General features: G+C 33.5%; 44 protein-coding genes and 1 riboswitch. Of the genes, 30 read left to right on the top strand and 14 right to left on the bottom strand.

Annotation, left to right across the window (positions count from 1 at the left end):
- Nucleotides 1–46: 46 nt before the first annotated feature.
- The gene (locus KA858_RS00220; RefSeq protein ID WP_210134713.1) at nt 47–1,150 is read right to left on the bottom strand and encodes a 5-methyltetrahydropteroyltriglutamate--homocysteine S-methyltransferase; all 1,104 of its coding nucleotides are present in this window, start codon (nt 1,148–1,150) and stop codon (nt 47–49) included.
- Between the two features lie 222 nt (nt 1,151–1,372).
- Here KA858_RS00220 and KA858_RS00215 point away from each other — a divergent pair, with 222 nt between their 5' ends.
- The 4 genes from KA858_RS00215 to KA858_RS00200 all read left to right on the top strand — a co-directional run bounded on the left by KA858_RS00215 (nt 1,373) and on the right by KA858_RS00200 (nt 4,736).
- A complete protein-coding gene (locus KA858_RS00215) occupies nt 1,373–1,990 on the top strand; it encodes a ribonuclease FAU-1 family protein (protein WP_210134712.1) in 618 nt (205 codons plus the stop codon).
- Between the two features lie 136 nt (nt 1,991–2,126).
- Nucleotides 2,127–2,981: a LysR family transcriptional regulator gene (locus tag KA858_RS00210; protein WP_053030001.1), complete on the top strand. Its 855-nt coding sequence runs from the start codon at nt 2,127–2,129 to the stop codon at nt 2,979–2,981.
- Nucleotides 2,982–3,027: 46 nt separating this feature from the next.
- The gene (locus KA858_RS00205; RefSeq protein WP_210134711.1) at nt 3,028–4,248 is read left to right on the top strand and encodes a sugar efflux transporter; all 1,221 of its coding nucleotides are present in this window, start codon (nt 3,028–3,030) and stop codon (nt 4,246–4,248) included.
- Entirely contained in the window at nt 4,248–4,736 is a 489-nt protein-coding gene (locus KA858_RS00200; RefSeq protein WP_107629616.1) for a DUF456 domain-containing protein, read from the top strand. The genes KA858_RS00205 and KA858_RS00200 overlap by 1 nt, the downstream gene beginning before the upstream one ends.
- A 156-nt stretch (nt 4,737–4,892) precedes the next feature.
- Here KA858_RS00200 and KA858_RS00195 read toward each other — a convergent pair whose 3' ends face one another.
- Nucleotides 4,893–5,582, bottom strand: a complete 690-nt coding sequence (locus tag KA858_RS00195; protein ID WP_053029998.1) for a DUF1129 family protein — start codon at nt 5,580–5,582, stop codon at nt 4,893–4,895.
- Between the two features lie 125 nt (nt 5,583–5,707).
- On the opposite strand from KA858_RS00195, the gene KA858_RS00190 reads away from it, so the two are divergent.
- The 4 genes from KA858_RS00190 to KA858_RS00175 all read left to right on the top strand — a co-directional run bounded on the left by KA858_RS00190 (nt 5,708) and on the right by KA858_RS00175 (nt 7,843).
- Nucleotides 5,708–6,157: a GNAT family N-acetyltransferase gene (locus KA858_RS00190; protein WP_210134710.1), complete on the top strand. Its 450-nt coding sequence runs from the start codon at nt 5,708–5,710 to the stop codon at nt 6,155–6,157.
- Nucleotides 6,158–6,221: 64 nt separating this feature from the next.
- Nucleotides 6,222–6,707, top strand: coding sequence for an SA0632 family lipoprotein (locus KA858_RS00185; protein WP_107629619.1), 486 nt, complete (start codon nt 6,222–6,224; stop codon nt 6,705–6,707).
- Between the two features lie 191 nt (nt 6,708–6,898).
- Entirely contained in the window at nt 6,899–7,195 is a 297-nt protein-coding gene (locus KA858_RS00180; protein WP_053029995.1) for a hypothetical protein, read from the top strand.
- 102 nt (nt 7,196–7,297) lie between these two features.
- Entirely contained in the window at nt 7,298–7,843 is a 546-nt protein-coding gene (locus tag KA858_RS00175; RefSeq protein ID WP_053029994.1) for a GNAT family N-acetyltransferase, read from the top strand.
- Nucleotides 7,844–7,933: 90 nt separating this feature from the next.
- On the opposite strand, the gene KA858_RS00170 is transcribed toward KA858_RS00175, so the two are convergent.
- The 4 genes from KA858_RS00170 to KA858_RS00155 form a co-directional block, all read right to left on the bottom strand.
- Nucleotides 7,934–8,500: an LOG family protein gene (locus tag KA858_RS00170; RefSeq protein WP_053029993.1), complete on the bottom strand. Its 567-nt coding sequence runs from the start codon at nt 8,498–8,500 to the stop codon at nt 7,934–7,936.
- Nucleotides 8,500–8,958 carry a YaiI/YqxD family protein gene (locus KA858_RS00165; protein ID WP_210134709.1) on the bottom strand — a complete coding sequence of 153 codons (459 nt, stop codon included), beginning with the start codon at nt 8,956–8,958 and terminating at the stop codon, nt 8,500–8,502. The genes KA858_RS00170 and KA858_RS00165 overlap by 1 nt, the downstream gene beginning before the upstream one ends.
- A 6-nt stretch (nt 8,959–8,964) precedes the next feature.
- Nucleotides 8,965–9,639, bottom strand: a complete 675-nt coding sequence (locus KA858_RS00160; RefSeq protein ID WP_053029991.1) for a hypothetical protein — start codon at nt 9,637–9,639, stop codon at nt 8,965–8,967.
- Nucleotides 9,640–9,852: 213 nt separating this feature from the next.
- Nucleotides 9,853–10,722: an undecaprenyl-diphosphate phosphatase gene (locus tag KA858_RS00155; RefSeq protein WP_053029990.1), complete on the bottom strand. Its 870-nt coding sequence runs from the start codon at nt 10,720–10,722 to the stop codon at nt 9,853–9,855.
- 430 nt (nt 10,723–11,152) lie between these two features.
- Between KA858_RS00155 and KA858_RS00150 the strand changes: the two genes are divergently transcribed.
- Nucleotides 11,153–12,784, top strand: coding sequence for an ABC transporter ATP-binding protein/permease (locus KA858_RS00150; RefSeq protein ID WP_210134708.1), 1,632 nt, complete (start codon nt 11,153–11,155; stop codon nt 12,782–12,784).
- Complete coding sequence (locus tag KA858_RS00145; protein WP_210134707.1) at nt 12,781–14,442, top strand: amino acid ABC transporter ATP-binding/permease protein; 1,662 nt, start codon at nt 12,781–12,783, stop codon at nt 14,440–14,442. Before KA858_RS00150 ends, KA858_RS00145 begins: the two co-directional genes overlap by 4 nt.
- Nucleotides 14,443–14,572: 130 nt before the next feature.
- On the opposite strand, the gene mgrA is transcribed toward KA858_RS00145, so the two are convergent.
- Entirely contained in the window at nt 14,573–15,010 is a 438-nt protein-coding gene (mgrA, locus tag KA858_RS00140) for a global transcriptional regulator MgrA (protein ID WP_053029987.1), read from the bottom strand.
- A gap of 223 nt (nt 15,011–15,233) precedes the next feature.
- Here mgrA and KA858_RS00135 point away from each other — a divergent pair, with 223 nt between their 5' ends.
- The 4 genes from KA858_RS00135 to KA858_RS00120 all read left to right on the top strand — a co-directional run bounded on the left by KA858_RS00135 (nt 15,234) and on the right by KA858_RS00120 (nt 19,748).
- The gene (locus tag KA858_RS00135) at nt 15,234–16,163 is read left to right on the top strand and encodes a CobW family GTP-binding protein (protein WP_075108271.1); all 930 of its coding nucleotides are present in this window, start codon (nt 15,234–15,236) and stop codon (nt 16,161–16,163) included.
- Between the two features lie 75 nt (nt 16,164–16,238).
- On the top strand, nt 16,239–16,535 hold the full coding sequence (locus KA858_RS00130; RefSeq protein ID WP_053029985.1) for a hypothetical protein: 297 nt from the start codon (nt 16,239–16,241) through the stop codon (nt 16,533–16,535).
- Between the two features lie 175 nt (nt 16,536–16,710).
- A complete protein-coding gene (locus tag KA858_RS00125; RefSeq protein ID WP_245341997.1) occupies nt 16,711–18,276 on the top strand; it encodes an SLC13 family permease in 1,566 nt (521 codons plus the stop codon).
- A gap of 98 nt (nt 18,277–18,374) precedes the next feature.
- Nucleotides 18,375–19,748, top strand: a complete 1,374-nt coding sequence (locus KA858_RS00120) for a cryptochrome/photolyase family protein (protein ID WP_193839652.1) — start codon at nt 18,375–18,377, stop codon at nt 19,746–19,748.
- Between the two features lie 273 nt (nt 19,749–20,021).
- Here the strand turns inward: KA858_RS00120 and KA858_RS00115 are convergent, their stop codons facing one another.
- From KA858_RS00115 to KA858_RS00105, 3 genes are all read right to left on the bottom strand, one after another.
- Nucleotides 20,022–20,300 carry a hypothetical protein gene (locus KA858_RS00115; RefSeq protein ID WP_210134706.1) on the bottom strand — a complete coding sequence of 93 codons (279 nt, stop codon included), beginning with the start codon at nt 20,298–20,300 and terminating at the stop codon, nt 20,022–20,024.
- Nucleotides 20,297–20,914, bottom strand: coding sequence for a DUF1361 domain-containing protein (locus KA858_RS00110; RefSeq protein ID WP_053029981.1), 618 nt, complete (start codon nt 20,912–20,914; stop codon nt 20,297–20,299). The genes KA858_RS00115 and KA858_RS00110 overlap by 4 nt, the downstream gene beginning before the upstream one ends.
- A gap of 203 nt (nt 20,915–21,117) precedes the next feature.
- Nucleotides 21,118–21,537: a PPC domain-containing DNA-binding protein gene (locus KA858_RS00105; protein WP_070854464.1), complete on the bottom strand. Its 420-nt coding sequence runs from the start codon at nt 21,535–21,537 to the stop codon at nt 21,118–21,120.
- Between the two features lie 233 nt (nt 21,538–21,770).
- Between KA858_RS00105 and norA the strand changes: the two genes are divergently transcribed.
- From norA to KA858_RS00060, 9 genes are all read left to right on the top strand, one after another.
- Entirely contained in the window at nt 21,771–22,943 is a 1,173-nt protein-coding gene (norA, locus tag KA858_RS00100) for a multidrug efflux MFS transporter NorA (protein WP_193839650.1), read from the top strand.
- A 254-nt stretch (nt 22,944–23,197) separates the two neighbouring features.
- Nucleotides 23,198–23,683, top strand: a complete 486-nt coding sequence (locus tag KA858_RS00095) for a hypothetical protein (protein WP_193839649.1) — start codon at nt 23,198–23,200, stop codon at nt 23,681–23,683.
- A gap of 94 nt (nt 23,684–23,777) precedes the next feature.
- A complete protein-coding gene (gene ybaK, locus KA858_RS00090; RefSeq protein ID WP_053029977.1) occupies nt 23,778–24,257 on the top strand; it encodes a Cys-tRNA(Pro) deacylase in 480 nt (159 codons plus the stop codon).
- 153 nt (nt 24,258–24,410) lie between these two features.
- Complete coding sequence (locus KA858_RS00085; protein ID WP_070854459.1) at nt 24,411–25,166, top strand: DeoR/GlpR family DNA-binding transcription regulator; 756 nt, start codon at nt 24,411–24,413, stop codon at nt 25,164–25,166.
- Between the two features lie 2 nt (nt 25,167–25,168).
- Complete coding sequence (pfkB, locus tag KA858_RS00080) at nt 25,169–26,089, top strand: 1-phosphofructokinase (protein ID WP_210134705.1); 921 nt, start codon at nt 25,169–25,171, stop codon at nt 26,087–26,089.
- 5 nt (nt 26,090–26,094) lie between these two features.
- Nucleotides 26,095–28,065, top strand: a complete 1,971-nt coding sequence (locus KA858_RS00075; RefSeq protein WP_210134704.1) for a PTS fructose transporter subunit IIABC — start codon at nt 26,095–26,097, stop codon at nt 28,063–28,065.
- A gap of 703 nt (nt 28,066–28,768) precedes the next feature.
- Entirely contained in the window at nt 28,769–30,145 is a 1,377-nt protein-coding gene (locus tag KA858_RS00070) for a hemolysin family protein (RefSeq protein ID WP_053029973.1), read from the top strand.
- A gap of 259 nt (nt 30,146–30,404) precedes the next feature.
- Nucleotides 30,405–31,244 carry an aldo/keto reductase gene (locus tag KA858_RS00065; protein ID WP_210134703.1) on the top strand — a complete coding sequence of 280 codons (840 nt, stop codon included), beginning with the start codon at nt 30,405–30,407 and terminating at the stop codon, nt 31,242–31,244.
- A gap of 160 nt (nt 31,245–31,404) precedes the next feature.
- Nucleotides 31,405–32,394 (top strand): glycosyltransferase family 2 protein, encoded by a 990-nt coding sequence (locus KA858_RS00060; RefSeq protein ID WP_053029971.1) that lies wholly within the window; start codon nt 31,405–31,407, stop codon nt 32,392–32,394.
- A 44-nt stretch (nt 32,395–32,438) separates the two neighbouring features.
- Here the strand turns inward: KA858_RS00060 and KA858_RS00055 are convergent, their stop codons facing one another.
- The 4 genes from KA858_RS00055 to queC all read right to left on the bottom strand — a co-directional run bounded on the left by KA858_RS00055 (nt 32,439) and on the right by queC (nt 34,963).
- Nucleotides 32,439–33,050: a hypothetical protein gene (locus tag KA858_RS00055; RefSeq protein WP_210134702.1), complete on the bottom strand. Its 612-nt coding sequence runs from the start codon at nt 33,048–33,050 to the stop codon at nt 32,439–32,441.
- Nucleotides 33,051–33,154: 104 nt separating this feature from the next.
- Nucleotides 33,155–33,871 carry a 7-carboxy-7-deazaguanine synthase QueE gene (gene queE, locus KA858_RS00050; RefSeq protein WP_210134701.1) on the bottom strand — a complete coding sequence of 239 codons (717 nt, stop codon included), beginning with the start codon at nt 33,869–33,871 and terminating at the stop codon, nt 33,155–33,157.
- On the bottom strand, nt 33,871–34,290 hold the full coding sequence (gene queD / locus KA858_RS00045; RefSeq protein WP_053029968.1) for a 6-carboxytetrahydropterin synthase QueD: 420 nt from the start codon (nt 34,288–34,290) through the stop codon (nt 33,871–33,873). Before queD ends, queE begins: the two co-directional genes overlap by 1 nt.
- Before the next feature lies 1 nt (nt 34,291).
- On the bottom strand, nt 34,292–34,963 hold the full coding sequence (gene queC / locus KA858_RS00040; RefSeq protein ID WP_053029967.1) for a 7-cyano-7-deazaguanine synthase QueC: 672 nt from the start codon (nt 34,961–34,963) through the stop codon (nt 34,292–34,294).
- Between the two features lie 160 nt (nt 34,964–35,123).
- Nucleotides 35,124–35,170: riboswitch (PreQ1 riboswitch) on the bottom strand.
- 153 nt (nt 35,171–35,323) lie between these two features.
- Here queC and KA858_RS00035 point away from each other — a divergent pair.
- The 7 genes from KA858_RS00035 (at nt 35,324) to ltaS (ending at nt 42,129) form a co-directional block, all read left to right on the top strand.
- On the top strand, nt 35,324–35,899 hold the full coding sequence (locus KA858_RS00035) for an anthranilate synthase component II (RefSeq protein ID WP_070854452.1): 576 nt from the start codon (nt 35,324–35,326) through the stop codon (nt 35,897–35,899).
- A 3-nt stretch (nt 35,900–35,902) separates the two neighbouring features.
- Nucleotides 35,903–37,048 carry a chorismate-binding protein gene (locus tag KA858_RS00030; RefSeq protein WP_210134700.1) on the top strand — a complete coding sequence of 382 codons (1,146 nt, stop codon included), beginning with the start codon at nt 35,903–35,905 and terminating at the stop codon, nt 37,046–37,048.
- Nucleotides 37,049–37,657: an aminotransferase class IV gene (locus tag KA858_RS00025; protein WP_075108255.1), complete on the top strand. Its 609-nt coding sequence runs from the start codon at nt 37,049–37,051 to the stop codon at nt 37,655–37,657.
- A gap of 57 nt (nt 37,658–37,714) precedes the next feature.
- On the top strand, nt 37,715–37,921 hold the full coding sequence (locus KA858_RS00020) for a hypothetical protein (RefSeq protein WP_210134699.1): 207 nt from the start codon (nt 37,715–37,717) through the stop codon (nt 37,919–37,921).
- Nucleotides 37,922–37,945: 24 nt separating this feature from the next.
- On the top strand, nt 37,946–38,662 hold the full coding sequence (locus tag KA858_RS00015; RefSeq protein ID WP_210126198.1) for a 5-oxoprolinase subunit B family protein: 717 nt from the start codon (nt 37,946–37,948) through the stop codon (nt 38,660–38,662).
- Nucleotides 38,650–39,654: a 5-oxoprolinase subunit C family protein gene (locus tag KA858_RS00010; RefSeq protein WP_210134698.1), complete on the top strand. Its 1,005-nt coding sequence runs from the start codon at nt 38,650–38,652 to the stop codon at nt 39,652–39,654. Before KA858_RS00015 ends, KA858_RS00010 begins: the two co-directional genes overlap by 13 nt.
- Nucleotides 39,655–40,191: 537 nt before the next feature.
- The gene (gene ltaS, locus KA858_RS00005) at nt 40,192–42,129 is read left to right on the top strand and encodes a polyglycerol-phosphate lipoteichoic acid synthase LtaS (protein WP_075108252.1); all 1,938 of its coding nucleotides are present in this window, start codon (nt 40,192–40,194) and stop codon (nt 42,127–42,129) included.
- Nucleotides 42,130–42,674 lie beyond the last annotated feature (545 nt).

Here is a 42,674-nt window from a genome sequence, read left to right as displayed (position 1 = left end):
AGGAATTATGTCCCAGACTCACTCCCTTTTTAAGTTTAATAAGTCGTTATTTAGCGCTACCTAATAATTCATTTGCTAATTCTACAACGTAGGCTAATTTAGCCCATTGTTCTTCTTCTGTGAGTTGATTTCCCTCTTCAGTAGAGGCAAACCCGCATTGTGGACTCAAACAAATATGTTCCAAATCAACATATTGCTGTGCTTCTTCAATGCGTTGTTTAATCAAGTCTTTGTCTTCGAGTTTAGGTGTTTTCGATGTGATTAAACCAAGGACCGCATATGCATCTTTATTAAAATAACGTAAAGGCTCAAAGTCGCCAGAACGATCATCGTCATATTCTAAGAAAAAGCCATCCAAATGTTCTTTGAATAAATAAGGTGCAATAGCTTCGTAACCACCTGAAATCGCCCACGTTGATTGATAATTTCCTCGACAAATATGTGTAGTTAAAATCAAATCATCCGGAAGTCCTTGTACTGCTTGATTGATTACTTTATATGCTAATTCGCGAGCTTGGATTTTTTCTTCATCCGTACGTTGACGTCCACGTACTTTTTGACTTCCCTCAGTTAAACCGGCCCAATATACATCATCAATTTGTATGTATCTTGCACCTAAGTCGTAAAAATGTTGCAATGATTGACGATAAGCTTCAGCAATATCATGAGCAAAATCTTCAATGTTTGGATAAATGTCTTCGTTTAATATGTTAGGGTGAAATAATTGATTTGGACTTGGGATAGAAACTTTTGCAGTTGCTCGACCATCAACTTTATCATATAAGAATTTAAAATGGTCAAAGTGAGGATGGTTAGGATTATACTTCACTTTATCGACGATTTTCACATTATGTGCACGTGTTTCAATGCCTTCAAATTCTAAACCGTGATCAGGTGTATAACCTTCGACACCATCAATATGCTCTAAGAAATCAAAGTGCCACCAACTTCTTCGGAATTCGCCATCAGTGATGCTATGTAACCCAATTTCTAATTGTTTCTCAATAATGCGTTCGATTTCTTCATCTTCTACTTGTTTTAGGTCATTGGCTGAAATTGTATTATTTTGGTATTGTGCACGTGCTTCTTTTAAACGCTTTGGACGTAATAAACTTCCTACGTGATCTGCTTTAAATGGTCTATTGATCATTAACCATTCCCCCTTTATCACTTTATTTAGAATTTTCAGATAATATAATTTTAAATCTATCAAATACGAGTATTTTTGTCAATTTTCCCTAAAAAATGAATAGATGTAGTAAAATAAAATTGAAAAAATTTATGGGTTTATGTGTGTAATGCAAATAAAAACGACCAAAGATGACATTAATAGGTTAGTTTAATATAATAATGACAAGGAGTTGGTGGCTTTATGAAAATAAAATATATAGATAAACGTCACTGGCGTCGCCTATTAGAACGTGATTATATAGAAGTTAAGGTAAATAATAATAGATTTAAGGGTATTATTGGCTTGGTCACGATGAAGAAGGTTCGTGAACCTTTAGAGGTGACGGTAGTAGGCCAGAATATAATTGTTGCTAATGACAATTATCAATGGTTACAGATTTTGCCGGAGAAGAAACGTTATAGTATTACTGCAATGTTTGATGATAAAGGAAATCCATTGGAGTATTACTTCGATATTAATATTAAAAATATTACACAAAAGGGCAATGCTAGAACATTTGATTTATTCTTAGATGTGCTCGTATTGCCGTCTACTGGAGAATATGAACTCGTTGATGAGAATGACTTGGAATTAGCATTAAAAAATGAACAAATCACTAAAAAACAATATCATGAAGCCTATATGATTGCGCATCAATTGATGATTGAAATCAATGAGAATTTCGACGATTTAAATAACCGAATCATGTATTGTTATAACAAAATGGTTGGTAAATTGAAGAAACCAAATTACAATAAAACCTATAAAAAACATATTCAGCATCATAAGCCACATTTAAATAAAGGGGAACGATATTAACACAATCCTTTTATATTAGGAGCGAAACGAGACAATAAGTCAATGCAAGGCATGCGTTTTAACATTTTTCGTTTCGGTCTTAAATTTTGTGTTGCTCATAGCCAAGTTCATGAATAAACATTAGTAGGGGGAAGCTATGAAAATAGAAGACTATCGATTATTAATTACACTCGATGAAACTAAGACGTTACGTAAAGCAGCAGAGATATTATATATTTCTCAACCAGCTGTAACACAACGTCTTAAAGCTATTGAACACTCATTTGGTGTGGATATATTTATTCGTACAAAGAAACAACTAATCACTACCACTGAAGGTGCTATGATTATTGAACACGCGCGTGATATGTTGAAGCGCGAACGCTTATTTTTCGATAAAATGCAAGCACATATCGGAGAAGTGAATGGCACAATTTCGATTGGGTGTTCATCTTTAATTGGTCAAACGTTATTACCTGAAGTGTTGAGTTTATACAATTCACAATTTCCGAACGTTGAAATTCAAGTGCAAGTTGGCTCTACAGAACAAATCAAAGCCAATCATAGAGATTATCACGTAATGATTACGAGAGGTAATAAAGTCATGAATTTGACCAATACACATCTCTTTGACGACGATCATTATTTCATCTACCCGAAAGAAAAAAGAAATGACGTTTCTAAGTTGCCTTTCATAGAATTTCAAGCGGATCCTATCTATATTAATCAAATTAAAGAATGGTATAATGAAAATCTTGGTCAAGATTATCACGCAACGATAACAGTGGATCAAGTTGCAACATGTAAAGAAATGTTAGTAAGTGGCGTAGGCGTAACGATTCTCCCAGAAATCATGATGAGAAATATCGACAAAAATATGTTCGAATTTGAAAAGGTGAATATCGATAATCAACCGCTTATTCGCTCAACATTTATGAGTTATGACAGTAGCATGTTACAGTTGCCACAAGTTGAGTCATTTGTCACTTTGATGATTAATTTTATTCGCTAATCATTAGAATGATGTGTTATATCAAAGAAGAATAGGGGTAGGAAAAATGTTTGCAGCATTGTTGCATATAAAGAACTACAAATTATTCGTTGTGAATATGATGCTATTAGGTATGGGTATCGCCATTACCGTGCCTTACTTTGTGCTATTTGCGACGAAAGAACTAGGAATGACAACAAATCAATTCGGTATTTTGCTTGCCTTAGCAGCGGTGAGTCAATTTACTGTAAATTCTATTGTCGCTCGCTTTTCTGATACGCATAGTATAAATAGAAAGGTACTCATCATTAGTGCGTTGATGATGGGGGCGATTAGTTTCTCAATATATTTTTATATTCATCATATTTGGTTGTTTATTATTGTGTACGCTGTTTTTCAAGGGTTATTTGCCCCGGCAATGCCGCAGTTATATGCATCTGCACGTGAATCAATTAATGTTTCTTCCTCAAGAAATAACGCTAAATTTGCAAATACAGTTTTACGTTCAATGTTTTCTTTTGGTTTCTTGTTTGGACCATTAATTGGTGCATATTTAATTCAATTTATGGGATATGCTGGCCTTTTTGGTGGCACCGTCTTTATATTATTATTCACACTTGTTTTACAAATTTTCTTTTATAAGGATTTAAATTTATCCGCTAAAGAGCAAGTTGGTGGTACAGCTAATATTGAAAAGACTGCTCCCAATATGCTTAAGGATAAAACACTTTTTGTACCATTCATTGCATTTATTTTATTACATATAGGGCAATGGATGTACACAATGAATATGCCATTATTTGTAACGGATTACCTTAAAGAGCAAGAGGGTTATGTAGGAACGTTAGCCAGTTTGTGTGCAGGTTTGGAAGTTCCTTTTATGGTGATATTAGGAATATTATCAGCTAAGCTGGCTACACGTACATTGTTAATTATTGGTGCAATTAGTGGTGGTGCCTTCTACTTTAGTATTGGTGTGTTTGAAAATATCTATGCCATGATGGTTGGACAAATCTTCTTAGCGCTATTTCTAGCTATATTGCTTGGTTTAGGTATTAGCTATTTCCAAGATATTCTACCTGATTTCCCGGGTTATGCATCAACATTATTTGCAAATGCAATGGTCATTGGGCAATTACTCGGAAATTTATTAGGTGGGGCAATGAGTCATTGGGTTGGCTTGGAGAACGTTTTCTTCGTGTCAGCATCATCTATCTTTATTGGAATGATATTAATCTTCTTTACGAAAGATCAAAAATATACGGAAGCGGATGTGACAGTTAAATAATGGAAGTTGTTTTATGGATTTTAATACTATTATCATTTGTTTTAGCTTTTGTAGGTCTAATTAAGCCAATTATTCCATCAGTACTTGTACTATGGGTAGGTTTCTTAATTTATCAATTTGGATTTTCTCAAGAAGGGTTATCATGGATATTTTATGTTGCCATGATTTTATTTACTGTATTTATCTTAGTATCAGACTTTTTAATGAATAAATACTTTGTAAATCGATTTGGTGGTTCTAAATTAGGGGAATATGCTGCGTTAATAGGTGTAATCGTAGGGTGCTTTGTTTTTCCACCATTCGGTATTATTATCATACCGTTTATTGCAGTACTTATTGTAGAATTAATTCAAGACTTTGATTTTGGAAAAGCCCTTAAAGCAAGTGTTGGATCAGTAATCGCATTTTTAGCGAGTTCAGTTGCACAAGCATTCATTATGCTAATTATGATTATCTGGTTCTTTATAGATGTATTTTTAGTTGGATAATGATCAATAAAAAGAGGTTAAGTCATTCATATCAAATGAGCGATTCGTTGCCAATCAGTATAATGGAAACGTAATTGCATAACTTTGATAAAAATGCTTAACCTTTTTTGATAGCTCATGCGCTACTTAGTAAATGTTAAGTAATGATGCTAAAAATTATAAGCTCGTATTAGAATCTTTATTCACGAAATGATGTTGTATATAAAAAGCAATCGGTGTAATGATGGCAGAGATAATAATAAATGACCAATTACTAATCAGAACATATGGACCAAAAGCTAAAAATGATTGTGGAATAAAAAAGACATAAAATAAAGCGACTAATAATAGTGCTATAATACAGTAATTTAATAGCCATACCCAGTGCGAGTTGTTGAAACTTTGTAGTTGGACAGTCTTAAATATGACTAGTATAAACATAAAAATAATAAACAATCCTGCAACAACAGTGATAGGGAATGTATATAAGTAAACTTCATTATTATCGCCACCAATAAAAAAGCCAATAAATCCTTTAAAGAAACAAAAAATACCAATTAAAAAAATAAAATTCCGAAATATATACTTAAATATATTTTGAAATGTTTCATTAGGTAAAGATTTAATTTCTTTTTTAGCGTGTGCTTTAGGATTATGCTCGAAAAACTCTAATGCGAGTGTGCCTTCATTCTCAGCTTCTAATAATCTTTTTAATATGCGACTCAGCATTACCTCGCTATCATGCGGATTGACACTCAAGTCAGCACGAACGTATGTCATATAATTCTCAAAGATTTCTCTATCTGTATTATTTAGTCGCAATGATTTTACATTATTTTCACGTGCTAATTTCGCAGTGGATTTCATTGACTAAACTCCTTAACGTTTAAAATTAATTTATTTTTCAAAATAATAGACTATTATATGTTAAATATGGATAATCATACCATAGATAAATATAGAATATAATGTTTATAACAAAGGAAGTTATTATGCGGAAACTAACTGTTGAAGATATTGACTGGATTGAAACAATAGCTAAGATACAAGAACATCATATTGAAAGGCGAGAACTACATTACAATGCAACCCATCTATCGATTGCCTTGCGTCAAGATATGATTGTTCGACGATTAAAGCATAGTGATGATATGATTCTAGTTGAATTGCGTGAAAACACAAACCACGTCATCGCATTTGTTTGGGGACATTTTGATGCGGTGCATGAAAAAGTAATAACAGAGATGCTTTATACAGATCCATATTTTCGAGGGATGGGATACGCTAAGCGTTTAAAAGCTGCACTCGAACGTTGGGCGATTGAAAAGCAAGCTAAATCTATTGAAGGCACAATCGATGCCAAGAATGACGCAATGATTGAACTTAATAAAGCGAAAACTTATGAGATAAGTCATGTAAAAATGCGTAAAGACCTTAGGTAAAAAATGAATAGGTTCTAAATTCATGTTAAAATAAGATTACTCATTCGTTATAAAGGAGAAAAGCATGAAGAAATGGTTAATACTCTTTCTGTCAGCAACACTAATGTTGTCTGCATGTGGTAAGAGTGATGAAAGAACATCGTTAGAAAAAGATGTGAAGCAACTACAAAAAGAAAATGATGATTTGAAAAAGCAAAAGAAAGATTTAGAACAACAAAAAGAGAAACTTAACGATCAACGTGAAAAACTTCAAAAAGAAGTGGATGAATCAGTAGCGTCAGAATCGGCTAAGGACGACTCAGATAGTGATGACAAAGATAATAGTGATTCAACGGAATCATCAGGCAGTCATACAGATAAGCAGACTAAGAATGAAAGTACATCACAAAGTAGTGCATCAAGTAATGAATCAAGTACTTCTGAAACGCGTAATAGCAATGACGCACAATCAACTAAGAATGCCAAACACAGTCAATCAAATAGCCAAGCGCATCCTTCTAGCGAGCAAAGTAACACTCAAAATACATCATCAAGTAACAGCCATTCATAATGGGCATTTTTAAATAATAGAAGCCATCTGGCTCGCGTTATGGCAAGTTTGATATGTATGCATGAAGGGTAAAATAAATTTAAATCAATTTTGAATTCACATTTTATCTTTTTAGATGTATTTAGTGGACTAAAATGGACGACATCATAAAATGATTAAATATAAACTTTATAATATTGGAGAGATGACATATGCATGAACAAGATTTTCATATTTTAGAAGGTCGCGACATAACATTACCTGAATTAGGACGTGAAATTGAAAATATTACTGGACGTACTATCGTTGATTCTACTGGAGAAATCAAACGTGTTATCGCACATTTACCTAACTTTGAATCTGATACAGATACATTTGTAGCTACATTTAAACTTAATCATCGTAATGATTTTGTCGATGCAACTTTTGTTGCGCCTAAAGATCAACGCGATCGTTTAAAAGAAATTCCAGTACACATTGAACTCGTTAGTTACATATCTCGAGGATAATGAGTTAATCAATCAAATTTAAGGATGGATAAAGTGTGCTATGGTTAATGCGCCATATCGCACTTTTTTAATCATGTATTTCTTTAAAGTGGGGTGTTGAAAATGGCTACATATATAGAAACTGAAAGACTAAAATTACGAGATTGGAAGCAAGAAGATTTATTGCCATTTCAGAAAATGAATGCCAATCCTCAAGTGCGACGCTATTTCCCAAGTCTGTTAAGTTATCGACGTTCTGAATTAGATATGAAAAAAATGGACGATATTATTAAAGAAAATGGTATTGGCTTATTTGCCGTTGAACTTAAAGAAACTGGGGAGTGGCTTGGTTTTATTGGGGTGAATTATATCCCTCAAGACAGTTCATATCCGTTCGAGGAGTTGCCATTATATGAAATTGGATGGCGTCTGATTCCAGAAGTATGGGGGAATGGGCTTGCTACAGAAGGTGCAACAGCCGTATTAGCATTTGCTAAAGAAAAGGGGATTGAATCGATTTACAGTTTTACTGCAGAAAATAATCTACCATCTAGAAAAGTGATGGAAAAGATTGGTATGACATTATATGACCATTTTGAATTACCAGAATTAAGTAAATATCACATGTTGAAACGACAAGTACGCTATTATAAACAGTTATCAATTTAAACGTGAAAGCGACATGATATTGGAAAAGTATAATTCGTGATAAGTCATCACTAAATGAAATATAAAAGTCCAAAACATGTCGCTTTATCATTAATCGTATGTACGTGTGCCTAACGGTTTAAAGTTAAGTAACCCGTTTATTAAATCTTCTTTTGTATTGTATAAAGGAGCTAAGTTTTTATATTTTTCATCAATAAAACCTTCTTTGATCATACTATCAATAAGCTGTTGAAGCGGTTCAAAAAATCCATTTAGATTGTAGACGCCGATGGGTTTTTCATGAATGCCAATTTGTGCCCAGCTATATGTCTCGAAAAATTCTTCGAGAGACCCAGCGCCACCTGGTGCCATCACAAATGCATCTGCAAGTTCGGCCATTTTCTGTTTGCGCTCATGCATTGAGTCTACAAGAATCAGTTCGCTAACATTTTGACTCGTGATTTCTTTTTCATCTAACATCTTTGGCATTACACCAATAGCGTGACCACCATGATCTAACACACCATCTTGAATCGCACCCATGATACCTATAGAACCGGCACCGAAGACTAATTCGTACCCCTGTTCAGCCATATATTTTCCAAGTTCGTAAGCTTCTTTAACATAAATAGGGTCTTTCCCTTTACTAGCACCACAATATACTGCAATTCGCTTCATTATACATCCTCCTTAAGTCGCTTGATAACAGCATGAAATGCACGCTCAAATTGTTTTCTATCTTCCTTTGAAAAGGGTGGAGGTCCTTTGTGACGACCACCTTGCTTTCTTATTTGTGCATTATTATAACGTTGTTGCAATAACAAATCTATATTACTGGAATGATAAATATGACCTTTATGATGCATGACAATCTTAACTTTAGAAAGTAACAAACTGGCCAATCCATAATCTTGAGTAATTACAATGTCTTCTGACGAAGCTAATTTCACAATTTTATAATCAACAGCATCTGGACCATCATCGACATAGAGTGTTTCAACATGATTTGGAAGTACTTTATTTGAGAAGTGACTAAAGCTACGCAAAATGATAACAAAAATGCCTGTCCCAGCAGTTAATTCAATTACAGAATCAACGACTGGACAAGCATCTCCATCAATGATTATCCGTGTCATAAAACATTACGCCTTATTATTCTCTTCGTTTTTATTTTGTGAAACAATACTATCAGCTTCATGACCGTCCAATTTTTTCATTTCTTTGATGCGCGCTTTTTCTTCTTGTTTTTGTAATTTTTCTTCTTCTTTATGACGTTTATCAATATTTTTTTGAAGTTTTTTATCTAGTTTATTAACGTCTTTTTTGTTCTCTTTTTCGAGTTTTTCGCCTTTTTTCTCAGTCTCATCATCAAGTTTACCAGGCGTTAAACCAACTTTTTCTTGATATTTTTGAGTCTTTTTCATATCTTTCACACGTTGTTTTTCATTCTTTTCACGTGCTTTTTCTTCTTCTTTATGGCGTTGCTCTATATTTTTTTGAAGCTTTTTGTTCATTTTATCAGCTTCTTTATAATTTTTCTTAGCTAATTTTTCGCCTTTTTTCTGAATGTATTCAGGATCGTTTTCTTTAGCAATTTTTTTCAATTCTCTCTTGTTGTCGAATTCTTGTTTCTTGTCTCCTAAATAGTCTTTTGCATCTGATGCTTTATTCGCAATAGCGTGACCAGCATTAGACGTTGCGTTTGTTGCTTTTTGCACCTCAGGATGAGATTTAATACGTTTACGTTCTACAATTAGTGGCACAATAATGATTGGTAAAACATTAATTGCCGTTTTAATGAGTTTCTTTTTGTCCATACACGTTGCCTCCATTAGATTTACTATTTATCTTCATTACCCTATGATACATGATACTAAACGAAGGAACTAGCTAGAACACTCATAATATCTTGAATAAACAATAGACGTGAACATTAAATTGTCTTTCAGTGCAAAAAATGAGAGCAGGACAGAAATTAAAATAAATTCGTTGTCCCGCTCTCGTTCAATGGTATTAACCATAATTTAATTTTAAATGCCTTTACCAATGCCAAAACCGAAGTACAGAATAGCAATAATGATTACTAATACAATACGATAAATTGCAAATGGTACTAACTTAACTTTATTAATTAAGTGTAAGAACGTTTTAATTGCAATTAAGCCGACAACAAAGGCAGCCAAGAACCCAATTAAGTAAAATGGGATATGTGAAAGTTCAATATATTGATAGTTTTTAAATAGTGATAACGCACTAGCAGCTAGCATAATAGGTACAGCCATAATGAATGTAAAGTCAGAAGCAGACTTATGATCTAACTTCATTAAGACACCTGTTGAAATAGTAGATCCAGATCTACTGAAACCAGGCCACATTGCGACTGCCTGAGAGATACCAATTACAAACGCTTGAACATAATTAATCTGGTCAACAGATTGAGGATTTGTCACTTTCTTGCTATATTTGTCTGCAATGATCATATAAATTGCACCTAGGAATAAACCAATCATTACAGTAGGAACGCTAAACAAATGTTCTTCAATAAAATCATCAAATAAGACGCCTAAAATACCAGCCGGAATCATACCTACTAAGACGTGTAGTAAGTTTAAGCGACGTGGCTTAGAACGAAATTCTTCATTAATTGACGTTTTTCTGTATTTGCCAATATGTAACATTTCGAAATAACGCTCACGGAAGACCCATGCTGCAGCAAAAACAGAACCTAATTGAATTACAACCTTGAAGGTGAAAGCTGATTCAGAACCTAAAAATTCAGTCGATTTTAGCCACATGTCGTCTACTAAAATCATGTGACCCGTAGATGAAACTGGCGCAAATTCAGTTAATCCTTCGACGATACCTAGGATAAGGCCCTTGATAAACTCGATAATAATCATAAGTAACCTCTTTCTTTTATTAGAAATTTAAAATATTGTTGTCTTTAAATATATTGTTGTCAAAATTCACTTTACTATAATATCATAATGCATTAAATCTATGCTAATAATATTAAGACAACTACTTAAGCCTTATGTATAAATGTTAGTGATGCTTTGAGTAGACTTTTATTTAAAAAGTGGAAAAGTGTTTAACGACCCACAATATATTTTTATACCTTTTCCAATGTACTAGTATAACAGAGCATTTCACAACAGTCTTAAGTATGAAATGGTTACTTTAAGATGCGCATATATCTTAAATAATTCGAATATAAAGCAAAAATACATAATCTAATAACATGTTCATTATATTGTCACTGTTTTTCAAAAGGTATTAAATGCTAAACCAATAAGAACCTTTTATAATAGGAAATTAGGTGAAGATAAAGTGAAAAAATTAATGAATTTAGTCTTTAAATATAAAATATTTCCATTGTTAATGGGAATTGTAAGCACATGCCTAGCAATAACTGTCGTTATTCAAAATATAAGTATTGCGACTTTTTTAGATCAAGTCTTATATGATCATACATCGTCTATTTTTTCATTGTTAATTATCATTTTAATCGTCTTAATTCTAAGAGCAACATTGAATATGATTAACTTGCGATTAGGTGATACGTTAGCTAGCAAGGTGAAACATCAATTACGCAAAGAAGTTGTTTTAAAAGACGCCGTCGTTGCCACGGGAACGCAAATTAATATTTTAACCGAGACTATAGACGGCCTGTCTCCATTTTTTAAAAACTATTTACCACAAGTCTTTAAGTCAATGATGATTCCTTTAATAATTATCATAGCAATGTGTTTCATCCATTTAAATACCGCATTAATTATGATTGTTACAGCACCATTCATTCCACTTTTTTACATTATTTTTGGTCTTAAAACGCGTGATGAATCTAAAGATCAAATGACGTATTTAAATCAGTTTAGTCAGCGTTTTCTCAATGTGTCTAAGGGGCTTATTACACTTAAGCTTTTTAGACAGACCGAACACACGAAAGCACATGTATATGAAGATAGTACGCGATTTCGTGATTTAACGATGCGCATATTAAAAAGCGCGTTTTTATCGAGTTTAATGCTCGAGTTCATTAGTATGTTAGGTATTGGATTGGTTGCTTTGGAAGCTGCGCTAAGTCTTGTGGTTTTTCATAGCATTGATTTTAAGACGGCGGCAATTGCCATCATATTAGCACCTGAGTTTTATAATGCGATTAAAGATTTAGGACAAGCCTTCCATACAGGTAAGCAAAGTGAGGGGGCCAGTGATGTCGTTTTTGACTTTTTAGATTCTGATAGTGCAACGCTTGTAAATCAAGAGAAGGTCAAAGTACAGCAGAAACCTCAAATTTGTATGACTCATGTAACGTATCACTATCCGAATCAATCATCTTATGCGATTCAAGATATGTCTTTAACAATCAATAGTGGGGAGACTATCGCTATTGTAGGACCAAGTGGTGCAGGTAAATCAACTTTGGCAAAACTACTTACTCAAACGATTCGACCAACATCTGGCCAAGTAACGTTTAACTACAATGTTCATCAAATTGGAATGTTGAGTCAAACGCCATATATTTTTTCAGCATCTATTAAAGATAATATCGCCATGTTTAAAGATGTTGATGATGATCAAATCCTTCATGTATTAGAAATGGTTGGCTTAAAAGAGAAAGTATTGTCACTAAAAAAGGGGATTTATAGTCAAATTGGTGAAGGTGGCGAAATGTTATCAGGTGGTCAAATGCGTCGTATCGAGTTATCTAGGGTGTTACTAATGCATCCTGATGTAGTTGTGTTTGACGAACCGACGACTGGCTTAGATTTAGAAACGGAGACGATCATTCAACGTGTCATCGCTCAACATTTTAATGGTGTAACGATGATTATGATTGCACATCGTGATTCAACGATTCGCCAAGCAACACGACGATTATTTATTGAAGCGGGTCACTTAGTTGAAGATGACCAGACGATTTCTGTAAGACTAGATAAAGGTGGTGACCTCATATGAAACCACATATTCGATTTCGGCCGGATAAGGATTTAATATTAGCCATCTTGACGGGGGTTATAGGGAGCATCGTTGCCTTAGCAATGTTCTTCTTAAGCGGCTATATGGTAACCCAAAGTGCATCAGGAGCACCTTTATACGCATTAATGGTGTTGGTTGTATCAGTTAAGATGTTTGGGTTTATACGTGCTATTGCCCGATATGGAGAACGTTTGCTCTCGCATAGAACAACATTTACAATGTTGCGAGATGTTCGAGTTCAATTTTTAGAGCAATTAATTCCAAGAGTACCTAATTTGTATCGTAAGTATTCATCTGCTGATTTACTAACAAAAATGATAAGCAAAGTAGAAGCTTTGCAAAACATTTACTTACGAGTCTACTATCCACCGGTTGTCATTGGTTTCACAGCAATTATTGCAGCTGTCACATTAATTTATTTTAGTGCGGTTCATGCGATTGTTATCGTAATAAGTATGTTATGTTCACTATGGTTGGTACCGTGGTTAAGTGCTAAGCGGGTAGGCCATTTAAAGGAACAAGTTGCACAGCAACAACAAACTACGATTACGCAATTTTATGATTACAAGGAAGGGTATGCTGAGTTAGCTCGTTTTAACAACGTAGAAGACTATCGTAATCATTTGATGCACGCATTAGAAACATATGACAACATGCAATCGAAAGAATCACGATTTTTAACATTATATGATTATATGCTCAATTTAATCGCTATGCTCGCTATATTTGCGACTTTAGCCTTGGGCATTTTACAAGTTAAAGAAGGACAATTAAATGTGGTGTACTTAACGAGTATTGTATTGATGATGTTAACTTTATTTGAACAAACAGTGCCGATGAGCAACTTTGCATACTATAAAGCGGATACAGATGAAGCATTACATAGTTTGAATGATGTGTTGTCGTATCCAGTGGACGAATCGAAGCAAACATTAGAAGTGATGCAGCACCGTGTTTATGATATTAGAGAAATGTCATTTAGTTACGAACATCAAGAAATGCCTACATTATCCAATATAAACTTAACTGTAGATAACGGCGAGAAAATAGCAATTGTTGGACCATCAGGTTCTGGGAAAAGCACGTTACTACAAATCATGAGTGGCTTGTATGGTATTGATAGTGGACAAGTAGCTCTTTATGGACAAAACGTTTCACATCTAAATGAAGACAGTCGCTTTGAACAACTTAATGTACTACTACAATCTCAACAATTATTTGATGGTACACTGCGTTCTAACATGTTCACGAATCATAATGATAGTGTTATTCAAAATGTTTTAACAAGATTGAATTTAGGCCATCTTAATTTGGAAAGACCCATTACTTTAGATGGAAATACATTATCGGGTGGAGAGATGCAACGTATTGCGCTAGCACGTCTATTTCTAAAAGATGCCAATGTATGGTTGTTAGATGAACCAACGACGGCATTGGATGAAGTTAACACTAAGCAAGTGATGCAAATGGTTGAGGAACAAGCTGAAACAGTGATTGTTGCAACACACGATTTGAAATTATTGCCACACTTTGACAAGATTGTCGTTCTCATTGATGGTCAAGTGAAAGAACAAGGACGTTATGATGAATTAAGTCAAGGTGATCACTATTTGAGTCGTTTATTAAAAATGAACTAGCGCACATATGCTATAAACGAAAAACCTGAGATATCTACGATAGATAACTCAGGCTTTTCGTTATTGATAAATATATTATAATTTGATTCGAAACGAATAACTTTAATTGGCTTAGTATTAGCATGTCATTTTATTTTGACTCGGTAAAAGCGTCGATGACTTTACCTAATAGACGATTAAGTTCGTGTACTTCATCTTTACTTAAAGAAGAAGCAGTTGCAACTTTCTTAGATGCATCGCTTAATTCAGGTTTGATTTTTTCACTCTTCTCAGTAAGATGAATGAATACTTCACGTTGATCAACTTCAGAACGTTCACGTTTGATGAGATCAACATGTTCCATTCTTTTTAATAAAGGTGATACGGTACCAGTATCTAAAGCTAGTTCTGTAACTACCTTTTTAACATTTACAGGAGATTCATCCCATAAAATACTTAGCACTAAAAATTGTGGGTAAGTAAGATTGTACTTTTTAAAGACTTTATTTGAATAGTAGCGATTAACTTGTCTTTGAGCATTGTACAAACTAAAGCAGAGTTGCTCTTTCAAATTATGTTGTTCAGACATTAAAGTTCTCCTCCAGACATTCTATCCGTCTCTCTATGTTTCGGATTAAATTTCGTCTATGTTGTATAAAATATAACTTGCAACACACTTCGTCTCAATGCCATGCTAAAATTAAAGTATGTTTAAATTCTAGAAGATATTTCTATTTTAATCAAGTGTAATCTAAAATAAATACATATATTATCATATTCGAATTAATTTTAAAAAGAAAAGAGATTTTAAAATGATAAATAATAAAAATGAAAAAATATCAATTACAATTGTAAATGGCTTTTTAGGAAGTGGTAAAACTACATTTCTAAAACATTATATAGAGCAATTATTAAAAAAAGATGAGAAAATAACAATTATTATGAATGAATTTGGCAGTTTCGACGTTGATAGTTTATTACTTGGAGATGACGTATCCATTCGTTCATTAATTAATGGCTGTGTGTGTTGTGATTTAAATAGTGACTTAGTAAATCAGATGAAGCAGTTAATTGAACTTCAAGAAACCAGTCATATCATAATCGAAGCCACAGGTTTAGCACATCCGCTTGAGATTTATACGGCTTGCCAAGATCCGATGCTTGTAAATAACGTTCATAAACCTACAATCATTGGTATTGTAGATGCACAAAGATTTATAAAGAAAGATGTATATAGTCCGTCAACTGCTCAATTATTAGAAGAACAATTAAGTTATAGTGACACAATAATATTGAATAAAGTTGATTTAGTAGATGAAGAAGCCATCCATAACATTAAAGAAAATCTAAAACAAATCAATCCGAATGCGCCTGTTATTGTTACCACTTACAGTCAATTTCAATATGATCAAATTCATGTTAATGCGATTCAGCACCATGAAAAACAACATAAGCATGCCCATCATCATGGTATACAATCAATGCAATATACATTTACAACTGCTATAGATCGCCAATTGTTTTATCAATTTATTATGCGTCTACCAGATAGTGTGCTTCGACTAAAAGGCTTTGTGACGTTTAGAGATTTGCCAGAGGTCACTTATGAATTTCAATATGCTATGGGATTACCTGATTATGGCATTATCGACAAAGAGGTGCCGTTGACAATTGTCATCATCGGGGAGGCATTAGATACGAATCGATTACGTAATCAACTTGATATGATTCAATTTACTTAAATAGGTTATTGTCACAGTTATGACATAGGCGTTTGCTTTTTAATCATTTATAATTAAAAATAGGAGGGTTTGACCATGAATAACGAAGATAAACGTGCGAAGCAAATTCGCTTTGAATTTAGATGGATTACGATTCCATATACAATTTTTGCTATTATCGTACTGCTGTTTAATATATTTTATACCAATATTAAAGTGACAATGGTTTTATTTGGACTCTTTTTCGCTTATAATTTAGGGATTTTATTTATCGCATTCATTAATCGTTTTAAACGGACGCTGATTTTATCCTTAATCTTAACCATTCTAAGCGCAGCTACATTCTTTACATTATTATATGTTTTTGGACTAAATCGTGAAATTTTTGGTTAGATAAATACATGTTAAATGATATGAACTTTGTGATAAGCAATTAAATGTTTATCGCAAAGTTTTTTTGTTTCTAATTGTCTGAAAAGTGACTATTTTGTGTATTTTATCACATAATCGTCTTTGATAAAGCGCTTTCTTGATATACTGACATTGACGAATTGAGGGAGGGGTAATGATGAAGAAAGCACAATCAATACAGGACAATGATAATCTTTTAAAGCATGACAAAGAAAAGAAACGTAAAAGTGGTTATAAGCCAATTTGGATTATAATCAGTTTTGCTGTTTTATTCAGCATCTTAGTATTACCAACACCAGAAGGTTTACCGATTATGGCTAAAGGCGCACTAGCAATCTTAGCGTTTGCGGTCATTATGTGGGTGACAGAAGCTGTAACATATCCAGTATCAGCAACGATGATTCTAGGTTTAATTATTTTGATTTGTGGATTTAGTCCAGTTCAACAGTTGTCAGAGAAGTTAGGCAATCCAAAAGAAGGAGATAAAATCTTGTCTGGCGCAGATTGGCTAGGTACTGGGAATGCATTGACGCATGCCTTTAGTGGCTTCTCAACATCTGCGGTTGCATTAGTTGCGGCAGCATTATTTTTAGCTGCAGCTATGCAAGAAACACAATTACACAAACGTTTAGCTTTACTCGTGTTATCTATTGTTGGCAATAAAACACGAAACATTGTGATTGGTGCTATTTTGGTTTCAATATTACTCGCTTTCTTTGTTCCTTCAGCTACTGCTAGAGCAGGTGCCGTTGTACCAATCTTATTAGGGATGATTGCTGCATTCAAAGTTTCAAAAGAAAGTAAACTGGCCTCCCTTTTAATTATTACTGCAGTTCAAGCTGTTTCCATTTGGAATATAGGCATAAAAACTGCAGCTGCACAAAATATCGTAGCGACAAATTTTATTAACCAGAACTTAGGACATGACGTATCATGGGGCGAATGGTTCTTATATGCGGCGCCATGGTCTATACTTATGTCCATTGCATTATTCTTTGTCATGATGAAAGTAATGCCACCTGAACATAAAGAAATCGAAGGGGGTAAAGCATTAATAAAAGCAGAATTAGATCAATTAGGACCTGTTTCTTATAGAGAGTGGCGACTTATTATTATTTCTGTATTATTACTCTTTTTCTGGTCTACTGAGAAGGTCTTACATCCCATAGACTCTGCGTCCATTACTTTAATTGCTTTAGGTATTATGTTGACGCCTAAGATTGGTGTGATTACATGGAAAGGTGTAGAGAAAACAATACCTTGGGGAACCATTATTGTCTTCGGTGTAGGAATTTCATTAGGTAATGTTTTATTAAAAACAGGTGCTGCACAATGGCTGAGTGATAAAACATTTGGGCTTATGGGATTACAACATATGCCATTAATCGCTACGATTGCACTAATAACGTTATTCAATATCTTAATTCATCTTGGGTTTGCGAGTGCAACCAGTCTATCATCTGCACTTATTCCGGTCTTTATATCATTAACAGCAACATTACATTTAGGTGATCAATCGATTGGGTTTGTGTTAATTCAACAATTTGTAATTAGCTTTGGGTTCTTATTACCTGTGAGTGCACCACAAAATATGCTTGCCTATGGAACAGGGACATTTACAGTCAAAGACTTCTTGAAGACTGGGGTACCGCTAACGATTATTGCGTATATCTTGGTACTAATTTTTAGTTTGACTTATTGGAAATGGTTAGGACTTGTTTAAGTGTGACACGCTCTTTGAAATTATCATTCTATGAAGCGGATTTTAAATTGTTAGAAAAAGGGTAAAGTTAATGAACCTTTAATAACAGGAGTGAAATAATGACTATTGGTGTAATACTTAATCGCGTTTTTAGAATTCATAATAATCCATTATTTGAATATATAAATCAAAATAAAGAAGATATTGAGAAATGTTATCTTATTATTCCACAGGAAATATTTGATGAAGATGGTACAGAAATGAAAGCAAATTACTATTATGGTGTCTTGCAATCATTTCTTGAAGCACTTCATCAGTATGATATCGAACCGTTTTTATTAGACTATCGTGAATTAGGAGATTTTTGTTCTGATAAGGGCATCGACGAAGTTGTCATTGCTGGAGATATTATGAGCTATCATCATGAAAGTTATGACATTCGTCATTTGAAAAAGGCTTTCAACAAATACAATATTACGGTTACTACCGTTCGTGCAAATCACTATTTCAAACCAAGCACAACGATGAATAAACAAGGTGAACCTTACAAAGTCTTTACGAGTTTTTACAAGGCACATCGCTCTAAACTAAGACAACATGAATCATATCATTACGAATTAGGTGATTTGTCACACTTATGTGTCAAATCGCAGCAAACACTAAAACAAGATTATTCAAATAAGGGTCTTTCAGAATCACAGGCTATAAAAAATTGGAATAACTACATTGAGCAAGACATACAAAATTATGAAACCAATCGTGAATATTTACCTGAAGTCTTAACAAGCCAACTCAGCATTGTGTTAGCTTATGGCTTAATAGATATTAAGCAAATTGTTACACAATTGTTAGAGGCTTATGAAGAGGATGAACATAATATTGAACAATTTATCAGAGAGCTTATGTTTAGAGAATTTTATTATGTATTAATGACCCTTTATCCACATACTGCGCATGAGGCGTTCAATGAGAAGTATCGCGATATTCAATGGTCATATAATAAAAATAATTTTAAACGTTGGTGTGAAGGACAAACAGGGTTTCCAATTGTTGATGCAGCTATGTCTGAGTTAAATCAAACTGGATTTATGCATAATAGAATGAGAATGGTCGTTTCTCAGTTCCTAACGAAAGATTTATTTATAGATTGGACGTGGGGGGAAGATTATTTCAGAAGACGATTAATTGATTTCGACTCTGCGTCCAATGTACATGGATGGCAGTGGTCTGCATCAACTGGAACAGATGCTGCGCCATATTTCAGAATGTTTAATCCAAGTCGCCAAAGTGAACGATTTGATAAGGACGCATTATATATTAAGACATATATACCACAGTTAAATGATGTTACTGCTAAATATTTACACGAACCTTTCAAACATGAAGAAGCATTGGAACAAGAAGAAATTAAATTGGGACAAGACTATCCCAAGCCTTTAGTGGATCATAAAGAAGCGAGAGCACATGTGATGTCAGTATTTAAGCAATTTTAAAATAATTGAAGTGGACCTGGGATAAAACAAATTATTTCAGCCCACTTTATTATTTTGGCAGTGGCTGACTAATTTGAAATGATGCTTAAATCAAGCTTCTTTCAAATCTAGTCATCTTTGCCGAAGGGCCCCTAATATAGAATTTTCCTTCGAAATATTCTATATTAGGGGCCCTTTACAACATGATTTATATTTCATTTCTAGATTGTCGTAGCATTTGAAAAATAAGCCTATTTTTATATTTCCTTAGTCTTAATGTTCTCGGTTTTGAGTTTATTTTAAAGCGAATAAGCAAATATAAACCGCCACATATTCTAAGAAAGTGATGATATACATGTATTTTAATCTTAATTTGATATCAATTGGCACTTCCCAATTAGGATAGTGACGTTCATAATAAAAGATTTGAATAAGATACAAACCAATCCCTAATGGTAATAGCATGAGGAGAATGCTATGTGTCATGCTGAAACCATTTTTATGAAAGAAATGACCGATAATGAGTTGTAACAATATAATAATGAGAAAAAGAATAAACATATGCCCAATCATTTAGCAACCCTCACTCCTTTCACAAAGATAATGATAACGGTTTGTAATAGAACCATTAGTAAAATAAAGGTAATGGTCTGTGTATTTAAAGACGTGATCACTTGATGAATGATTGTGAATGGTTCAGTAATTAAATGAACAGTATGGAATCGTAAAAAGCGTCCCATATAGATTCCTAAACCATTTAAAAACATAAGAACAATAATTAAAGTCCGATTAAGCCATACTTTTGTAGTAAAATGCATAATATTTATAAAAATAAGAATCATACAATACATTGCTAAAAAAACACCTAGTAATATGTAGGTGAAATATAGCCATTCCATAATATTTAATCGAACATAAAAATCAAATGTGAATTGATTTAAATGAATTAAATCTGTCAGCATATAAAATGTATTAGGTACTAGTAATATAAAAATCAAACCAAATACGATAAAGAGTGGCCACTCATAATTTTTTCTTGGTTTGAATAAGCGTAATAGTAAGCATAATTCAAATGGAATATATGCTAAAAATAGATTTAAGCTCATAAAGTTAAAAACACGTGTTTCAAATAATGAGAATGTGAAAAGGATTATAAAATAGAGTCTGGCAATATAACGCGAAGTCATGTTATACACTACTTTCTTTAAAACTAAATGTTCATTTTTGTTAGTCAATGATTAATAATAAAGGTTACTTAAATGGTAATCAAATAATAAAGCATTTATCTTATCTAAATAGGTAGCATGAATCATTGTAAAAAATGAAGGAAGATATAAATAACCCATAGATGCGTAACTAAATAGGCTATCTATGGGTTATTATCGTTGTATTAAGGTCTTAATAAGTTTAATCCGGTTTCTTCATCATGTGTGCGATTAATATCTAAGTTTGTCATCTGGATTACGATTTCTGCAGTAGCTGACACCACAGCTTGAGTTAGATGACCACTTAACGTTTGGAAATCACGTGTGCCAAAGGTACCGTGTAAATGGGCAAATGGTTTATCATCTATGTGAGAAATATTGCCAAGTAAACTTGTTAATTCTAAAGGTTCTTTAATTTCACGTGCTTCGTATTTTTGACTATCTAAATTATAAAAATTGAGTGTTACATTATCACAGGCACCGATACCACTGACTGATCCAAATTTCATTTCTTGTTCCACAGCAAATTGTGTAACAGCTTCTACAATATCTTCGCCTTTATCTAGTACTAAAAGAAACGTTTGACCATCTTTTTTATATTTCATCATTGTCACCTCAATTTGATTAGTTACATCTATTATACTAGCCAGTAAGTTTAATTGCTTAGAATTTAAATTTTACTATTGTAATATAGAAGTTAAATAGTATACAATGTCCTAATATTATGTAATTTTCAACTATGTCATTGTACATTGCTCGTTTAGATTGAATCAACAGCAAGATTAAATTTAAATGAGACGATTGAATTTACCAATTATTTATGAAATGAGGTGTCATCATGAAAAAACAATTATTTACATTGTACTTCAATATTTTCTTAATCTTTGTAGGTATCGGGCTGGTTATACCTGTACTTCCTGTATACTTAAAGGATTTAGGCCTAAAAGGTAGTGACTTAGGTATATTGGTAGCAGTGTTTGCCTTGTCTCAAATGATTATTTCACCATTTGGCGGTACGATGGCCGACAAACTTGGTAAAAAATTAATTATCTGCATTGGTTTAGTTTTATTTGCTATATCTGAATTTCTATTTGCGATTGGTCATCATTTTCCTGTGCTCATTGCTTCTCGTATATTAGGTGGTTTTAGTGCTGGAATGGTTATGCCTGGTGTAACAGGTATGATTGCAGATATCTCACCAGCAAAAGACAAAGCAAAGAATTTCGGTTATATGTCAGCCATTATTAATTCAGGCTTTATTTTAGGTCCAGGAATTGGAGGATTTTTAGCAGAATTCTCACATCGTGCGCCATTTTACTTTGCGGGTGCATTGGGTGTAGTAGCCTTTATCATGTCTTTATTATTAATTCATAATCCGCGCAAAGAAACAACAGATGGTTTCACAACAATTGAGCCGGAAGTATTTACTAAAATTAACTGGAAAGTATTTATTACACCAATTATTTTGACGTTGGTATTAGCTTTTGGACTATCAGCATTTGAAACTTTATTCTCTTTATATACAGCTGAAAAAGCTAACTATACGCCAAGAGATATATCCATCGCAATTGTTGGAGGCGGTGTGGCCGGAGCACTATTCCAAGTCTTCTTCTTTGATAAATTTATGAAATATATGACTGAATTAACCTTTATTATTTGGTCATTACTATATTCAGCGATTGTGCTTGGCTTGTTGATAGTGTCACATAGCTACTGGACAATCATGTTTATTAGTTTCATTGTTTTCATTGGTTTCGATTTAATCCGTCCTGCACTTACCAATTATTACTCAAATATTGCAGGCAATCGTCAAGGTTTTGCTGGTGGTTTAAACTCCACATTTACAAGTATGGGGAACTTTGTTGGGCCGTTAGTGGCAGGTGCCTTGTTTGATGTTAACGTAGAGTTCCCATTGTATATGGCTATTGTAGTCATGTTGTTTGGTATAGTGATTATTTTTGTTGAAAAAGCACTGCAAGCAACAAGACGTCGAAAACGTGCTGCGAAATAATTAATAGTCGTAAAAAATGATAATATGAATATTAAATCTAATAAGCAATGACATTATTCGTTTTTAAATGATTAAATGATGATGTCATTGCTTATTTTTACATTTAGGTTGTTAAATTGTAACAATATAGCGTCGTTTATTAATAGAAGTATTACAAAGATTACAGTTATTTTAAATTGCAGTCTACATAATTATTTTTACTCAATTTATATGTTAAGATAAATAAAAATTTAGAGAGAAATGTGGGTAAGGAGATGAATTTAAAAAATATACTTTTAGGTATGGTAGCTGTTATTCTATCAATTTGTTTAGCGTTTTTATTATTCATAGCTACGAATCAAAATGCCTTAGCAAAAGTACATCAAACGATTTCTACATTTTCAAAGATGAATAATGTTTCTGCAGCAGAGAAAATGTTAAATATAACGACAAGCCACACTGCTAAAGCATCAGAAAAAGACGTCAATGAACGTAAAATAGAAGCGCATTATAATAAATTAGATTCAACTACGCGAGATAACGACAAGCGCAACAAACATGAATATTCTTCAGAAGAATGTAGAATCATTGCTCAAAATTATACAAATCACCAATACGGCAAAGTTGTTAATTTAGAGCGTAGCGGTGAAACCAACCAAGATATTACGTATCAATTGAATACACATCATTCATCGCCAAATAGTAATATTGCAGTAAATAAAACGGGTAAAATAGAAACATCATCAAATAACGCACAATGATAGCGCCTTTTCTAATAGTAGAGAAGAGCGCTATTTTTATTTTTTATAGCAAGGTAGTAATATAATAGGTAAAGACGAATAGAGGTGAATGTGAATGAAACACAAGAAAACAAATGCAATGCGTATGTTAGACAGAGCCAAAATAGATTATGAAGTTAAAACATTTGAAGTTGAAGAAGGTCATATGGATGGTGAACGCGTTGCAGAACTCGTCGGTGAAAATGTCCAAGATGTTTTTAAAACGCTTGTATTAGAAAACGCTGCGCACGAGCATTTTGTGTTTGTAGTTCCAGTAAGTGGCTCATTAGATATGAAAGTAGCGGCACATGTTGTTAATGAAAAGAAATTACAACTTATGCCATTAGATCATTTAAAACAAGTGACTGGTTATATACGTGGTGGGTGTTCTCCGATAGGTATGAAACATTTATTCCCAACGACGATTGATCAATCTGCATCGTTACGAGACAAAATTATAGTGAGTGGTGGGCAACGAGGTGTTCAAATTGTATTGCAACTAGAAGATTTAGTGTCAATGACAAATGCTCAATTAGAAGACATCGTTCAAAAATAGCAATATAGTGGCAGATATTACCAATGGGATGACAAATTGTGTAATATCTGTTAATTTTTAAATTGAAGTGAATGTTTTTGATTGTTTTTGACGATTTTTGATTGAAAATTGTAAGCGTACACATTATAATGTGAGGTGAAGCGGGGTGGTTATATGATTTCTGAAAAAAGACATGACTTAATACTTCAGGAATTAAGAAAAAAAGATTTTCTTACACTCCAAGAATTAATAGAGCGAACAGGTTGCAGCGCTTCAACTGTTAGAAGAGATTTATCGAAATTGCAACAACAAGGTCGACTTCAAAGAGTTCATGGAGGAGCAACATTAAATAGTAATAGAAACAATGAGCCGATTCTGTCGGATAAAATGTCTCGAAATCTAAAAGAAAAAAGAGTCATTGGTCAAATTGCAGCCAAACACATTCAAGACAATGACTGCATTTTTATGGATGCTGGTTCATCAACAATTGAAATGATTCCATTTATAAAAGCGCGAAATATCGTAGTGGTTACAAATGGATTAACCCATGTTGAAAAGTTGCTTAAACAAGGCATTAAAACATTAATGATAGGTGGACAAGTTAAAGAAACAACACTTGCAACTGTAGGTGCCAGTGCACTTGATACATTAAGTCGTTATTGCTTTGATAAAGCATTTCTTGGAATGAATGGTTTAGATTTAAAACATGGTCTAACAACCCCAGATGAAAAAGAGGCATTAATTAAAGAAAAGGCTATGGAACAAGCAAATCAATCATATGTTTTACTTGATCATTCAAAAATAGGTGCTGTTTATTTTGCGCACGTTCCAATTAGTGATAACCATGTTGAAATGATCATAGCTAAACAAACAGTAGCACATTTAAATTTTAGTAAATATAAAGAGAAATATGCATTCATTGGAGGTTAATCATGATTTATACAGTTACGTTCAATCCATCGATAGATTACATTATGTTTACTGATGGCTTTGAATTAAAAGGATTAAACAGAGCGACATCTACTTATAAATTTGCAGGTGGGAAAGGCATTAATGTTTCACGTGTATTAAAAACTTTAGGTGTTTCATCTACTGCATTAGGATTTGCTGGTGGTTTTCCTGGAGCGTTTATTGCACAAACACTCGAAAAAAGCCATATTAAAACGGACTTTATTAAAGTAGATGAAGATACGCGTATTAATGTCAAATTGAAGTCTGGAGATGAAACAGAAATTAATGCACCTGGGCCATCAATCACAGATGATCAATTTCAAGCATTATTAAATCAAATTAAACAGACAACGAACGAAGATACCGTGATTGTTGCTGGCAGTGTGCCAAAGAGTATTCCGAGTGATGCTTATGCGCAGATTGCTGAAATCACGCAGCAAACGGGAGCAAAATTAGTGGTCGATGCTGAAAAAGATTTAGTGAATACAGTATTAAAATACAAACCATTATTTATTAAGCCTAATAAAGATGAATTAGAAAAAATGTTTGATATGACTGTAGAAAGTGACCAAGATGTTGTTAAATATGGTCGTGAAATCTTAAAAGAAGGCGCACAATCAGTCATTATATCTTTAGGCGGAGATGGTGCGATTTATATTGATAACGAACGTAGTATTAAAGCTCAGAACCCTAAAGGTACGGTGATTAATACAGTGGGTTCAGGCGATAGTACTGTTGCAGGAATGGTCGCTGGTCTTGAATCAGGATTGACACTTGAGGAATCATTTAGACAAGCAGTCGCTTCAGGAACAGCTACAGCATTTACAGAGGACTTGGCAACAAAAGAAGGTATTGAAAAAATAAAATCACAAGTTACAGTGACGTTACTTGATGGGGAGTGAAATGAATGAGAATAACAGAATTACTAACTAAAGAAACCATAGCAATGGACTTGGCAGCAAATGATAAAAATGGCGTTATCGAAGAATTAGTAAATCAATTAGATAAAGCTGGGAAATTAAGTGATATTGCACAATTTAAGGAGGCCATTCACAATCGTGAATCTCAAAGTACTACTGGTATAGGTGAAGGTATCGCCATTCCACATGCTAAAGTGGCAGCGGTTAAATCTCCAGCTATTGCGTTTGGTAAATCTAAAGCGGGCGTTGATTATCAAAGTTTAGATGGTCAACCAGCACATTTATTCTTTATGATTGCTGCACCAGAAGGTGGTGCGCAAACACATTTAGATGCCCTTGCAAAATTATCAGGCATTTTAATGGATGATAAAGTGAGAGAAAGTTTATTGCACGCTAATTCGCACGAAGAAGTCTTACAAATTATCGATAATGCGGATGACGAGGCTACAAAAGAAGAAGAACAAGAAGCGCAAGAACAAGCGGCTTCATCAGGAGCTGTAGCAGGTAGCGGTAATGAGGCAGATTCAAATGAACCTTACGTATTAGCAGTAACGGCATGTCCTACAGGTATTGCGCATACGTACATGGCTCGTGATGCATTGAAAAAGCAAGCCGATAAAATGGGCATTAAAATGAAAGTTGAAACAAATGGCTCAGGCGGTATTAAAAACCATATCACACAACAAGATATAGACCGCGCAACAGGTATTATTGTTGCAGCAGACGTGCATGTTGAAACAGATCGTTTCGATGGTAAAAATGTTGTAGAAGTACCCGTAGCTGATGGTATTAAACGACCAGAGGAACTCATTAATACAGCGTTAGATACAAGCCGTAAACCATTTGTTGCACGCGGTGGAAGTTCAAAATCAAAAGATAGTGAAAGTAATGAAAAACAAAGCTTTGGTAAAGCATTCTACAAACACTTAATGAATGGTGTATCTAATATGTTACCGCTTGTTATTGCTGGTGGTATCTTAATGGCAATCGTATTCTTATTCGGTGCGAACTCATTTGATCCAAAAAGTGCTGAACATAACGCCTTTGCTGAACAATTATGGAATATTGGTAATAAAAGTGCCTTTGCTTTAATTATTCCAATTTTATCTGGTTTCATTGCACGTAGTATTGCTGATAAACCAGGATTTGCAGCCGGTTTAGTAGGTGGTATGTTAGCTATTTCTGGTGGCTCTGGGTTCATTGGCGGTATCATTGCAGGTTTCTTAGCAGGTTACTTAACTCAAGGTATTAAATATATTACGCGTGGTTTACCACAAGCAGTTGAAGGTTTAAAACCAACGTTAATTTATCCATTATTAAGTGTAACAATCACAGGATTATTAATGATATATGCATTCAACCCGCCAGCAGCGTGGTTAAATAACTTATTGCTTAACGGTTTAAATAACTTATCAGGTTCTAACATTGTATTACTTGGATTAGTTATTGGTGCTATGATGGCCATCGATATGGGTGGACCATTTAACAAAGCAGCCTATGTATTCGCGACAGCCGCATTAACAGAAGGTAATGCAGCACCAATTACAGCAGCAATGGTTGGTGGTATGATTCCACCATTAGCAATTGCTACAGCGATGGTATTCTTTAAACGTAAATTCACTAAAGAACAACGCGGTTCTATCGTGCCAAACTATGTAATGGGCTTATCATTTATCACTGAAGGTGCCATTCCATTTGCAGCAGCTGACCCATTACGTGTGATTCCATCAATGATGGTTGGTTCAGGTGTAGGTGGTGCAATTGCATTAGCACTTGGTTCAAGTATCAATGCACCACATGGTGGTATTATCGTAATTGCGGCAACAGACTTTAGTCATATTTTACAAACATTAATTGCATTGATTGTTGGTACACTTGTTTCAGCAATTATGTATGGTTTATTAAAACCAAAAGTTACTGAAAATGAAATTGAAGCATCAAAAGCTATGGATGAATAGATGCGATAAGAGTTTATGATATAAATAATATAACGATGCTATTTTGCATATTTGCAGTAGCTAACAGAACCGAGAAGGCGTAAGCTTTCTCGGTTCTAGTCATTTTTGTGGGGCTGCATAGCAAGGAGAATTCAATCAAGAAATGCTATAAGCAAAGCAAGCTAGGGGATAACGGATTTAAAAAGAATGCTGTTCTGCTTCCTTTTAAACGGTTAGTCAAGTACTTATAATTAAAATAAGGATGATTTAACTAAATCGTTAGTTTATTGAATAATGAATGTTAAAACATACAAAAATGGGTAAACATATGAGAATATAGAATAAGAAGGCAAGAGAATGCGTAATAAAGTCTTAAGCTTTAAATATAGAAGTTTAATGACCAGCAAAAGTACTTCAATTAAGGTACCGTTTTTGTATGTTGGTTCATTGTACGTTGGTTTCTGTCACTTTACGCTTACCTTTCTTGACTATTACGCAATATTAGTTTTAAATGATAAGTTGTAACTTTTTAATCAAAAGGGTTACAATCAACTATTTGTAATTGATATATGATAAAATAAAAGTAATACATTTTTTCGGAGGTGTCGCAATGGGAAGGTCTTAACATGTGTATATATTGTTAATAAGCAAAACACAATAAATCCGTGTTACCCATATGGGACACATAATATTTGGAGGTGAATCCCTAGAAATAGGGAATTAATTGGAAACAGTGACCATAATAAATTTAGTAATATTCTTTCTATTAATCGCATTAACAACAGTATTCGTAGGATCGGAGTTTGCATTAGTTAAAGTGCGTTCAACGCGTATTGAACAACTCGCTGAAGAGGGCAATCGTGGTGCTAAAATTGTCAAAAAGATGATTGCAAACCTTGACTATTATTTATCAGCCTGTCAATTAGGTATTACAGTTACTTCTTTAGGATTAGGTTGGTTAGGAGAACCGACATTTGAGAAATTGTTGCATCCTATTTTTAATTTATTACAATTACCTGATGCATTAACTACAACGATTTCATTTGTAATTTCATTCATAGTCGTAACTTATTTACACGTTGTATTAGGTGAATTAGCACCGAAATCGATTGCGATTCAGCATACCGAGAAGTTAGCGTTAACATACGCAAGACCATTGTATTACTTTGGTAATATAATGAAACCTTTAATCTGGTTAATGAATGGTTCAGCACGTGTAATTATTAGAATGTTAGGCGTTGATCCTGATGCTCAAACAGATGCTATGTCTGAAGAAGAAATTAAGATCATTATTAACAACAGTTATAATGGTGGCGAAATCAACCAAACAGAATTAAACTATATGCAAAATATCTTTCAATTTGATGAAAGACATGCAAAAGATATCATGGTACCACGTACTCAAATGGTGACTTTAAATGAACCATTTAATGTTGATGAATTATTAGAGACGATTAAAGAACATCAATTTACGCGTTACCCAATTACTGAAGACGGAGATAAAGACCATATCAAAGGTTTCATCAATGTTAAAGAATTTTTAACAGAATACGCTTCTGGTAAACCGATTAAAATTAACAATTATATCCATGAACTGCCAATGATTTCAGAAACAACACGCATTAGTGATGCATTAGTTAGAATGCAACGTGAACACGTACATATCAGTTTAATTATTGATGAATACGGTGGTACAGCTGGTATTTTAACAATGGAAGATATTCTTGAAGAAATCGTAGGTGAAATTCGAGATGAATTTGACGATGATGAGGTGAATGACATTGTTAAATTAGGCGATGACACTTACCAAATTAATGGGCGCGTTCTATTGGATGACTTAAATGAACAATTCGACATTGAGTTTGAAGATTCAGAAGACATTGATACTATAGGTGGTTGGCTTCAAGCCCATAACACTAACCTACAAGTTGAAGATCATATCGATACGCAATACGATCGTTGGATAGTATCTGAAATGGATAACCATCAATTAGTTTGGGTTGTACTTAAATATGAATTCATCGATAATCGACCAACATTCGGTGGAGATGAAGATGAAAATGAAGACAAAAAAGATAAAAAAGACGAAACACATGACTAATTTAAAATGATTAATAAAGTAGCATTTGAGACATAAATGCTATGATAATGCTACTTACTTGGCAAATTCGCAGTAGTTGACTGAACTGAGAAGGCGCTTAAATCAAGCTGGGAGTGGGACGACGAATTAAAAATTCTGTCCTGCTCCCTTCTTCTGTATATTTAAATTACATACGATTTATTTGTCTATCCTATTACAATTGAGTTATCCTAAATGATGATAATGTAAAGCATTAATAGAAAAGTCAGGAGAAGATAGAATGGTGAATGACACACAAATTTTAAATAATGGTTATCCAATGCCAAAAATCGGCTTAGGTGTTTATAAAGTCTCAGATGAAGAAATGGAAACAGCGATTCAGGCTGCAATAGACGATGGTTATCGTGCATTTGATACAGCATATTTTTACAAAAATGAAGAGGTACTTGGAAAAGCATTAAAAAATAGTGGCGTACCTCGTGAAGACTTATTTATTACAACAAAATTATGGAATGATCACCAAGGGTATGACCGTACACTTGAGTATTTTAATCGCTCATTAGACAATTTAGGTTTAGACTATATCGATTTATATTTAATTCACTGGCCTTGTGAGAACGATCAACTTTATATTGAAACGTATAAAGCACTAGAAAAATTATATGAAGAAGGTAAAGTGAAAGCGATAGGTGTATGTAATTTTAAAGTGCATCATTTAGAAACATTGATGCGTGAAACGAATATTGTTCCACAAGTCAATCAAATTGAAGTTCATCCTTACTTTAATCAACAAGATGTTCAAGATTACTGTGATAAACATGATATTGTTGTGACAGCATGGATGCCATTAATGAGAAACAGAGGTTTACTAGAAGATCCAACAATTACTAAATTAGCAAAACAATACGATAAGACATCAGCACAAATCGTATTGCGTTGGCATATTGCGCATAATCGTATTGTTATTCCAAAATCTAAAACACCATCACGTATTCGAGAAAATCATAATATATTTGACTTTAACTTAGAACTTACAGAAATCGCAGAAATTGATAGTTTAAATCGAAACGCGCGTCAAGGTAAAGACCCTGATGATGTTAGCATAGGCGATTTGAAATAGCATTGTCTCTTTAACTCAATTGGATAGATAAAATATAGAATAATTGTATTGTTTTCATTTAATTTTTATTAATTATTTGTTAATTGCATAGTTTTTAGTAGAATAGTTGCCAATTTTATTGATAAAATAGTAATAAGAATGATGAAAAGGATGTAATTTAATGAAAATCAGAGTCATTGTGCCTTGTTTTAACGAAGGTGAAGTCGTAACAAAAACGTACGACAAATTGACTGAAATTTTGATGGAAGATAGTTTGGACAAAGGGTATGATTACGACCTATTGTTTGTCGATGATGGTAGTAAAGATAATACGATCGACCATGTCCAACATTTAGCAAGCGAAGACCAACATGTTAAATATATTTCTTTCAGCCGAAATTTCGGTAAAGAATCAGCAATGATAGCTGGTTTTCAACATAGTGTACAATGTGATGCTGTAGTGATGGTAGATGGGGATTTACAACATCCACCTGAATTTATTCCACAAATGATAGAGGGATTTAAAGAGGGCTATGACCAGGTTATCGCTAAGCGTGATAGAACTGGAGAAAATATCGCTCGGAAATCAATGACAAAGCTATACTATAAATTGATTAACAGTTTTGTCGAGGATATTGAATTTATAGATGGTGTCGGAGACTTTAGATTATTAAGTCAACGCGCAGTTAAATCAATTGCTTCACTTAAAGAATATAATCGTTTTTCAAAAGGTTTATTTGAATGGATAGGTTATAATACGAAAATCTTTACATATCAAAATGTTGAACGTGAAGCCGGTCATTCTAAATGGACATTCACGAAATTACTAAACTATGGCATTGATGGGCTCATTTCATTTAATAATAAACCTTTACGTGCGATGATTTACCTTGGAATGACTATATTCAGTTTAAGTATTGTTTATATCCTATATTTGTTGATAGGCATCATGGTAAATGGTATTAATAATCCAGGTTATTTTACAACAATAGCAGCAGTCCTACTCATTGGCGGCATTCAATTAATGTCTATAGGTGTGGTAGGAGAATATATTGGTCGTATTTATTATGAGGTTAAGCAAAGACCTAAATACATTGTGCAAGCATCAAATTTAAAAGAACCTTCCTACGATCTCAAATTAGTTGAGCAAGAAAAGGAAAAAGTACATTAAATAGAATAAACGCTTGAAGTTTCATAAATAAGAACTTCAAGCGTTTATTTGTGTGTTAAATGTTGTTTTAATTTAGCGTGTTTCAACTGCCAAGCAAGATAAACACCAAATAGTGCATATATAATTAAGAAAACATACCAAAAAGGTGTCAAAATCGTTAATAATACAATAGACATAATAATAAGCATGTAGCCAATCATAATTGGAAACTTAAGTTTGTTGATGAATTTAAATACGCCAAGTTCACCTTTAGAAAAGGTACCTAAAAATATTGCACTGGCGCCTATTAAAAATATGGTTGGTGCTAAATATGGAACGGACATGTAAATTGATTGATCACTTGAACCATAAGTGATAAATAATGAACAACTTACAATGATCGAAAATATTAAAGCAATCGATTTATATTCGGAAATCATAAAAGTATAGTATTGATGATTCAAATAATATTGCAGTCCCATCCAACCTATAAAAAAGGCAATTGAACTTAATGTTATAAAGTTAAATTTGTCAATGACAATAGCATTAATTAAAGCGTTAATCGCTATAGCGATTAATACGGAGCTGAATTTGAGTTGTTTGAATTGGTGCTTATATAAGTCAAAGCCGAGTATGCCAAGCACAACGGCGATATTAATCAATACATATATAATCATGCTGTACTCCTATCTCACATAGTTCATTAGAACATTATACCAATTAAAACAAACTTAATCATTTCAAAACACTTAGAAAATATTTTTCATTTATAATGGAATGATTAAACGCCTTTTTTGTTGCTCCATAAGAGTGTGTGTAGCTGTGGTAAAACATAGACACGGTTCATATCATCACTCGTCATAACCTTATCAACTAATGTTTCATATCGATTTAAAAGTTTATCGGTATGATTGTCTACATCATCATCTAAGTATGGATTACCAACTTGTAAGTAAAAAGGAATATTTGGGTAGCGATGATGTATCATTTTAGCGAAATCATAATCTGCATCATCAAATATAACGACCTTTAAATTAAGTGTTGAAGCAATACATTGTTCAATGACGTTATCTAATATGTCAATGTTAGGTGTCATATTAGAACTTGGTGGTTTAGGACTAATGGTTAAGTCATTAATTTGTCTCATCCACGGTTGGAATTTACTTCCTTGTGTTTCTAATGCGGTATAAATCTGTTTCTCTTCAAATAGATCAACTAATTCTTGTATCCCTTTAATGAGTGCCGGATTACCGCCAGAAATCGTAACATGATCGAAACAATCACCGCCAATCGCTTTTAGCTGATGATAAATTTCTTCAGCAGACATTAATTGAATATCTTCCTTGGCACTGCCATCCCAGGTGAAAGCAGAGTCACACCAACTACAACGATAATCACAACCTGCAGTTCTAACAAACATTGTTTTACGACCGATAACACGTCCTTCACCTTGAATCGTAGGTCCGAAAATTTCAAGTACTGGAATTTTAGCTGTCATTATTTAAACTCCTTTGGACGATATACTACATAACTTGTTGGTGTTTCACGTAAGTAGACTTGTACACATTGCGGGTGATTATCGTAGCTTTGGAGGTGAGTTTGTACCATTTTATATATCGTTTGCGCCACAACCTCTGTTGAAGGACTTTTATCTTTAAATTGAGGTAAGTCATTTAACAGATAGTGGTCAAATTGATCATGGATTAATTTTTTTAATTCACTGAAATTAATTAAGAAACCATTGTGGTCCAAATGATCCCCAGCAATTGTTAAATTGACAAAATAAGTATGCCCGTGTGTTCTCATACATTTACCAGCATCTTCGCTTGGAATGTAGTGCGCCGCTGAAAAGTTAAAATCTTTATTAAGTTCAAAACTATAGGGATGATTAACAGTTGGATAAAGTTGTTGCATCATTTTAATTCGCTCCTTTAGTTTCTAAATAGTGTTGTAGGCCACGTTGGCGTAAATGACATGCAGGGCATTCGCCACAACCATCTCCAATAATACCGTTGTAGCATGTCAGTGTATTGTATCGAATATAATCTAGCACACCTAATTTGTCGCTAAGTTCCCAAGTTTGTGATTTATCTAACCACATTAAAGGCGTATGGATAACGAAATCTTTATCCATAGATAAACTAAGTGTTACATTCATAGATTTAATAAAGCTATCACGGCAATCTGGATAACCAGAAAAGTCTGTTTCACACACCCCTGTAATGATATGTTTAGCATTGCGTTGATATGCTAATGCGCCAGCAAATGATAAGAATAATAAATTACGTGCTGGTACAAAGGTATTTGGAATCCCATCTTCGCCCGTTTCAATGTCCATATCATGTTGTGTTAAGGCATTTGGAGTTAATTGCGATAATAATGACATGTCTAATATATGATGTTTTAAGTTTTGTTCTTTAGCGATACGTGTCGCAACTTCAATTTCTGTATCATGGCGTTGACCGTAATTAAATGTTACAAGTTCAACCTCTTTAAAATGCTTTTTAGCGTAAAATAAGCACGTCGTACTGTCTTGCCCTCCGCTAAATACTACAATTGCTTTATCCTTATTTAAATCTTTGTTTGTCATGAATATTCTCCTTTTTGAAAAGATTAGAATGATACTTTATGCCGTCTCTAACCTAGCCATGAGAACATAAAAAAAGTCTATCTCTATAAAAAAGATAGACTTAGAAACATTGTAATCAGTTATATAAAAGAAAATTAACTTTCAAACTAAATATTTCGTAAATTGTCTAGTTTTTTATAGAGGGTTTCAGCTAGGAACCTCTTTTGAGTTTTTGTACGCTAGTTAGCGTAATACATTCATTTCTTAAAATCAAGTTATAATTTAGTACAATATAAAGGTAAACCCTTACATTTTCAAAAGTTTAATATTTATAATAAGGTAAGAGATGAAGTTATTTAACATAGAGTTGGAGCGACATGCATGATTATAGTTATAGATAATAAAGATTCATTTACATATAATTTGATAGATTATTTTAAGACAGAGACAGCGCATGAGATCGTTGTATACGAAGTGGATCAAGTATCCGTTGAGCAAATAAGGGCATCTAATGTAGAGGCTATTGTTATCTCGCCAGGACCGGGTAAACCGAGTGATTATCCTATTTTAACGGAAATTATGAATCAGTTTGAGGGGGAAGTGCCTATATTAGGCGTTTGTTTAGGCTTTCAATTCCTGTACGAATATTATGGGGGCGCAATTGTACATGGTGCAAAGCCGGTCCATGGTCATACAACGCCATTAACGCATAATGAAACAGGATTATTTAAAGGGCTTCCTCAAGCATTCAAAGTAATGCGCTATCATTCACTCATTGCGGATCAAACACATATTCCTGCGTCTTTAAATATTTCCGCCCATAATGATGAGGGGATTTTAATGGCGTTTGAACATAAACACTATCCTATATTTGGCGTTCAGTATCACCCTGAATCGATTTTAAGTGAATATGGACATGAGCAAATACGATTATTTTTGGAAAAGGTGGGCGCGTAAACTATGGACATCACGTTTAATTATCGTTACTATACAACGCCTGATCATTTTGAAACGATAGCAGTGCGCTTTAACACGTACGTCTCAAAAATGGTGGCATATACACTGGAAGAGGTCGGTAAAGTTATTCAATTTGCGCAGACTGAGCAAGCACAAGGACGCTATGTGGCACTGTATCTGCCATATGAAGCGGCAAGTTATTTTAATCACCATATGGCAACACATGAATTGGAAGCACATCAAATCGTAGCATTAGCATATAGTTTTAGTCCGAGTATGGCTGAGACGTCACCTGAACATCCAAGTCAACAGTACATCCCTAAACATCACTTTCGATTCATGGAGAGTGATGCACAAATGGAAGACAAAATTAAACACGTTCAGGATGCAATTATTGAAGGCGAAACGTATCAAGTGAACTATACAACACGTTTAGTGAGTGATGTATATTATCCGATAGCTGATTTATATTATTATTTAACGCAAACGAATAATGGTGGTTACACTGCTTTATTAGATGTAGAAGAGGTTAAAGTTGCTTCTATTTCTCCTGAATTATTCTTCCAAAAAGGTGAATTTAATCATCATAAAAATGTAGTTGTAAGTAAACCAATGAAAGGTACTATGCCACGTAGCAATGACGACGATGAAGATTTAAAGAATTATGACACATTGAAGCATTCACTTAAAGATCGTGCTGAAAATGTTATGATTGTCGATTTATTACGCAATGACATTTCCAGAATTTGTAAACCTGGAACGATTCACGTAAATAAGCCATTTTTTATTGAAACCTATAAGACTGTTTATCAAATGACGAGTATGGTTACAGGTCACTTGCAAGATGACGTGCGTCTCACGGATATTTTAAAAGCATTATTCCCTTGTGGTTCCATTACAGGGGCACCGAAGCACAATACGATGGCGTATATTAAAGCACTCGAGCCACATCCTAGATATATTTATTGTGGCACAATCGGTTTATTATGTCCGGATGATAAAATGATATTTAATATACCTATTCGTACGCTTGAGTATCGAAATGATCAAGTTCACTATGGTGTAGGTGCAGGGATTACGATTGATTCGGTACCCGAAAAGGAAGTTCAAGAGTTTCGAGATAAAACAAAGATATTGGAGATGCTATAGATGAAATTGTTTGAAACGATGCGTCTAGATAATGGTAAGATTCCTAGACTTCAATATCATATGATACGAGTGCAACAGTCATGCGAACGATTAGGGTATTCATTTTCAAAAGAGGTCTGGATGCAACGCGTCAATGAGGTTATAAGTCATCATCCAAAAGGGATCTATAGACTGAAAATAGAAATAGATAAATCCGGTCAAATAGACCATATGATTAAGCCTCTACCTGCTAAAACATTATTTACGGCTAAATTTAAACAGGCACAGTCGAATTGCAATGATCAATACGTTATTAATAAGACATCACAACGACAACACTTAGCACACAATCATGAGACAGATTTAGTATTATTATATGATGAAACTGGTAAAATTCTGGAGTTTGATATTGGTAATATCATGATAGAAGAAGCTGGTGTGTGTTATACGCCAAGCTATGATAATGATTTTTTATTAGGATGCATGCGTCAAAGCCTTTTGGACCAAGGTAAACTGGTAATTAAAGACTATACTAAATCAGAACTCATAGACAAAATACAGAAACAACAGATTCGTATCTATTTATTAAATAGTTTACGAGAGGTTGCCGATGTATCTATTTATCTATAAAATAATATGGGAAGTATATGCGAATTGATTGATAACAATGAACTAACGGAGTGAGCTATGACAATATTATGGGTTGCAATAATTGTAGTTTTAAATGTGGTAAGTAAATATTTAGCAGATCGATATTTAAAAAATAATGCACTCATCAAGGCACGTGTCGTTGCAACTGTTACCGTTTTAATTCAATGTGTATTCGTTTATTTGTTAATTAAATCAATCATGCCCTATGTGGTGGAATTTCTAAATATATTTTATCATCACTAAATATGATTACTTTGAGGTGGCGTTATGAAGATTTATAGTCAAGGAGATCAAGCAATTGTAATTGCGGTTGAAAAGGATGTATCTAAAAATGTAACAACTGAATTAATCGCAGTACGTTATCATTTATTAAAGAAAGCATTACCATTTATCACAGAAATTGTGCCTACTGAATCAGATATGATGATTTGCTATGATGCTCGAGATATGATTAAACATCATAATATTACTTCACCTTTTCAATATATGAAGGCATTAGTCACTTCAATACAAGAAGAATTAAAACAATTAGAAACGTGTAAAGATGAAAGCACGACCTATGAAATTCCTATTATTTATGGTGACGAGTTTGGTCCAGACTTACCGGATTTATTAAAGTATTACAAGTTAACTAAAGATGAATTTATTCAATTACATTCTGATAAACCGTATTTTGTGTCTATGATGGGCTATGCACCGGGTTTCCCATATTTAACTGGAATGAATGAAGCACTGTACGTTAATCATACGAGTAAAAAGAAGAAGCTTGTCACTGCAGGTTCAGTTATTATTGAAGGGAAGAAGTGCGGCATCGTAACAACTGATACCTACAATGATTGGTTAGTGATAGGGTACACGCCAATGACCTTATTCACTCCTGAAAAAGATGATTTTACACTGTTAAAATTAGGAGACAATGTTATTTTTAAACCACAGAAACGCAAAGATATTGAATTAGGAGAATTTAAACCATGTCAATCATAATAGAAAAAGCCGGATTGTTTAGTAGCTTTCAAGATTTTGGACGTCATGGATATGAATATGCAGGTGTTATTCCGTGTGGTGCGTTAGACTCACTAGGTCATGAAATCGCAAATCGTTTAGTTGCTAATAATAAAAATGAAGCAACGCTTGAAATGACACACATTATGGCTAAAATTCGATTTACTGAGCCTACATTAATTGCTTTAACAGGTCATAACTTTGAAGCTTACACGCAAACTATGCAAGTAAAACCGTATAAATTATACCTTTTAGATAAAGGAGACGTCCTGTCTTTTAAAGAAACAAATAAAACGTCACGTGTGTATCTTGCAATCGGTGGCGGATTCAAATTAGATGATTGGCTAGGATCAACGTCAACAGATTTAAATGTTAAAATCGGCGGTTATCACGGGCGTAAACTTGAAAATGGCGATGAAGTAGAAATGAAACGACACTATACGGAACGTCATCAAAAGTTATTTGAAAATTTAAAAGAAAAACGTACTACTGATTGGGGTATAGACGGTTATGCACTGTCATTCAACTATGTTTCTGATGTGTTTCATGTTATTGCCAACAAAGGGACAGAAGATTTTGATAAAGAAACGCAATCTCACTTTATTAGAGGAGAATATAAGGTGACGAATAAATCAAATCGTGTTGGTATGTTACTAGATGGTGAGAAGATCAAAGCATATTACGACGATATGCCGGCACATCAATCAGTTAAAAGGGGAACGATTCAAGTTAAGCGAGATGGTACACCTATCATCTTATTAAATGATCATTATACAATCGGAAGTTATCCTCAAATTGGTACAATTGCAAGCTACCATTTAACTAAACTTGCTCAGAAGCCACAAGGCTCACGTTTGAAGTTCCAATTTATTGATATCGAAACTGCTGAAAAGAATGTTGTGAAATTTAGTAATTGGATGAATCAACTATTTCACGGAATTGAATACAGAATGCAATTAGAAATGATGAAATAAGTCATGATAGATGAAAGTCAACATACTTAAATAAATCACTTATAATTTATGTCGGACTATGGTCTGATTAAAAAATGCAATTAAGAAGCTATAATGAATAAATCAGTGAATCATCTTAATGGGACATTATTTTGTAACAAACAATGAAAGCGTCGTTATATTAAAATGCTTTTTCTTGATAAATGAGTAAAAATACTATATATTTATATATTGAACTACGGGCAATATTACAATAATATTACAAAGTTCATGATTTGTTAATATGCCATTAATGATGACATAAAATAGCATCCAACATAATATACATAAAGCATTACAAACGTATAGTGCACATTGGGAATGCGATTTATTGATGAACTATCGTTAATGTAAAATGTATTTGTAGGGTATATGCTTAAATTAATATAAATAATATAAATGAAATTAAAAAACGAGTAAGTAATTGCATAACGGTCATATTTGAGTAAGTGTTTAAGTCTTCAGTTAAGTCTTTAACATTTCTTCAAAGTTGAATAACTATAAACGGAGGAAACATACATGAGTTTACACAAAAAGAAAATAAGTCTTTTTGCGTTTTTCTTACTGACTGTGTTTACAGTGACATTGAAGACGTATTTTTCATATTATGTTGATTTTTCTTTGGGTGTTAAAGGACTAGTTCAAAACTTAATACTATTGATGAATCCATATAGTTTAATCGCGCTTATTTTAAGTGTGTTCTTATTCTTTAAAGGGAAAAAAGCATATTGGTTCATCTTTATTGGGGGATTTTTACTAACATTCTTGCTATATGCAAATGTAGTTTACTTTAGATTCTTCTCGGACTTTTTAACATTCAGTACGCTTAACCAAGCAAGTAATGTTGAGTCTATGGGTGGTGCTGTTGGTGCATCATTTAAATGGTATGACTTTGTTTACTTTATAGATACAATTATTTATCTATTTATCCTTATTTTCAAAGGAAGTTGGTTGGATAAACGTGTCTTCAGTAAAAAGTTTGTGCCAGTTGTAATGGCTGCATCTGTAGCATTATTCTTCTTAAATTTAGCTTTTGCTGAAACAGACCGTCCTGAGTTATTAACACGTACATTTGACCATAAATATTTAGTGAAATATTTAGGTCCATATAACTTCACAGTTTATGATGGTGTTAAGACGATTCAAAATAACCAACAAAAAGCATTAGCTTCTGAAGATGATTTAACTAAAGTGTTAAATTATACGAAGCAAAAAAATACAACACCAAATTCAGAGTACTTTGGCGTTGCTAAGAAGAAAAATATTATCAAAATACATTTAGAAAGTTTCCAAACTTTCTTAATCAATAAAAAGGTCAATGGTAAAGAAGTCACACCGTTCTTAAATAAATTATCAACGGGCAATGATGATTTTAGATATTATCCAAACTTCTTCCACCAAACAGGTCAAGGTAAAACATCAGATGCTGAGTTTACAATGGATAACAGCCTTTATGGTTTACCACAGGGTTCAGCATTTTCATTGAAAGGTGATAATACTTACCAATCATTACCTGCGATTTTAGACCAAAAGCAAGGTTACACATCTGACGTTATGCACGGTGACTATAAAACATTCTGGAACCGTGACCAAGTCTATAAACATTTTGGTATTGATAAATTCTATGATGCGACTTACTACGATATGTCTGATGACAATATTGTCAACTTAGGTTTAAAAGATAAACCATTCTTTAAAGAGTCAGCAGAGTATCAATCTAAAATGAAAGGACCTTTCTATTCACACTTAATTACATTAACAAACCATTACCCATTCACATTGAGTGAAGAAGATGCAGATATTGATAAACCTAATACAGGTGATTCAACTGTTGATGGTTACATTCAAACAGCACATTATTTAGACCAAGCACTTGAAGAATATATCACTGATCTTAAGAAAAAAGGCCTATATGATGATTCAGTTATTATGATCTATGGTGACCACTATGGTATTTCAGAAAATCATAATAATGCAATGGAAAAATTATTAGGTGAAAAGATTACGCCAGCGAAATTTATGGACTTAAACCGTACAGGTTTCTGGCTTAAAATTCCTGGTAAAGAAGGTACAGTAGATAAAACATATGCTGGACAAGTAGACGTTATGCCTACTATCTTACATTTAGTAGGAATTGATTCTAAAAACTACTTAATGTTCGGTACGGATATGTTGTCTAAAGATCATGATGATGTCATTCCATTCCGAAATGGTGACTTCATTACGAAAGACTATAAATTTGTAAATGGTAAAGCGTATTCTAATAAAACAAACGAATTATTAGAAACGCCACCTAAAGATTTAGAAAAGAATAAGAAACAGGTTGAGAAAGATTTAGAAATGAGTGACAATGTCTTAAATGGTGACTTGTTCAGATTCTATAACAACCCTGATTTCAAGAAAATTAATCCATCAAAATATGAATATAAAACTGGACCACAAGGTAATCAAAAATAATTGAAACAGTGTCTGGTTTTAATGTAAAAGTAAGAAGCCAGTAAATGCGTTTTAACAAATTCATTTACTGGCTTCTTTATTTACGATACTCCGAATTGTTGGTTGCTTGCCCAACGTGCTTTGCTTGTAGAAACTGATTAACTCAGTTTCTCTGTGTTGGGGCCCCGCACACAACGTCATTCGTCGTTCATCTTTAGAATTTCTTACATAAGTGCGCTAGCACTTATGTGCATTAATAATCAACATATGGGTCTCGTCAAAATACATTGTATTTATATGTAATTTAACATTGGAATACTTTAAAATAAGGCACTTCCATATCATTTAATTAAAATCACTAAACCAAATTAACTAAGATTTAAATAATCATAAAAAAAGCAAATTCTATCGTATTTCAATTGGGCTGACCCCAATTAGTGGGAATTATATAAAAACACTTTCGTTGAATTCATATTAAAATGAATCTTACGGAGGTGTTTTTTCTATGAAAAGAGTATCTTATTCAGTAGAAACAAAGTATAAAGCAGTTGAAATGAAAATAGATG

Origin of the sequence: Staphylococcus sp. GDX8P80P (genome assembly GCF_017893095.1) — a bacterium.
GTDB lineage: Bacteria > Bacillota > Bacilli > Staphylococcales > Staphylococcaceae > Staphylococcus > Staphylococcus borealis.
This window is presented reverse-complemented; position numbering and strand designations above follow the sequence as displayed.

Excerpts from the sequence above, each read along its gene's own strand:
- KA858_RS00220 (WP_210134713.1), bottom strand. The coding sequence starts at position 1,150 with ATGATCAATAGACCATTTAAAGCAGATCACGTAGGAAGTTTATTACGT.
- KA858_RS00215 (WP_210134712.1), top strand. The coding sequence starts at position 1,373 with ATGAAAATAAAATATATAGATAAACGTCACTGGCGTCGCCTATTAGAA.
- KA858_RS00210 (WP_053030001.1), top strand. The coding sequence starts at position 2,127 with ATGAAAATAGAAGACTATCGATTATTAATTACACTCGATGAAACTAAG.
- KA858_RS00205 (WP_210134711.1), top strand. The coding sequence starts at position 3,028 with ATGTTTGCAGCATTGTTGCATATAAAGAACTACAAATTATTCGTTGTG.
- KA858_RS00200 (WP_107629616.1), top strand. The coding sequence starts at position 4,248 with ATGGAAGTTGTTTTATGGATTTTAATACTATTATCATTTGTTTTAGCT.
- KA858_RS00195 (WP_053029998.1), bottom strand. The coding sequence starts at position 5,582 with ATGAAATCCACTGCGAAATTAGCACGTGAAAATAATGTAAAATCATTG.
- KA858_RS00190 (WP_210134710.1), top strand. The coding sequence starts at position 5,708 with ATGCGGAAACTAACTGTTGAAGATATTGACTGGATTGAAACAATAGCT.
- KA858_RS00185 (WP_107629619.1), top strand. The coding sequence starts at position 6,222 with ATGAAGAAATGGTTAATACTCTTTCTGTCAGCAACACTAATGTTGTCT.
- KA858_RS00180 (WP_053029995.1), top strand. The coding sequence starts at position 6,899 with ATGCATGAACAAGATTTTCATATTTTAGAAGGTCGCGACATAACATTA.
- KA858_RS00175 (WP_053029994.1), top strand. The coding sequence starts at position 7,298 with ATGGCTACATATATAGAAACTGAAAGACTAAAATTACGAGATTGGAAG.
- KA858_RS00170 (WP_053029993.1), bottom strand. The coding sequence starts at position 8,500 with ATGAAGCGAATTGCAGTATATTGTGGTGCTAGTAAAGGGAAAGACCCT.
- KA858_RS00165 (WP_210134709.1), bottom strand. The coding sequence starts at position 8,958 with ATGACACGGATAATCATTGATGGAGATGCTTGTCCAGTCGTTGATTCT.
- KA858_RS00160 (WP_053029991.1), bottom strand. The coding sequence starts at position 9,639 with ATGGACAAAAAGAAACTCATTAAAACGGCAATTAATGTTTTACCAATC.
- KA858_RS00155 (WP_053029990.1), bottom strand. The coding sequence starts at position 10,722 with ATGATTATTATCGAGTTTATCAAGGGCCTTATCCTAGGTATCGTCGAA.
- KA858_RS00145 (WP_210134707.1), top strand. The coding sequence starts at position 12,781 with ATGAAACCACATATTCGATTTCGGCCGGATAAGGATTTAATATTAGCC.
- mgrA (WP_053029987.1), bottom strand. The coding sequence starts at position 15,010 with ATGTCTGAACAACATAATTTGAAAGAGCAACTCTGCTTTAGTTTGTAC.
- KA858_RS00135 (WP_075108271.1), top strand. The coding sequence starts at position 15,234 with ATGATAAATAATAAAAATGAAAAAATATCAATTACAATTGTAAATGGC.
- KA858_RS00130 (WP_053029985.1), top strand. The coding sequence starts at position 16,239 with ATGAATAACGAAGATAAACGTGCGAAGCAAATTCGCTTTGAATTTAGA.
- KA858_RS00125 (WP_245341997.1), top strand. The coding sequence starts at position 16,711 with ATGAAGAAAGCACAATCAATACAGGACAATGATAATCTTTTAAAGCAT.
- KA858_RS00120 (WP_193839652.1), top strand. The coding sequence starts at position 18,375 with ATGACTATTGGTGTAATACTTAATCGCGTTTTTAGAATTCATAATAAT.
- KA858_RS00115 (WP_210134706.1), bottom strand. The coding sequence starts at position 20,300 with ATGATTGGGCATATGTTTATTCTTTTTCTCATTATTATATTGTTACAA.
- KA858_RS00110 (WP_053029981.1), bottom strand. The coding sequence starts at position 20,914 with ATGACTTCGCGTTATATTGCCAGACTCTATTTTATAATCCTTTTCACA.
- KA858_RS00105 (WP_070854464.1), bottom strand. The coding sequence starts at position 21,537 with ATGAAATATAAAAAAGATGGTCAAACGTTTCTTTTAGTACTAGATAAA.
- norA (WP_193839650.1), top strand. The coding sequence starts at position 21,771 with ATGAAAAAACAATTATTTACATTGTACTTCAATATTTTCTTAATCTTT.
- KA858_RS00095 (WP_193839649.1), top strand. The coding sequence starts at position 23,198 with ATGAATTTAAAAAATATACTTTTAGGTATGGTAGCTGTTATTCTATCA.
- ybaK (WP_053029977.1), top strand. The coding sequence starts at position 23,778 with ATGAAACACAAGAAAACAAATGCAATGCGTATGTTAGACAGAGCCAAA.
- KA858_RS00085 (WP_070854459.1), top strand. The coding sequence starts at position 24,411 with ATGATTTCTGAAAAAAGACATGACTTAATACTTCAGGAATTAAGAAAA.
- pfkB (WP_210134705.1), top strand. The coding sequence starts at position 25,169 with ATGATTTATACAGTTACGTTCAATCCATCGATAGATTACATTATGTTT.
- KA858_RS00075 (WP_210134704.1), top strand. The coding sequence starts at position 26,095 with ATGAGAATAACAGAATTACTAACTAAAGAAACCATAGCAATGGACTTG.
- KA858_RS00065 (WP_210134703.1), top strand. The coding sequence starts at position 30,405 with ATGGTGAATGACACACAAATTTTAAATAATGGTTATCCAATGCCAAAA.
- KA858_RS00060 (WP_053029971.1), top strand. The coding sequence starts at position 31,405 with ATGAAAATCAGAGTCATTGTGCCTTGTTTTAACGAAGGTGAAGTCGTA.
- KA858_RS00055 (WP_210134702.1), bottom strand. The coding sequence starts at position 33,050 with ATGATTATATATGTATTGATTAATATCGCCGTTGTGCTTGGCATACTC.
- queE (WP_210134701.1), bottom strand. The coding sequence starts at position 33,871 with ATGACAGCTAAAATTCCAGTACTTGAAATTTTCGGACCTACGATTCAA.
- queD (WP_053029968.1), bottom strand. The coding sequence starts at position 34,290 with ATGATGCAACAACTTTATCCAACTGTTAATCATCCCTATAGTTTTGAA.
- queC (WP_053029967.1), bottom strand. The coding sequence starts at position 34,963 with ATGACAAACAAAGATTTAAATAAGGATAAAGCAATTGTAGTATTTAGC.
- KA858_RS00035 (WP_070854452.1), top strand. The coding sequence starts at position 35,324 with ATGATTATAGTTATAGATAATAAAGATTCATTTACATATAATTTGATA.
- KA858_RS00030 (WP_210134700.1), top strand. The coding sequence starts at position 35,903 with ATGGACATCACGTTTAATTATCGTTACTATACAACGCCTGATCATTTT.
- KA858_RS00025 (WP_075108255.1), top strand. The coding sequence starts at position 37,049 with ATGAAATTGTTTGAAACGATGCGTCTAGATAATGGTAAGATTCCTAGA.
- KA858_RS00020 (WP_210134699.1), top strand. The coding sequence starts at position 37,715 with ATGACAATATTATGGGTTGCAATAATTGTAGTTTTAAATGTGGTAAGT.
- KA858_RS00015 (WP_210126198.1), top strand. The coding sequence starts at position 37,946 with ATGAAGATTTATAGTCAAGGAGATCAAGCAATTGTAATTGCGGTTGAA.
- KA858_RS00010 (WP_210134698.1), top strand. The coding sequence starts at position 38,650 with ATGTCAATCATAATAGAAAAAGCCGGATTGTTTAGTAGCTTTCAAGAT.
- ltaS (WP_075108252.1), top strand. The coding sequence starts at position 40,192 with ATGAGTTTACACAAAAAGAAAATAAGTCTTTTTGCGTTTTTCTTACTG.